This is a genomic window from Acidobacteriota bacterium, from assembly GCA_009861545.1.
Lineage (GTDB): Bacteria > Acidobacteriota > Vicinamibacteria > Vicinamibacterales > UBA8438 > WTFV01.
In genome coordinates, this window is record VXME01000151.1 from 1 (window position 1) to 54,552 (window position 54,552).

62 protein-coding genes and 1 pseudogene (1 of these 63 only partly in view) are annotated in these 54,552 nt (G+C 69.4%); 47 read left to right on the forward strand and 16 right to left on the reverse strand.

Going from position 1 to position 54,552, the window contains the following annotated elements; all coding sequences use genetic code 11:
- The first annotated feature begins 100 nt into the window (after positions 1-100).
- The 30 genes and pseudogenes from rpsJ (at position 101) to F4X11_23475 (ending at position 16,225) form a co-directional block, all read left to right on the forward strand.
- Complete coding sequence (rpsJ, locus tag F4X11_23330) at positions 101-433, forward strand: 30S ribosomal protein S10 (GenBank protein MYN67920.1); 333 nt, start codon at positions 101-103, stop codon at positions 431-433.
- A 36-nt stretch (positions 434-469) separates the two neighbouring features.
- Complete coding sequence (locus F4X11_23335) at positions 470-1,153, forward strand: 50S ribosomal protein L3 (GenBank protein ID MYN67921.1); 684 nt, start codon at positions 470-472, stop codon at positions 1,151-1,153.
- A complete protein-coding gene (gene rplD, locus F4X11_23340; protein ID MYN67922.1) occupies positions 1,150-1,773 on the forward strand; it encodes a 50S ribosomal protein L4 in 624 nt (207 codons plus the stop codon). The genes F4X11_23335 and rplD overlap by 4 nt, the downstream gene beginning before the upstream one ends.
- Positions 1,770-2,060: a 50S ribosomal protein L23 gene (locus F4X11_23345; GenBank protein MYN67923.1), complete on the forward strand. Its 291-nt coding sequence runs from the start codon at positions 1,770-1,772 to the stop codon at positions 2,058-2,060. The genes rplD and F4X11_23345 overlap by 4 nt, the downstream gene beginning before the upstream one ends.
- A gap of 19 nt (positions 2,061-2,079) precedes the next feature.
- Complete coding sequence (gene rplB, locus F4X11_23350; protein MYN67924.1) at positions 2,080-2,907, forward strand: 50S ribosomal protein L2; 828 nt, start codon at positions 2,080-2,082, stop codon at positions 2,905-2,907.
- 15 nt (positions 2,908-2,922) lie between these two features.
- On the forward strand, positions 2,923-3,216 hold the full coding sequence (gene rpsS, locus F4X11_23355) for a 30S ribosomal protein S19 (protein ID MYN67925.1): 294 nt from the start codon (positions 2,923-2,925) through the stop codon (positions 3,214-3,216).
- Positions 3,216-3,560, forward strand: a pseudogene (locus F4X11_23360) (50S ribosomal protein L22). The gene rpsS and the pseudogene F4X11_23360 overlap by 1 nt, the downstream one beginning before the upstream one ends.
- Before the next feature lie 414 nt (positions 3,561-3,974).
- Positions 3,975-4,655, forward strand: a complete 681-nt coding sequence (gene rpsC / locus F4X11_23365) for a 30S ribosomal protein S3 (GenBank protein ID MYN67926.1) — start codon at positions 3,975-3,977, stop codon at positions 4,653-4,655.
- Positions 4,656-4,698: 43 nt separating this feature from the next.
- Entirely contained in the window at positions 4,699-5,121 is a 423-nt protein-coding gene (rplP, locus tag F4X11_23370; protein ID MYN67927.1) for a 50S ribosomal protein L16, read from the forward strand.
- A 1-nt stretch (position 5,122) separates the two neighbouring features.
- Entirely contained in the window at positions 5,123-5,356 is a 234-nt protein-coding gene (gene rpmC, locus F4X11_23375; GenBank protein MYN67928.1) for a 50S ribosomal protein L29, read from the forward strand.
- Between the two features lie 17 nt (positions 5,357-5,373).
- Entirely contained in the window at positions 5,374-5,628 is a 255-nt protein-coding gene (rpsQ, locus tag F4X11_23380) for a 30S ribosomal protein S17 (GenBank protein ID MYN67929.1), read from the forward strand.
- A 73-nt stretch (positions 5,629-5,701) separates the two neighbouring features.
- Positions 5,702-6,070, forward strand: a complete 369-nt coding sequence (gene rplN, locus F4X11_23385; protein ID MYN67930.1) for a 50S ribosomal protein L14 — start codon at positions 5,702-5,704, stop codon at positions 6,068-6,070.
- A gap of 29 nt (positions 6,071-6,099) precedes the next feature.
- Positions 6,100-6,432 carry a 50S ribosomal protein L24 gene (locus F4X11_23390; GenBank protein ID MYN67931.1) on the forward strand — a complete coding sequence of 111 codons (333 nt, stop codon included), beginning with the start codon at positions 6,100-6,102 and terminating at the stop codon, positions 6,430-6,432.
- Positions 6,429-6,971 (forward strand): 50S ribosomal protein L5, encoded by a 543-nt coding sequence (rplE, locus tag F4X11_23395; GenBank protein ID MYN67932.1) that lies wholly within the window; start codon positions 6,429-6,431, stop codon positions 6,969-6,971. The genes F4X11_23390 and rplE overlap by 4 nt, the downstream gene beginning before the upstream one ends.
- A 14-nt stretch (positions 6,972-6,985) precedes the next feature.
- Positions 6,986-7,171: a type Z 30S ribosomal protein S14 gene (locus F4X11_23400; GenBank protein ID MYN67933.1), complete on the forward strand. Its 186-nt coding sequence runs from the start codon at positions 6,986-6,988 to the stop codon at positions 7,169-7,171.
- Between the two features lie 45 nt (positions 7,172-7,216).
- A complete protein-coding gene (gene rpsH / locus F4X11_23405) occupies positions 7,217-7,627 on the forward strand; it encodes a 30S ribosomal protein S8 (protein MYN67934.1) in 411 nt (136 codons plus the stop codon).
- Positions 7,628-7,669: 42 nt separating this feature from the next.
- On the forward strand, positions 7,670-8,206 hold the full coding sequence (locus tag F4X11_23410) for a 50S ribosomal protein L6 (GenBank protein MYN67935.1): 537 nt from the start codon (positions 7,670-7,672) through the stop codon (positions 8,204-8,206).
- Between the two features lie 2 nt (positions 8,207-8,208).
- Positions 8,209-8,583: a 50S ribosomal protein L18 gene (locus tag F4X11_23415; protein MYN67936.1), complete on the forward strand. Its 375-nt coding sequence runs from the start codon at positions 8,209-8,211 to the stop codon at positions 8,581-8,583.
- A 32-nt stretch (positions 8,584-8,615) separates the two neighbouring features.
- Positions 8,616-9,128, forward strand: a complete 513-nt coding sequence (locus F4X11_23420; GenBank protein ID MYN67937.1) for a 30S ribosomal protein S5 — start codon at positions 8,616-8,618, stop codon at positions 9,126-9,128.
- Positions 9,128-9,337, forward strand: a complete 210-nt coding sequence (rpmD, locus tag F4X11_23425) for a 50S ribosomal protein L30 (protein MYN67938.1) — start codon at positions 9,128-9,130, stop codon at positions 9,335-9,337. Before F4X11_23420 ends, rpmD begins: the two co-directional genes overlap by 1 nt.
- A 23-nt stretch (positions 9,338-9,360) precedes the next feature.
- Positions 9,361-9,852 carry a 50S ribosomal protein L15 gene (locus tag F4X11_23430; protein MYN67939.1) on the forward strand — a complete coding sequence of 164 codons (492 nt, stop codon included), beginning with the start codon at positions 9,361-9,363 and terminating at the stop codon, positions 9,850-9,852.
- On the forward strand, positions 9,849-11,237 hold the full coding sequence (gene secY / locus F4X11_23435; protein ID MYN67940.1) for a preprotein translocase subunit SecY: 1,389 nt from the start codon (positions 9,849-9,851) through the stop codon (positions 11,235-11,237). Before F4X11_23430 ends, secY begins: the two co-directional genes overlap by 4 nt.
- Positions 11,238-11,424: 187 nt before the next feature.
- Positions 11,425-12,081: an adenylate kinase gene (locus F4X11_23440; protein MYN67941.1), complete on the forward strand. Its 657-nt coding sequence runs from the start codon at positions 11,425-11,427 to the stop codon at positions 12,079-12,081.
- Positions 12,082-12,098: 17 nt separating this feature from the next.
- Complete coding sequence (map, locus tag F4X11_23445; protein ID MYN67942.1) at positions 12,099-12,911, forward strand: type I methionyl aminopeptidase; 813 nt, start codon at positions 12,099-12,101, stop codon at positions 12,909-12,911.
- Positions 12,912-12,966: 55 nt separating this feature from the next.
- Positions 12,967-13,080 carry a 50S ribosomal protein L36 gene (rpmJ, locus tag F4X11_23450; protein ID MYN67943.1) on the forward strand — a complete coding sequence of 38 codons (114 nt, stop codon included), beginning with the start codon at positions 12,967-12,969 and terminating at the stop codon, positions 13,078-13,080.
- 6 nt (positions 13,081-13,086) lie between these two features.
- Complete coding sequence (gene rpsM / locus F4X11_23455; GenBank protein ID MYN67944.1) at positions 13,087-13,461, forward strand: 30S ribosomal protein S13; 375 nt, start codon at positions 13,087-13,089, stop codon at positions 13,459-13,461.
- A gap of 17 nt (positions 13,462-13,478) precedes the next feature.
- Entirely contained in the window at positions 13,479-13,922 is a 444-nt protein-coding gene (gene rpsK, locus F4X11_23460) for a 30S ribosomal protein S11 (GenBank protein ID MYN67945.1), read from the forward strand.
- 121 nt (positions 13,923-14,043) lie between these two features.
- Positions 14,044-14,673, forward strand: coding sequence for a 30S ribosomal protein S4 (rpsD, locus tag F4X11_23465; GenBank protein MYN67946.1), 630 nt, complete (start codon positions 14,044-14,046; stop codon positions 14,671-14,673).
- Between the two features lie 36 nt (positions 14,674-14,709).
- The gene (locus F4X11_23470) at positions 14,710-15,702 is read left to right on the forward strand and encodes a DNA-directed RNA polymerase subunit alpha (GenBank protein ID MYN67947.1); all 993 of its coding nucleotides are present in this window, start codon (positions 14,710-14,712) and stop codon (positions 15,700-15,702) included.
- A gap of 7 nt (positions 15,703-15,709) precedes the next feature.
- Positions 15,710-16,225 (forward strand): 50S ribosomal protein L17, encoded by a 516-nt coding sequence (locus tag F4X11_23475; protein ID MYN67948.1) that lies wholly within the window; start codon positions 15,710-15,712, stop codon positions 16,223-16,225.
- Here the strand turns inward: F4X11_23475 and F4X11_23480 are convergent.
- From F4X11_23480 to F4X11_23500, 5 genes are all read right to left on the reverse strand, one after another.
- On the reverse strand, positions 16,222-18,315 hold the full coding sequence (locus F4X11_23480) for an elongation factor G (protein MYN67949.1): 2,094 nt from the start codon (positions 18,313-18,315) through the stop codon (positions 16,222-16,224). The two genes, F4X11_23475 and F4X11_23480, sit on opposite strands and share 4 nt — an antisense overlap.
- 71 nt (positions 18,316-18,386) lie before the next feature.
- Positions 18,387-19,673 (reverse strand): FtsX-like permease family protein, encoded by a 1,287-nt coding sequence (locus F4X11_23485; GenBank protein ID MYN67950.1) that lies wholly within the window; start codon positions 19,671-19,673, stop codon positions 18,387-18,389.
- Complete coding sequence (locus tag F4X11_23490; GenBank protein ID MYN67951.1) at positions 19,673-20,905, reverse strand: ABC transporter permease; 1,233 nt, start codon at positions 20,903-20,905, stop codon at positions 19,673-19,675. The genes F4X11_23485 and F4X11_23490 overlap by 1 nt, the downstream gene beginning before the upstream one ends.
- The gene (locus F4X11_23495) at positions 20,883-22,226 is read right to left on the reverse strand and encodes an efflux RND transporter periplasmic adaptor subunit (GenBank protein ID MYN67952.1); all 1,344 of its coding nucleotides are present in this window, start codon (positions 22,224-22,226) and stop codon (positions 20,883-20,885) included. Before F4X11_23495 ends, F4X11_23490 begins: the two co-directional genes overlap by 23 nt.
- A 2-nt stretch (positions 22,227-22,228) precedes the next feature.
- A complete protein-coding gene (locus tag F4X11_23500) occupies positions 22,229-22,963 on the reverse strand; it encodes a hypothetical protein (GenBank protein ID MYN67953.1) in 735 nt (244 codons plus the stop codon).
- 212 nt (positions 22,964-23,175) lie between these two features.
- Between F4X11_23500 and F4X11_23505 the strand changes: the two genes are divergently transcribed.
- From F4X11_23505 to F4X11_23565, 13 genes are all read left to right on the forward strand, one after another.
- A complete protein-coding gene (locus F4X11_23505) occupies positions 23,176-23,772 on the forward strand; it encodes an arginine decarboxylase, pyruvoyl-dependent (GenBank protein ID MYN67954.1) in 597 nt (198 codons plus the stop codon).
- Positions 23,773-23,884: 112 nt separating this feature from the next.
- A complete protein-coding gene (gene pilB, locus F4X11_23510) occupies positions 23,885-25,630 on the forward strand; it encodes a type IV-A pilus assembly ATPase PilB (GenBank protein MYN67955.1) in 1,746 nt (581 codons plus the stop codon).
- Positions 25,627-26,745, forward strand: coding sequence for a type IV pilus twitching motility protein PilT (locus F4X11_23515; protein MYN67956.1), 1,119 nt, complete (start codon positions 25,627-25,629; stop codon positions 26,743-26,745). Before pilB ends, F4X11_23515 begins: the two co-directional genes overlap by 4 nt.
- Positions 26,742-27,959, forward strand: coding sequence for a type II secretion system F family protein (locus F4X11_23520; GenBank protein MYN67957.1), 1,218 nt, complete (start codon positions 26,742-26,744; stop codon positions 27,957-27,959). Before F4X11_23515 ends, F4X11_23520 begins: the two co-directional genes overlap by 4 nt.
- The gene (locus F4X11_23525; GenBank protein MYN67958.1) at positions 27,956-28,534 is read left to right on the forward strand and encodes a prepilin-type N-terminal cleavage/methylation domain-containing protein; all 579 of its coding nucleotides are present in this window, start codon (positions 27,956-27,958) and stop codon (positions 28,532-28,534) included. The genes F4X11_23520 and F4X11_23525 overlap by 4 nt, the downstream gene beginning before the upstream one ends.
- A 150-nt stretch (positions 28,535-28,684) precedes the next feature.
- Positions 28,685-29,950: a thioredoxin domain-containing protein gene (locus F4X11_23530; GenBank protein ID MYN67959.1), complete on the forward strand. Its 1,266-nt coding sequence runs from the start codon at positions 28,685-28,687 to the stop codon at positions 29,948-29,950.
- Between the two features lie 34 nt (positions 29,951-29,984).
- A complete protein-coding gene (locus tag F4X11_23535; GenBank protein ID MYN67960.1) occupies positions 29,985-30,953 on the forward strand; it encodes an ABC transporter ATP-binding protein in 969 nt (322 codons plus the stop codon).
- On the forward strand, positions 30,944-31,753 hold the full coding sequence (locus F4X11_23540) for an ABC transporter permease (protein MYN67961.1): 810 nt from the start codon (positions 30,944-30,946) through the stop codon (positions 31,751-31,753). The genes F4X11_23535 and F4X11_23540 overlap by 10 nt, the downstream gene beginning before the upstream one ends.
- Positions 31,750-32,706 (forward strand): hypothetical protein, encoded by a 957-nt coding sequence (locus F4X11_23545; GenBank protein MYN67962.1) that lies wholly within the window; start codon positions 31,750-31,752, stop codon positions 32,704-32,706. The genes F4X11_23540 and F4X11_23545 overlap by 4 nt, the downstream gene beginning before the upstream one ends.
- Positions 32,703-33,503, forward strand: a complete 801-nt coding sequence (locus F4X11_23550; GenBank protein ID MYN67963.1) for a prepilin peptidase — start codon at positions 32,703-32,705, stop codon at positions 33,501-33,503. Before F4X11_23545 ends, F4X11_23550 begins: the two co-directional genes overlap by 4 nt.
- Positions 33,504-33,692: 189 nt before the next feature.
- Positions 33,693-34,238: a hypothetical protein gene (locus F4X11_23555; GenBank protein ID MYN67964.1), complete on the forward strand. Its 546-nt coding sequence runs from the start codon at positions 33,693-33,695 to the stop codon at positions 34,236-34,238.
- A 9-nt stretch (positions 34,239-34,247) separates the two neighbouring features.
- Positions 34,248-35,252, forward strand: coding sequence for a hypothetical protein (locus tag F4X11_23560; GenBank protein ID MYN67965.1), 1,005 nt, complete (start codon positions 34,248-34,250; stop codon positions 35,250-35,252).
- A gap of 50 nt (positions 35,253-35,302) precedes the next feature.
- Entirely contained in the window at positions 35,303-35,920 is a 618-nt protein-coding gene (locus F4X11_23565; protein MYN67966.1) for a hypothetical protein, read from the forward strand.
- A 66-nt stretch (positions 35,921-35,986) separates the two neighbouring features.
- Here F4X11_23565 and aroB read toward each other — a convergent pair whose 3' ends face one another.
- The gene (gene aroB / locus F4X11_23570) at positions 35,987-37,072 is read right to left on the reverse strand and encodes a 3-dehydroquinate synthase (GenBank protein MYN67967.1); all 1,086 of its coding nucleotides are present in this window, start codon (positions 37,070-37,072) and stop codon (positions 35,987-35,989) included.
- A gap of 92 nt (positions 37,073-37,164) precedes the next feature.
- Between aroB and F4X11_23575 the strand changes: the two genes are divergently transcribed.
- On the forward strand, positions 37,165-38,616 hold the full coding sequence (locus tag F4X11_23575; GenBank protein ID MYN67968.1) for a proline--tRNA ligase: 1,452 nt from the start codon (positions 37,165-37,167) through the stop codon (positions 38,614-38,616).
- Positions 38,617-38,622: 6 nt separating this feature from the next.
- Here F4X11_23575 and F4X11_23580 read toward each other — a convergent pair whose 3' ends face one another.
- The 3 genes from F4X11_23580 to tatB form a co-directional block, all read right to left on the reverse strand.
- On the reverse strand, positions 38,623-40,281 hold the full coding sequence (locus F4X11_23580) for an OmpA family protein (GenBank protein MYN67969.1): 1,659 nt from the start codon (positions 40,279-40,281) through the stop codon (positions 38,623-38,625).
- A gap of 227 nt (positions 40,282-40,508) precedes the next feature.
- A complete protein-coding gene (gene tatC, locus F4X11_23585) occupies positions 40,509-41,558 on the reverse strand; it encodes a twin-arginine translocase subunit TatC (GenBank protein ID MYN67970.1) in 1,050 nt (349 codons plus the stop codon).
- Positions 41,559-41,573: 15 nt separating this feature from the next.
- Complete coding sequence (tatB, locus tag F4X11_23590; GenBank protein MYN67971.1) at positions 41,574-41,936, reverse strand: twin-arginine translocase subunit TatB; 363 nt, start codon at positions 41,934-41,936, stop codon at positions 41,574-41,576.
- Positions 41,937-42,077: 141 nt separating this feature from the next.
- On the opposite strand from tatB, the gene F4X11_23595 reads away from it, so the two are divergent.
- The 3 genes from F4X11_23595 to F4X11_23605 all read left to right on the forward strand — a co-directional run bounded on the left by F4X11_23595 (position 42,078) and on the right by F4X11_23605 (position 48,942).
- A complete protein-coding gene (locus F4X11_23595) occupies positions 42,078-43,697 on the forward strand; it encodes a S41 family peptidase (GenBank protein MYN67972.1) in 1,620 nt (539 codons plus the stop codon).
- Positions 43,698-43,916: 219 nt separating this feature from the next.
- Positions 43,917-47,822, forward strand: coding sequence for a chromosome segregation protein SMC (smc, locus tag F4X11_23600; GenBank protein ID MYN67973.1), 3,906 nt, complete (start codon positions 43,917-43,919; stop codon positions 47,820-47,822).
- Positions 47,823-47,826: 4 nt separating this feature from the next.
- On the forward strand, positions 47,827-48,942 hold the full coding sequence (locus F4X11_23605; protein ID MYN67974.1) for a M48 family metalloprotease: 1,116 nt from the start codon (positions 47,827-47,829) through the stop codon (positions 48,940-48,942).
- 19 nt (positions 48,943-48,961) lie between these two features.
- On the opposite strand, the gene pnp is transcribed toward F4X11_23605, so the two are convergent.
- From pnp to infB, 7 genes are all read right to left on the reverse strand, one after another.
- Complete coding sequence (gene pnp, locus F4X11_23610) at positions 48,962-51,172, reverse strand: polyribonucleotide nucleotidyltransferase (GenBank protein MYN67975.1); 2,211 nt, start codon at positions 51,170-51,172, stop codon at positions 48,962-48,964.
- A gap of 96 nt (positions 51,173-51,268) precedes the next feature.
- Positions 51,269-51,538 carry a 30S ribosomal protein S15 gene (rpsO, locus tag F4X11_23615; GenBank protein MYN67976.1) on the reverse strand — a complete coding sequence of 90 codons (270 nt, stop codon included), beginning with the start codon at positions 51,536-51,538 and terminating at the stop codon, positions 51,269-51,271.
- Between the two features lie 54 nt (positions 51,539-51,592).
- Positions 51,593-52,642 (reverse strand): tRNA pseudouridine(55) synthase TruB, encoded by a 1,050-nt coding sequence (gene truB, locus F4X11_23620; GenBank protein ID MYN67977.1) that lies wholly within the window; start codon positions 52,640-52,642, stop codon positions 51,593-51,595.
- Positions 52,524-53,516 (reverse strand): bifunctional oligoribonuclease/PAP phosphatase NrnA, encoded by a 993-nt coding sequence (locus tag F4X11_23625; GenBank protein MYN67978.1) that lies wholly within the window; start codon positions 53,514-53,516, stop codon positions 52,524-52,526. The genes truB and F4X11_23625 overlap by 119 nt, the downstream gene beginning before the upstream one ends.
- Complete coding sequence (gene rbfA / locus F4X11_23630; protein ID MYN67979.1) at positions 53,506-53,916, reverse strand: 30S ribosome-binding factor RbfA; 411 nt, start codon at positions 53,914-53,916, stop codon at positions 53,506-53,508. The genes F4X11_23625 and rbfA overlap by 11 nt, the downstream gene beginning before the upstream one ends.
- 20 nt (positions 53,917-53,936) lie before the next feature.
- Positions 53,937-54,221 carry a DUF503 domain-containing protein gene (locus F4X11_23635; protein ID MYN67980.1) on the reverse strand — a complete coding sequence of 95 codons (285 nt, stop codon included), beginning with the start codon at positions 54,219-54,221 and terminating at the stop codon, positions 53,937-53,939.
- A gap of 33 nt (positions 54,222-54,254) precedes the next feature.
- The coding region annotated (gene infB, locus F4X11_23640) for a translation initiation factor IF-2 (GenBank protein ID MYN67981.1) crosses the window boundary (this coding region is incomplete at its 5' end): on the reverse strand, positions 54,255-54,552 show 298 of its 2,781 nt. 2,483 nt of the annotated region lie beyond the right edge of the window.

The window sequence follows — 54,552 nt, forward strand, 5'->3', positions numbered from 1 at the left end:
GAGGGCGGCCGGACGGTCGGCTCGGGCACCATCACCGAGATCGTCGACGACTAGGCGAGCGTTCGGCAGAAGTTCCGATCGAAGGCAGGGTGCGCGCGACATGGCAACGTTCAGCGACAAGATTCGGATCCGGCTGAAGGCGTACGACCATCGGCTGCTCGACCAGTCGACGAGCGAGATCGTCGACACGGCGCGGCGGACCGGCGCGCGGCTCGCGGGACCGATCCCTCTGCCGACGGACAAGAACAAGTGGACGGTGCTGCGTTCCCCGCATGTCGACAAGAAGTCGCGGGAGCAGTTCGAGATTCGTACTCACAAGCGCCTGATAGACATCTTCGAGCCGACGTCGCAGACGGTGGATGCGCTGATGAAGCTCGATCTGCCCGCCGGGGTGGACGTCGAGATCAAGGCGTTCGGCAAGGAGCATGCGTAGGGCCAGACCGCGTCCGAGCGGGTCGGGAATCGAGCGATGGTGACCGGGATCATTGGGCAGAAGATCGGCATGACGCAGGTGTTCGGGACCGACGGCGCGGCGCGGCCGGTCACCGTGCTCAAGGCCGGACCGTGCGTGGTCATCCAGCGCAAGCAGGCGGACCGGGACGGGTACGAGGCCGTGCAGCTCGGGCTGGTCGAGGATCGGCCGGCGCGCGTCACCAAGCCGGTGGCCGGCCTGTATGCCCGGGCGAACGTGCCCCCGACGCGGGTGCGGCGGGAGGTGCCGCTCGACGGCGGGAGCGATGCGCCGGCCGAGGGCGAGCGGGTGCTGGCCTCGCTCTTCGCCGAGGGCGAGCAGGTGGACGTCACCGGCATCAGCCGCGGTCACGGCTTTCAGGGCGTCATGAAGCGGCACGGCTTCGGCGGCGGCCGCGCGACGCACGGCTCGATGTTCCATCGGGCGCCGGGGTCGATCGGCCAGTCCTCGTATCCGTCGCGGGTCCTCAAGGGCATGCGGGCGCCGGGGCGCATGGGCGGGGACCAGGTAACGGTACGCAATCTGCGCGTCGTGACGGTCGATGCCGAGAGCAACCGGTTGGTGGTGACCGGCGCGGTGCCGGGCGCAGCGGGCGCCTACGTGGTGATTCGCCGCGCGGTCGCGCCACGCCGCGAGCCGGCGGCGCCGCCGGTCGACGAGAAGAAGAAGAAGAAGCGATGACGTGTGACGTGGTCAACGAGCACAACGAGACGGTCGACGCTTTCGAGCTGAGCGACGAGCTGTTCGCTGGACCGATCGCCACGGGCCTGATCTGGGAGTCGGTGGTTCACGAGCAGGCGGGTACGCGGCGCGGCACGCACGCCACGAAGACGCGCGGGCTCGTCAGCGGCACCGGCCGGAAGCCGTGGCGTCAGAAGGGCTCGGGCCGCGCGCGGGTCGGCGAGGCCCGAAACCCGTTGTGGCGCACCGGCGGCACCGTGTTCGGGCCGCAGCCGCGCAGCTACGAGTACCGCCTGCCGCGCAAGGTGGAGCGGGGTGCGCTGCGCGCGGCGCTGCGCGTGAAGTTCGAGGAGGGGGCCGTCGTCGTGCTGTCCGAGTTCGCGATCGACGAGCCGAAGACGCGACTGGCCGTGGAGTTGCTCGACAGGCTGGGCGTGACCGGCAAGGCGCTGCTGGTCGACGTGTCTCCGGGCAACGCTCTGGAGCGCGCGGTGAGCAATCTCCCCGACGTGCGCCTGGCGGCGTCGGGCCGTGTGACGGCGCGGGATCTGGCCAACGCGGGCCGGGTCGTCATGAGCCGGGCGGCGGCCGAGCATCTGGCGCGGGTGGTGGCGTCATGAAGTCGACCGAGGTGATTCGGAGGGCGCTGATTACCGAGAAGACCACGCTCATGCGGGAGCAGGGCCAGATTCTCGCCTTCGAGGTCGCCATGGGGGCGACGAAGGTGGACGTCAAGCGCGCGGTGCAGCAGTTGCTCGGGGCGAAGGTCGCGGAGGTGCGAACGTCCATCGCCCACGGCAAGGTCAAGCGTCAGGGACGGTTCGCGGGGCGGCGGCCGGACTGGAAGAAGGCCTACGTCCGGCTGCGCCCGGGCGAGTCCGTGCCGGAGTTCCTCGAGGGCGCATAGGGTATCGGGAAGCGAGCCAATGGCGATTCGCAAGCACAAGCCGACGTCGGCCGGCCGGCGATTCCAGAGCGTGCAGACGTTCGACGAAATCACCGTCACGCGGCCGTACCGACCGTTGACGCAGCCGCTCAAGAAGTCGGGCGGGCGGAACAACACGGGATCGATCACGATCTGGTGGCGGGGCGGTGGGCACAAGCGCGCCTACCGGGTCATAGATTTCAAGCGCGACAAGATCGGCGTTCCGGCGAAGGTGTCGACGATCGAGTACGACCCGAACCGGTCGGCGCGCATCGCGCTGGTCACCTACGCCGACGGCGAGAAGCGCTACATCCTGCATCCGCTCGGGGTGAAGGTGGGCGACTCGATCGTCGCCGGCCCGGACGTGGACATCCTGCCGGGCAACACCCTGCCGCTCAGCAACATCCCCCTCGGCACGCAGGTGCACAACGTCGAGCTGCGGCCCGGCAAGGGTGGTCAGCTCGCTCGCAGCGCAGGCGCATCGGTGCAGGTCGTGGCCAAGGACGGCAAGTACGTCACCGTTCGACTGCCGTCGGGAGAGACACGCCTCGTCATGCCGAAGTGCGTCGCGACGATCGGCCAGGTCGGCAACGTCGAGCACGAGAACGTCCGGGTCGGCAAGGCCGGCCGGAATCGCTGGCGCGGTCGCCGCCCCCATGTCTGCGGCAACGCCATGAACCCGGTCGATCATCCGCTCGGCGGGGGCGAAGGGCATGCGGCCGGGGGACGTCATCCGGTCTCGCCGTGGGGCGTTCCGGCCAAGGGTTACAAGACCCGCAAGCAGAAGCCCTCCGATCGCTTCATCCTCTCGCGCAAGAAGAAGCGCTAGTCAGGAATCGAGGTCATGAGCCGCTCGCTGAAGAAAGGCCCGTTCGTCGATCTGCCGCTCCTCGAGAGCATCGAGGCGATGAACCGGAACGGCGTCAAGAAGGTCGTCAAGACCTGGTCGCGCCGCTCGACGGTGGTTCCCGAGATGGTGGGACATACGGTGGCGGTTCACAACGGGAAGAAGTTCGTTCCGGTCTACGTCACCGAGAACATGGTGGGCCACAAGTTCGGCGAGTTCGCGCCGACGCGCCTGTTCCGGGGGCACCCGACCAAGAGCGAGAAGTCGGCGTCGAGGGGAGGCGGGCGGTGATCGAGGGTCGCGCTACGGCACGCTACGTCCGGACCTCGGCCCAGAAGGCGAAGCTCGTCGTGGATCTGATTCGCGGCAAGGACGTCGACAGCGCCCTGGCGACTCTGCGCTTTACGCGCAAGGGCGTCGCGAAGGACGTCGAGAAGGTGTTGCGGTCGGCCATCGCCAACGCGCAGCAGAAGGAGGGCGCCGGCGATGAGATCGAGCGTCTGTACGTGCGGGAGTGCTACGCGGATCAGGGTCCGACGCTGAAGCGGATCCGTGCCGCGCCGATGGGGCGCGCGTTTCGCATCCTGAAGCGGACGTCGCATCTGACGGTCATCGTGGAGGAGCGGTCCGAGGGACAGCCCGGGTTCCGGGCGCGCCGGCGGCGCGGCGGGCCGGAAGGAACCGGCTCGGGAGGCGGCGGCCGGGTGAAGCGGCGGCCGGTGTCGCGGCCCGCACCGCCCGCGGCGCCGGAACCGGACGTTGTGGAACCGGATGTGACGCCCGAGGCGCCGGAGCCCGGCGTTCCCGCCGAGACGGACGTGATACCGGAGCCGGAGGCACCGGAAGAGGAGCCGGAAGCGTCGGAGCCGGAGGCCGAGTCCGGCACGGCGCCGGAGCCGGAAGAGGCGCCCGAACCCGAGGCGCCGCCGGAGCCGGGGGCGCCGGAACCGAAGAAGAAACCGGAGGAGCCGGAAGAGGAACCGCCCAATTTGCCGCCGGGCGGCATCCTGGGCATCCGGTGACGGCCTGCGACCGGGAAGGGTCTGAGCATGGGGCAGAAAGTTCATCCGTACGGCTTCCGTCTGGGCTTCAACAAGACGTGGCGCTCCCGCTGGTACGCGGATCGCGACTACGCGAAGCTGCTGCACGAGGATCTCGCCCTGAAGCGCGATCTGAAGACCCGCTTCTCGCATGCCGGCGTGTCCCGGATCGAGATCGAACGGGCCGCCAACAACCTGAAGCTCGACATCTACACGTCCCGGCCGGGAATCATCATCGGCCGCAAGGGTACGGAGGTCGACAAGCTCAAGACGGAGATTCAGAAGCGCACGAGCCGCGAGGTCTTCATCAACATCCAGGAGATCCAGAAGCCGGAGCTCGACGCGCAGCTCATCAGCGAGAACGTCGCCTTGCAGCTCGAGAAACGGGTGGCGTTCCGCCGGGCGATGCGCAAGGCGGTCGAGGCCGCGCTCCGGTTCGGGGCTCGGGGCATCAAGGTGCGCGTGGGCGGGCGCCTGAACGGGGCCGAGATCGCGCGCTCGGAATGGTACCTCCACGGCCAGCTTCCGCTGCAGACGTTGCGGGCGAACATCGACTACGGGTTCGGTCAGGCGCGTACGACCTACGGCGTGATCGGCATCAAGGTGTGGCTCTACAAGGGCGAGCGTCTCACGCCGCTGGTGGGTCGCGAGGAGGAGTACCGAGCGCCGCGGCGCGGCGCGCGGGCCTGAGGCTCTGCGCCGTGACGAGGACAAGCCGGAGGAGTGACGCACCATGTTGATGCCGAAGAAGGTCAAGTACCGCAAGCAGCACCGCGGGCGCATGGCCGGCAAGGCGTGGCGGGGGTCGGCCGTGTCGTTCGGCGACTATGGGTTGCGGGCGATGGAGCCGTGCTGGATCACCGATCGGCAGATCGAGGCGGCCCGCGTCGCGATGACGCGGTTCGTCAAGCGCGGCGGCAAGATCTGGGTGCGGGTGTTTCCGGACAAGCCGATTACCAAGAAGCCGCAGGAGACCCGCATGGGCAAGGGCAAGGGCGCGCCCGAGCAGTGGGTGGCGGTGGTGCGGCCGGGCCGCATCCTGTTCGAGATGGAAGGTGTGAGCGCCGCCGACGCGAAGCGGGCGATGGAGCTCGCGGCTGCGAAGCTGCCGATAGAGGCCCGTTTCGCGACGCGGTTCGGTGAGGCGGGGGCATAGGATGGCGAAGGTGTCAGAGCTTCGCGAGCTGGAGACCGAAGAGCTCGAGCAACGCGTGGGCGAGCTCGACGACCAGGTGTTCCGGTTGCGCCTCCAGAAGTCGATGGGGCAGGCCGACGCGGCGTACAAGATGCGGGGGTTGCGCCGCGACCGGGCGCGGGTGAAGACGTTGTTGCGGGAGCGCGAGCTCGATGCGGCGCCCGCTGCCGCGGCGGAGCCGGCCGCGACCGACTGACGACTTGAGTGAATCCGATGGGAAACCAACGCGAGGTCGTGGGCATCGTGGTCCGGGACAAGATGGACAAGGGCGTGATCGTCGCGGTCGAGCGCCGGGTGCGCCACGACGTCTATCGCAAGATACGGCGCCGGACGCGGACGTTCATGGCGCACGACGAAGAGAACAGCGCCCGGGTCGGAGACCGCGTCGCGATGGCCGAGTCGCGTCCGCTCAGCAAGCGCAAGCGGTTCGTCGTCACGCGCGTCATCAATCGGGCCGAGACGGTTTGATGGAAACCCGCGCAGAAGGAGCAACGATGTCCAGGCGGGATGGATCACCGGTCGAATCCAGCGGGGCGGGCCGATGATCCAGATGCAATCCGTGCTCGACGTCGCGGACAATTCCGGCGCCCGCAAAATCGCCGTGATCAATCCGCTCGGGGGCGCCACCGGCCGCTACGCGCGACTCGGCGATCTGGTCACCGCCGCCGTGAAGGAGGCGGCCCCGGACGCGTCGGTCAAGAAGGGCCAGGTGGTCAGGGCGGTCATCGTACGCACGCGCAAGGAGCAGCGCCGTCGCGACGGAAGCTATATCCGGTTCGACCGCAACGCCGCCGTGCTCGTCAACGATCAGAACGAGCCGGTGGGCACCCGCGTCTTCGGTCCCGTCGCGCGGGAGCTGCGCGAGCGGAAGTTCATGAAGATCATCTCGCTCGCACCGGAAGTGCTGTGAGAGTCTGATACAGGAAAGAGCCCAGGAGCATGTCCCGACTACGCACCCCGGTGCGCAAGAACGACAACGTGGTCGTCATGGCCGGCAGGGATCGCGGCAAGCGCGGCCGCGTTCTCAAGGTGTTTCCCGGCCGCAACCGCGTGGTGGTCGAGGGCGTGAACTTCATCAAGCGCCACACGCGGCCGAATCCGCGCGCCAACGTCAAGGGGGGCATCGTCGAGCGCGAAGCCCCGGTGCATGCATCGAACGTGCAGATCGTGTGTCCGGAGTGCGGCTCTCCGGCGCGCATCGGCCGCCTGTTGCTCGGTGACGGCCGCAAGGTGCGCGTCTGCCGCAAATGCGACGGAGCTGTGGACAAATGAGTCGTCTGCGCGAGCGCTACTACGACGACGTCGTGCCGGCCCTCCGCAAGGAGTTCGGCTATGCCAACGTCATGGCGGTGCCGAAGATCGAGCGCGTCGTCGTGAACATGGGGTTGGGGGCGGCGACCCAGAATTCCAAGCTGATCGACGTCGGCGCGAAGGAGCTGGCGCGCATCACGGGTCAGCAGCCGGTCACGCGCCGCGCGCGCAAGTCCGTGGCGCAGTTCAAGGTGCGGCAGGGCATGCCGATCGGCGTGATGGTCACGCTGCGGCGTACACGGATGTACGAGTTCCTGGACCGGCTGGTCTCGATCGCGTTGCCGCGCGTGCGCGACTTCCGTGGGGTGTCCCCCAAGGGGTTCGACGGCCGCGGGAACTACACCCTGGGCCTGAAGGACCAGTTGATCTTCCTCGAAATCGACTACATGCAGGTCGATCACGCGCGCGGCATGAACATCTCCGTGGTGACGACGGCAGGCACGGACGAGGAGGGTCGCAAACTGCTGCAACTGATGGGGATGCCGTTCCGCAAGAACTGAGACGGACACAGCCTATGGCCACCACCGCGAAGATCGTCAAGGAGAGGAAGCCGCCGAAGTTCCGCGTGCGGCTCCGGAATCGCTGCCGGCTGTGCGGCCGGCCGCGCGGGTACATGCGAAAGTTCGCCCTCTGCCGTCTCTGCTTCCGGAAGCTGGCGCTCGAAGGCGAGATCGCGGGCGTGATCAAGAGCAGTTGGTAGGAGGAGGGCCGCGGCGCGGCTCAGGAGGCGGGAACGAAGGAAAGCATGGCTGATCAGATTGCCGACATGCTGACGAGGATTCGCAACGCGACGATGGGGCACCGCCCGCGGGTGGACGTCCCGGATTCGCGGCTGAAGGCCGACATTGCGCGGATTCTGGAGAGCGAAGGCTACATCGCCGGCTTCAGGCAGCTCGAGTTGAAGAACCCGCGGGGCGACCATCCGTTGCGCGTCCTGAGGCTCTATCTCAAGTACGGACCGCACGGCGAGCGCGTGATCTCCGGACTCAGGCGGGTCAGTCGGCCGGGACGTCGGGTCTACTACGGCCACGCCAAGGCGCCGCCGGTTCTGGCCGGTCTCGGCACCAGCATCCTGACGACGTCGCGGGGCGTGATGACGGGCCGCGACGCCGCGAAGGCCGGGGTCGGCGGCGAGGTGCTGTGCAATGTCTGGTAGGAACATCGGCCGCTGCCCGGCTGCGGCGAGACGGGGAACGAGATGTCGCGGGTAGGCAAGAAGCCGATTCCGATTCCGGCGGGCGTGAAGGTCGACATCAGACCCGATGCCGTGGAGGTCAAGGGGCCGAAGGGGACGCTGCTCCAGCCCCTGCCCCCGGGCGTGCGGATCGAAGCCGACGGCGAGCAGTTGCTGGCGCATCCGGCCCGGGAGGACGCCGCGCTGGCGAAGTTCCACGGACTCGGCCGCAGCCTCGTCGCCAACGCCGTGCACGGGGTGTCGCAGGGCTTCAAGAAGGAGCTCGACATCGTCGGCATCGGGTACCGCGCCGAGCACACCGGCAAGCAGGTGGTGTTCGCGCTCGGCTACTCGCACCCGATCGAGTTCGACATTCCGGAAGGCATCGAGATCGCGGTCGAGAAGCAGACCCACCTCACGGTCAGCGGGATCGATCGGCAGCGGGTGGGGCAGGTCGCGGCGGACATCCGCGCTCTCCGCAAGCCCGATCCGTACAAGCAGAAGGGCGTGCGGTACACCGGCGAGGTGTTGAAGAAGAAGGTCGGAAAGACCGGCGCATAGCAATGAAAGTCAAGACCAAGAAGGATCGCCGCACGCGGGTGCGGCTGCGCCAGCGGCAGCGCCTCAGCGGGACGCCGGAGCGTCCGCGGCTCGCGGTGAACCGCAGCTTGGCGCATATCTCGGCGCAGGTGATAGACGACCACGCCGGGCGCACGATTGCGTCGGCGTCGAGCACGGAGCCGGCCATCAGGGGCCGGTTCGAGGATGGCGCGCGGGGCGGGAACGTCGCCGGCGCGCGGATCGTCGGAGCCGTCGTCGCGGAACGGGCGCTGGAGAAGGGCGTCAAGCACGTCGTGTTCGACCGCGGCGGATTCCTGTACCACGGGCGGGTGCGTTCGGTCGCCGAGGCGGCCCGCGAAGGCGGGCTCGACTTCTAGTCGGCCCGGGCAGCGAGGTCGCAGAGACACTGATGCGCGAATCACGAGCCAAGATCGACCCGGCCATGCTCGACCTGAAGGACGCGGTGGTGTCCATCAATCGGGTGACCAAGGTTGTCAAGGGCGGCAAGAACCTCAGCTTCAGCGCCCTCGTCGTCGTCGGTGACGGGGCGGGGCACTGCGGCTTCGCGGTCGGCAAGGCCAAGGAAGTGCCGTCGGCCATCAAGAAGGGAATCGAGGCGGCCAAGAAGGCGCTGATCCGGGTGCCGTTGCAGGCGACCTCGATACCGCACCCGATTCTCGGTCGGTACGGGGCGGGACGCGTCCTGCTGAAGCCCGCGCCGCAGGGGACGGGCATCATCGCCGGCGGCGCCGTCCGGGCGGTCGTCGAGCTGGCCGGGATTCACGACATCCTGACGAAGTCCCTGGGGTCGGACAACCCGCAGAACGTCGTGCGGGCCACGTTCGCCGGACTCTACGGGCTCAAGGACCCGGTCCAGGTAGCCAGGCTGCGCGGCCGGGAGTTGGAGGAGCTCACCGCCTGATGAGACCACCAGCGAAGCGCAACGACGAGGCGCCGCGCGTGCGCGTCACCCTCGTCAAGAGTTGGATAGGCTACGAGAAGAACCAGGAGCGAATCGTCCGGGGTCTCGGTCTGCGCCGCATCGGCCACTCGGTCGACGTGGTCGACAATCCGTCGATTCGGGGCATGATTCGGGCGGTGCGGCATCTGGTGACTACGACGGAGTGCTGACGATGGCGACGGGCAAGCGACCGATGGACCTCAGTACGCTGCAGCCGCCCAAGGGCGCTCGCCGCAACCGGAAGCGCGTCGGCCGCGGCGAGGGCGGCGGGACCGGCGTGACCGCCGGCCGCGGACACAAGGGGCAGCAGTCGCGTTCCGGGTACTCCCGCAAGCGGGGTTTCGAGGGCGGGCAGATGCCGATTCACCGGCGCCTGCCGAAGCGCGGCTTCCACAACCCCTTCCGGGTCGCCTACGAGGTGGTGAATCTCGACACCCTGGAGGCGCGGTTCGAGGCGGGCGACGAGGTGACCCCGGACGTGTTGCGCGAGCACGGGTTGATCAGCCGGACCGCGCTGGTCAAGGTACTGGCCCGCGGCGAGCTGACCAAGGCGTTGTCGGTGACCGCGCATCGCTTCAGTGCGAAGGCGGGTGAGCGGATCGCGGCCGCGGGCGGACGGACGGACGTGGCGCCGCGCGTGCGGTCGAAGGGGCGGCCGAAGGCCGAGGAAGAAGCCGCGGAATGATCGAAAGCGTCAAGAACGTCTTCGCGATTCCGGAACTGCGCAAGCGTGTGCTGTTCACGCTCGGCATCCTGGGCGTGTACCGCATAGGCAGCCACATTCCGACGCCCGGCGTGAACACCGAGGCGCTGCAGATTCTCGTCGAGCAGGCCGGCAACACCATGTTCGGCCTGTACAACATGTTCTCGGGCGGCAACCTCGCGCAGGCGACGATCTTCGCGCTGGGCATCATGCCCTACATCAGCGCGTCGATCATCCTGCAGTTGCTCACCGTCGTCTGGCCGTACCTGGAACGGCTGTCGAAGGAGGGCGAGCTGGGCCGCCGGAAGATCACGCAGTACACGCGGTACAGCACGATTGGGCTCTGCGTGGTGCAGTCGATGGCGATCGCGATCTTCTTGGAGCGGCAGACGAACATCGCGGGCGGGTTGCCGCTGGTCTACGAGCCGGGCTGGTCGTTCCGGCTGATGACGGTGCTGACCCTGACGACGGGTACCGCCTTCATCATGTGGCTCGGGGAGCAGATCACCGAGCGGGGCATCGGCAACGGCATGTCGCTGATCATCTTCGCGGGGATCGTCGTCGGCCTGCCGACGGCCGTTCTCACGACGCTGGATCAGATGCGCAGCGGCGCTATCGGCCTGTTCACGCTGATCGCGCTGGTCGTCGTGATGGTGCTGGTGATAGGGGCCGTCGTCTTCATCGAACGGGGGCACCGGCGGGTGACCGTGCAGTACGCCAAACGCGTCGTGGGGCGGCGCATGTACGGCGGCACGAGCACGCATATCCCGCTCAAGGTCAACACGGGCGGCGTCATCCCCGTGATCTTCGCGTCGTCCATCCTGGCGTTCCCGGCGACCGCGGCGACGGCGTTCCCGGTGGGCGGCTGGTTCCAGACGGTCACGGACCAGTTGCAGAACGGCATGCCGGCCTACTACCTGCTGTTCGTGGGCGGGATCATCTTCTTCGCGTACTTCTACACCGCGATCATCTTCAATCCGGACGACGTCGCGGAGAACATGCGCAAGTACGGGGGCTTCATCCCGGGCATCCGGCCCGGGAAGCGGACGGCGGAGCACATCGACACGATCCTGACCCGGATCACCTTCGCCGGGTCGATCTACCTGGCGCTGGTGGCGGTGATGCCCGACCTGATGATCACCGGTTTTCGGGCCGACGCCGTGCCGTTCATCGGGGATCAGCTCGACGTGCTGCTGCCCGGCTTCATCACGAACGGCCTCGGCGTGACGTTCTATTTCGGCGGCACCTCGCTGCTGATCATCGTCGGTGTCTCCATGGACACGGTGAATCAGGTGGAGTCGCAGTTGATCATGCGGCACTACGACGGATTCATGAAGAAGACGCGGATTCGCGGGCGGCGTGGTTGAGACGTGTCGGACCGATGACGGAGATTTGCGCGGATCACGAAGGCGGCGGAGACGGTCGGCTTTCGCGGCGCATCGAGGCAACATGCTGGACGTTTCCGAGAATGAGGAAGGGACGGCGCTCGACCGGGGACCGCGCCGCTCGAACATCACCGAGCTGGCTCCCAGGCGCGCCCGGAGGCCGATGGCCTTGAATCTGATGCTGATGGGGCCGCCGGGCGCGGGGAAGGGGACGCAGGCGCGTCGTCTGGCCCGCGGGTTTCGGGTGCCCCACATCGCGACCGGCGACATCCTGCGCGAGGCGGTCGAGATGGACAGTCCGCTCGGCCGCGCGGCGGCCCAGATCATGGACGCCGGGCAACTGGTCGGCGACGAGATCGTGATCGGGATCGTCCGGCACCGGCTCCAGAGGCCCGACGCGGCCACCGGATTCGTGCTCGACGGGTTTCCCCGCACGGTTCCGCAGGCCGAGGCGCTCGACGCGATGCTGGACCGCAGGAATCCGCTCGTGGTCCTCGACATCGCCGTCGAGGACGCGGACATCATCCGCCGGTTGTCCAGACGACGCGTGTGCGCGACGTGCGGCACGATCGTCGGGGCGACGGAGGGGACGCCGCCGAGCTCGTGCCCCGACTGCGACGGGGTGCTCGTGCAGCGCCGCGACGATCAGGAGTCGGTGGTGCGGGAGCGGCTGGCCGTGTACCGGGAGCGGACGGCGCCGTTGATCGACTACTACCGGAACCGTCCGACGTTCCGGTCGATAGACGGCAGCCTGACGGAGGACGAGGTGGCCGCCGCCGTGGCCGACGCGGCCCACGGCGTCTCGGCCGTGCGCCGGAGTGCGTGAGCCGCACGGGTGTTTCGATGATCTCGTGCAAGAGTCCCGCCGAGCTGCAGCGCATGCGCGCCGCCAACGGGCTCGTCGCGCAGGTGCTGGGGGAGTTGCGGGAGATCGTGGACGTGGGAGTGACCACGCGCGAGCTGGATGCGATTGCGGAGGGCCGCGTGCGCGCGGCGGGTGCGATTCCGGCGTTCAAGGGGTATCACGGCTATCCCGCCACGCTCTGCACGTCGGTGAACGAGGAAGTGGTGCACGGGATTCCGTCCGGTCGACGATTGCGCGACGGCGACATCGTGTCCATCGATCTGGGGGTCGTGCTGGACGAGTACTACGGCGATGCGGCGGTGACCCTGCCGGTAGGCACGATCAGCGAGCATGCGGAGATGCTGCTGCACGTGACGGAGCAGGCGCTGGCCCGGTCGATAGCGCAGGTCCGGCTGGGCGGCCACGTCTCGGATCTGGGGCACGCGGTGCAGCGCCACGTCGAAGCGCACGGGTACTCCGTGGTGCGCGAGTTCGTCGGGCACGGAATCGGCACGAGCCTGCACGAGGAGCCGCAGGTGCCGAACTACGGGGAGCCCGGCCAGGGGGACCGTCTGCTGGAGGGCATGGTCCTGGCCATCGAGCCGATGGTCAGCATGGGCAAGCCGGCCGTGCGCGTGCTTCGCGACGGATGGACCGCGGTCACTCGCGACGGCAGCCTGGCCGCGCATTTCGAGCATTCGGTGGCGGTGACCGCGGAGGGACCGCTGGTGTTGAGTCGCCCGCTGCCGGGAACGGGCGCGTCCGGAGACGGCGTTGCCGCGACCACGTGGGCGCTGGTCGACGGCGCCTAGGAGTCTGCAGGGTCGAGGGCCGCCGGCAGCGCCGGCTGAACGAAGAGAGAACGGTATGAAAGTGCGGGCTTCCGTCAAACGGATGTGCAGCAAGTGCAAGATCGTGCGCCGGCGGGGTGTGGTGCGCGTGATCTGCACGAACCCGAAGCACAAGCAGAGGCAGGGGTAACGACTCATGGCACGCATCGCTGGCGTCGATCTGCCCCGCTCGAAGCGGGTTGAAGTCGGGCTGACCTATATCTTCGGAATCGGTCCCGCCCGTTCGGTGGACATTCTGGAGGCGGCCGGCGTCAAGCCGGAAACGCGCGTGAAGGACCTGGCGGAGGACGAGGTTCGCCGGATCAGTCGCGCCATCGAAGAGTACGGCCGCGTCGAGGGGGACCTGCGCAAGGAGATCTCGCTGAACATCAAGCGCCTGATCGAGATCGGGTGCTATCGCGGGCTGCGTCATCGCCGGAACCTGCCGGTGCGCGGCCAGCGTACGAATACGAACGCGCGGACCCGGAAGGGCCCGCGCCGTGGCGCCGTCGCCAAGAAGAAGACCAGTTGAGCATTTGAGACGCGATCATGGCCAAGAGCGACAGCGTTGAAACCGGGAAGAAGCCGGCCGGAAGGCCGGCGCGCCGCAAGAAGACGTTCAAGAAGCGTGGCGAGAAGCGGGTGGTCCATCACGGGGTGGTGCACATCCAGGCGTCGTTCAACAACACCATCATCACCGTCACCGACAGCGCCGGCGCGGTGCTGTCGTGGTCGAGCGCCGGGGGTATCGGTTTCAAGGGGTCGCGGAAAGGGACGCCCTTCGCGGCGACCCAGGCGGCCATGGCGGCCGGTCACGCGGCCAAGGGATTCGGCGTGCGTTCGGTCGAGGTCAGGGTGAAGGGGCCGGGCGCCGGTCGGGAGTCGGCGATTCGGGCGCTGCAAACCTCCGTCGGCCTCGACATCAAGTCGATCCGCGACGTGACGCCGATCCCGCACAACGGGTGCCGGCCGCCGAAGAAGCGCCGCGTTTGATGGCCGGGAACTTGCGCCTTAGAACGGCGTGGAATCCTGGAGCGGGTTGGTTGGGCGGAAAGCGGAGCCGCAAGGCGACGGTTTCCGGGCTGTCGCGGTTGAGTGAGGGAGATCTGTAAGCATGGCACGGTACGCTGGTCCGGTCTGCCGTTTGTGCCGGCGCGAAGGCATGAAGCTGTTTCTCAAGGGTGAGCGCTGTCACGCGGAGAAGTGCGCGGTCGAGCGGCGCAACGTGCCGCCGGGGCACCACGGCAAGGGCCGCAAGGCCAAGCTGCAGGGCTACGGACTGCAGCTCCGCGAGAAGCAGCGCGTCAAGCGCATGTATGGCGTGCTCGAGCGGCAGTTCCGGCGCTACTTCCACGAGGCCGACCGCCGCCGGGGAATCACCGGCGAGACGCTGTTGCAGTTGCTCGAGAGCAGGCTCGACAACGTCGTCTACCGCCTTGGCTTCGCCGCCTCGCGACCGCAGGCGCGCCAGTTGGTGCGGCACGGACACTTTCTGGTGAACGGGCGGCGCGCCGACATTCCGTCGTACTCGTTGCGAACCGGGGATCGCGTGAGCGTGAAGGCGAAGAGCGCGAACAACCCGGCCATCGCGTACGCGCGAGAGGAAGTCAAGGGCCGCGGCATTCCGGAGTGGCTCGAGCTGGGCGCCGACGGGCAGGAGGGGCGTTTCGCGGCCGTGCCCAGCCGCGAGCAGATGAATCTGCCGGTGCAGGAGCAGTTGATCGTGGAGCTCTACTCGAAGTAGGGCCGGCCGGCTACGGCGCGGAAAGGATTGAACTCGATGCTGTGGAAAGGCTTCCAGCGACCGAAGGTGCTGGAGTACGACCGCGAGACGCTCACGGAACAGTACGGGCGCTTCCACGCGCAGCCGTTCGAGCGTGGCTTCGGTACGACGATCGGCAACGCGTTGCGGCGCGTGCTGCTGTCGTCTATCGAGGGGGCGGCGGTGACCGCGGTCAAGATCGACGGCGTGCTGCACGAGTTTTCGCCGATTCAGGGCGTGGTGGAGGATGCGACCGACATCATCCTCAATCTCAAGCAGGTGCCGATCAAGGTGCACGTCGACGGGGTGAAGGCCGTGTCGATCCGGGCGGAGGAACCCGGTGAGATAAAGGCGGGCGACATCCAGGCCGATGCCGATATCGAGATTCTGGATCCGGACGTGCACATCGCCACCGTGTCCGAGGGCGGCGCGCTGAACATGGAGATGCGCGTGAAGCGCGGCCGGGGCTACGTGTCCGCCGACAAGAACTTCGACGAGGACCTGGGGATCGGCTGGATCCCGGTCGACTCGGTGCATTCGCCGATCAAGAAGGTGAACTACCTCGTCGAGGCGGCGCGGCTCGGCCAGACGACCGACTACGACAAGCTGACGATCGACGTGTGGACCGACGGGACGATCAGCGCCCGCGACGCCGTTTCGCTCGGTGCGAAGCTGGTGCGCGACCACCTGAACATCTTCATCGACATCGACGACGAGTCCGAGGTCCTGGAGGAAGCGGAGCCGGAACCCCCGGCCGCCGTGGCGAACGAGCATCTCGACAAGAGCGTCGAGGAGCTCGAGCTGTCCGTGCGTTCCTACAACTGCCTGAAGAACGCCAACATCCGGACGATTCGCGAGCTCGTGCAGAAGAGCGAGCCGGAGATGCTCCAGACGAAGAACTTCGGGCGGAAGTCGCTGAACGAAATCAAGGAAATCCTGCTCGACATGGGGCTCAGCCTCGGCATGCGTCTGGACCAGCCGGCGGACAGCGTGCCCGCGCAGGCGGAGTGAGCGAGTCATGCGTCATCGCGTTGCACACCGGAAGCTGGGTCGGGTCACGGAGCACCGTCTGTCCCTGCTCCGCAATCAGGCGCAGGCCCTGTTGCGGCACGAGCGGATCAGTACGACGGTCGCCAAGGCCAAGGAGCTGCGTCCGTTCGTCGAGCGGCTCATCACGGTCGCGAAACGGGGGCTCGCCGACGGCACGGACACGATTCGCGCCGTGAACGCCCGCCGCATGGTGCGCCGCGATCTGGCGGACCGGGAGGTGGCGGCGAAGCTGTTCGACACGATCGCGCCCCGGTTTTCCAGCCGCTCCGGCGGCTACACGCGCCTGGTGAGAATCGGGTTCCGCCGCGGCGACGCCGCCGAGATTGCCCAGGTGGAGCTGATTGGCAGCGAGTACAACCCCGACCTGGACAAGCCCAAGGCCGACCGCAAGGCGGAAGAGAAGCCCGAACGCCAGCCGGACGAGCAGGCCGCCACGGGCGGACGTCTGAGCCGGATGTTCCGTCGCGGGAAGAACCGGCGCTAGGCGTCCTCGGCGTCTCCCGCTTCGGACTTCGAGTCCGCCACGATCTTCGCGTGAAGGTGCGCCGGCACCTCCTCGTAGTGCGAGAACTCCATGTGGTACGACCCCCTGCCGCCGGTGGCGGAGGTCAACTGCTGCTCGTAGGTGAGCATCTCCGCCATCGGCACCTGCGCCTTGATGACGGTGGACCCCCCGCGCGGCTCCATGCCCCCGATCCGGCCGCGCCGGCCGTTCAGGTCGCCCATGAGGTCGCCCGCGAAGTCGCTCGGCGCGTAGATCTCGACGTTCATGACCGGTTCGAGCAGGGTCGGTCTGGCCCGCTCCATCGCGTCCCGGAAGGCGAGGCGGCCGGCCATCTTGAAGGACATCTCGTTCGAGTCGACCGAATGGAACTGCCCGTCGTAGAGGGTCACCTTGAAGTCGACCATCGGGTAGCCGGCGAGATAGCCCTTGTCGCGGGCCTCCTGGATGCCCTTCTCGACGGCCGGGATGAACTGGCGCGGAATCGAGCCGCCGAAAATCTCGTCGACGAAGGCGAAGTCCTCTCCGCGCGGAAGCGGCTCGACACGGATCCGGCAGTCGCCGAACTGCCCGTGTCCGCCCGACTGCTTCTTGTGCCGGCCGTGCGCTTCGGTCGCCGCCATGATGGTTTCCCGGTAGGGGATGCGGGGCAGCTTCAGGTTGACCTCGACGCCGAAGCGCCGCTTCAGCTTGGCGACGGTAACCTCTATGTGCACCTGCCCCTGGCCCGAGAGCAGCAACTGGCGCGTCTGCGGGTCGCGGGTGTACTGGATGGTGGGATCCTCCTCCCGCAGGCGCTGCAGCGCACCGCTGATCTTCTCCTCGTCCCCGCGGCTCTTCGGCTCGATGGCATAGGAGAGGACCGGTTCGGCGAAGGCGATGGGCGCGAAGCGCACCGGGTTGCCCTTCTCGCCCAGCGTGTCGTTCGTATGGGTCTCCTTCAGCTTGGCGACGGCCCCGAGGTCGCCCGCCTTCAGCTCCGGCACCGGGTGCTGCGTCTTGCCCTGCAGGACGGCCAGCGCGCCGAGTCGCTCGCCGCCGTCCTGCGTGGCGTTGTGGATGGTGGAATCGGCCTTGAGCGCGCCGGCCGCGACGCGGAACATCGTTATGCGCCCGGCGAACGGATCGGCGATGGTCTTCCAGACGAACGCGGCGGGCGGGGCGGTGTCGCCGGCGTCGTAGCTCAGCGGCTCGCCGCTCTCGGGGTCGGTGGCCGGGAGCGGGTGATCCGCCGCCGGCGGCAGGCAGGAGAGGATCGTGTCCAGCAACGGCCCGACGCCGATGTTGGCCTGCGCCGACGTGCAGACGAGCGGGAACACCTGCCGGTTCCGTGTCGCCGTCCGGAGGCCGCCCTCCAACTCGTCCTGGGTCAGCGTGCCCTCTTCGAAGAACCGCTCCATGAGCGCCTCGTCGGCTTCGGCGACCATCTCGAGCAGTGCCTCGCGGGCGGTGTCCGCCGGCCCGGAGAGCGCGTCCGGAACATCGCCGACGGATGCGTCGCCGCTGCCGTCGTCGGGGAAGGTCACGCCCTGCATGGCCAGCAGGTCCACCGCGCCGCGGAACTCGCGTTCCGAGCCGATCGGGAGCTGGATCGGCACCACTTCCCGACCCAGCGCTCCCTGCACCGACTCGAGGGCGCGGTCGAAGCTCGCGCGCTCGCGGTCGAGCAGGTTGAGCACGACCACGCAGGGCAGGCCGATCTCCTCGGCGATGCTCCACACCTTCTCGGTCTGCACCTCGACGCCCGCCACCGCGTCGACCACGACGAGCGCGGCGTCGGCGACGCGCAGGGCGGCCCGGGTGTCGCTCACGAAGTTGCCGATGCCGGGCGTGTCGATCAGGTTGATCTTCGTGGAGCGCCACTCGGCGAACGCGACGCTGGCCGAGAGCGTGTGCTTGCGGGCGATCTCCTCCTCGTCGAAGTCGGTGACCGTCGTGCCCTCGTCGACCCTCCCCAGGCGGTTGACCATCTTGGCGTCGAACAGCATCGCCGACACGAGCTGCGTCTTCCCGGAACCGCTGTGCCCGACGACCGCGACGTTGCGGATGTTCGACGCGTCATAGACCTTCATCGACAGTAGTCCTCCCGGTCAAACCTGTAATCGTACCGTGACGGGCCGGCAGGCTCAAGTGCGGGAGGCGCCTATTCGTAGCGCAGCGCCTCGATCGGGTCGAGGCCGGAGGCGCGGACGGCGGGCACGATCCCGAAGACGATGCCGACCGTCGCGGAGAAGCCGATGCCGATGGCGAACGACCACCACGGCAGCGATACCGGGAACTCGGTGGCGTAGTGAACGCCCATCCCGATCCCGCTGCCGAAGAGGATGCCGAGGACGCCGCCGATGGCGGTCAGGAAGACCGCCTCGAGAAGGAACTGCCACAGGATCTCGCGCCGCCGGGCGCCGATGGCCTTGCGGGTGCCGATCTCGCGCGTCCGCTCCTTGACGGAGATGGTCATGATCGCCATCACCCCGATGCCGCCGACCATGAGCGCGATGGACGAGATGGCGACCAGCGCGAGGAACGTCGCGCTGCTGACCTGGTCCCACAGCCGGAGCGCCGCATCCTGCGTGATGAGATCGAAGTCGTTCGCCTCGTCCAGGCGCAGGCCGTGACGGATGCGCATCACCTCGGTCACGTCGCGTATCGCGTCCTCGCGCGCGACCCCTTCGTGCGGCACGGCGGCGATCATGAGGAACTGCAACCGCCCGCGGCGCGATCGCGTAACGCGCGTGCCGAACTGCTTCGAGTGGGCGCTGTAGGGGATCAGCGCGATGTCGTCCTGGCCGGCGTCGAGCGACCCGATGCCGGGCCGCGGACCGATGACGCCGATCACCGTATAGGGCTGGTTGCCGATGCGCACCGTCTTGCCGAGCGGGTCGACGTTGGGGAACAGGGCCTGGTAGGGCGTCTGCCCGAGCACCACGACCCGGCGCCGGTGACTCACTTCGCCCTCGGTGAAGAATCGTCCCTGCTCGATGGTGACGTGGAATACGTCCGGGTAATCGTGCGTCGTGCCGGTGATCGAGAGCAGCTTGGTTCGTTCTCCCCGATAGAAGAGCCGGCTGCGCGTCGAGCCCGGACCCCCGCCCTCGCCGATAGTGATGTTGACCTGCGCTATCGATTCGGCCTGCCGTTCGATGGCACGCGCATCGGCCGGTGTCAGGGTGGGCCGCTTGAGAAGCTCGTCGAAGTCGGCTCCCGACATGAAGCTCATGCCCGAGAACTGCGCCACGAAGATCGTGTCGGGGCCGATCTCGCGGATGGTGTCGCGCAACGACTCGTCGAATCCGCGGATGAGCGACGTCATCCCGACGATCGCGGTGATGCCGATGACGATGCCGAGGATGGTCAGTCCGGACCGCATCTTCTGCGTCCGGATGGTCGTGACCGCCATCACCACGATCTCACGCAGGAGCGAACCGCGCATCAGTCGGCCCGCCCCAGTGCGTCTATCGGGTCCAGCGCGGCGGCCCGCGCCGCGGGGTACAGCCCGAAGAAGAGCCCGACCGCGGCCGTCATCGTAATGGCGAGAAGCACCGACCAGGGGTGCACGACGGCCGGCACCGGGGCGAAGCGGTCCAGCGCAAGCGCGGCGGCTGCACCGAGCGCCGTGCCCGTCGCGCCCCCGAGCACGGACAGCGCCACCGACTCGGACAGCATCTGCCAGAGGATGTCCTGCCGCCGGGCGCCGAGGGCCTTGCGCAGGCCGATCTCCTTCGTCCGTTCCGAGACCGCCATCAGCATGATGTTCATGATGACGATGCCGGCGACGACCAGCGCGAGACCCACGACGCCGACCAGCACGGCGAAGATGCCGGCGGTGGCCTGGTTGAAGATGCGCAGCGCGGTCTCGGAAGTGAAGATGCCGAAATTGTCGTCTTCGCTCGCCTTCAGGCGCCGCTCGACCCGCAGGGCGACCGTCGTTTCGCCGATCGCCCTGTCGATCTCGCCCGGGTCGGCCGGCTGCACACGCAACCCGAGCGCGGTGCGGCTGCCGAAGAGCCGCTGGAACGCGCCGAGCGGAACGACCGCGAACTCGTCCTGCGACTGCCCGAACGACGAACCCTGGGGCCGGCTGACACCGATCACGCGAAACGGCACGCCGCGGATCTTCACCTGTCTGTCGATCGGATCGAGCGCGCCGAACAGCCGGTCGGCGGTATCCGATCCCAGGACCGCGACGTTGCGCTTGCGGCGGACCTCGGCGGGAGTCATCAGCCGTCCAATCTCCGCGTTGAACGTGGAGAAACGGATGAACTCCTCGGTCACGCCCTGGATCCGGACCGACTCGAGCACGTGCTGGCGATAGCGGACCTCGCCGCTGCGCCGTCCTTCCGCCATGACCGCGGTGACGCCGGAGGCGAACCGCCGGATGGCCTCGGCGTCGGCGAGGGTGATCCGCGGGTTGTTGCGCGTCCGTTCCAGGTCCTCCTCGCTCCTCATGATGCCGCGGCGGTCGACCAGGAACGCGTCGGCGCCCACCTCCGACAGGATCACGCTCTCGACCTCCTCGGTGATCCCCTGGATGAGAGAGACGAGGGTGATGATCGAGCTGACGGCGACGACGTTCCCGAGGATCGTCAGGAAGGAACGGAGCTTGTTGGCCCAGATCGCGCTCAGCGCGATCTGGACCATCTCATGAATCAGAATCAGCTTCATTGGGATCCACCGGGTCGCCGTCGTCGAGGTTGCGGACCACCTCGAACGGACCGGTGATCACGAAATCCCCTTCCTCCAGGCCGCTCAGGGCCTCGAAGTAGCGCTCGCCGGCGATTCCGGTGGCCACCGGCACGAAAACCGCGCGTCCCTGCCGCGCCACGAACACGCCTTCGCGCTCTTCGCGCGTGGTGGCGCTGCCGCCCGCCGCCGGTTCGGAGGAGGCGGAGGCGGGGCGCGAGAGGACACCGGATCCGGCGTCGCTCGATTCCCGCACGATCCGGCCGTCCGCATCGATCTCGACCTCGCGCACGGTGGTCGCCTGGATGGGCACGGCCAGCGATGCCGTCCGCGTCGCCGTCGTGATCTCCGCGGTGCAGGTGAAGCCGGGCCGCACGCCCGGAATGAAGCCGTCGACGACGACGACGACCAGGAAGTTCGTTGCCTCCTGCGTGGCGCCGGCGCCCGCGTTCTGGTTCTGAATCGGGCTGTTGCCGATCTCGGTCACGCGGCCGGTGTAGGTGCGGTCCGGCAGCGCGTCGATCGTGATCTCCACCGGCTGGCCGAGCCGCACGGCCGGGATGTCGGTCTCGTCGACCTCGATCTCCGCCTCGAGAACCGAGAAGTCGGCGATGGTCAGCAGCACCGTTCCGGGGTTGTTCATCGTGCCGATGACCACCGTCTCCCCCTCTTCGATGTTGCGCCGGGTCACGATGCCGTCGATGGGGGACGTGATGGTCACCTGCGTGAGGTCGTAGCGCGCGCTGTCGAGCGTCGCCCGTTCCTGGAGGATGCGCTGCGCCGCCCCCTCCACGTCCACTTCCCGCGCCTTGAGCTCGGTCTCGCGCAGCTCCACGTCGGCGACCGCCTGCTCGTAGACTTCACGGGAGACGAGACGGAGGGACCAGAGGTCCGCCTGCCGCTCCAGGTTCTCGCGGCCGATCTCGAGGTTGACGCGGGCCGTCTCCACGGCAACGAGCGCCTGCTGATGGGCCGCGATGGTGGCCTCGAGGGAGGCCTCGCCGCGGTTGACGATCGCCTGGAGGTTCTCCGGGTCGATCTGGAGCAGGAACTGCCCGGCCGTGACCCGTTCGCCCTCGTCCACCGCCAGGCGCGTGACCCGTCCCATCGTGCTGGCGCTCATGTCGACCGAGAGTTGCGGTTGAATGGTGCCGGGCGCGGAGACGATGGCGACGAGATCGCGCCGCTCGATCTCCTCCACGTCGACTTCCGCCGCGTCGGATCGCTCGAACAGCAGATTGACGGCCACGAGCGCGGCGCCGGTCAAGATTACGAGTCCGCCGACGAGGAGCTTTCTGGACATGTTCAGAAACCGAGGTTCGTGCGCAGCACGGCGATGATCAGGATGATGCCGGCGTAGACGCCGAACAGGGTGGTGGCGATCGGAGCGGTGCGGCGCTTCCAGGCGACGGCCAGGCCGATCGACAGGAGCATGATCCACCACACGTTGACGAGATCGAGGGTGCTGAGCAGCTTGTAGGCGAACGCATCCTCGTCGAGCATGGGTGCGAAGGCCGCCAGCGTGGTGGGTGACGTAATCGCCTCGCGCGCGTAGTTGAGCGGGACGGCGAAGAGCTGCTGCACCAGGAACACCAGGCCGGCGTGAGCGACGACGGAGAAGACCTGCCCGAAGCTGGCTCCCCCGCCCAGCAGGCCGTGGCCGACGCCGTGCAGGATGCCGGCCAGGACCACGCAGAAGATCGGCACGCCGACCAGCAGGAAGCCGAACGAGGAGTACGCCGCGAACCGGACGCCGTCCTCCATCTCGGCTCGCACCTCGTCGGTCACCGTGGCCCCGAAGGATTCCATCGAGGAGATCTGCTGGTCGAGCAGGGCCCGTTGCGCGAAGTCGGTGGACAGGAGCAGGCTGCTCAGCACCGCCGCGCCGCCGACGCTCAGCGCCAGGACCCCGATCCAGCGCGGGTCGGCCATCACGCGCTCGAACGTCTCGCGCGGCGACGTGAGGATACCGACGACGCGGGCGCTCAGGCCGAGGCGCTCGACCGGCGGCTCGACGTCCAACCCGTTCGGGCCCTGCATGATCTCTCCATTCTAGCGCCTGCTTCGGGTCATCCGCCGCGGATGCCGCGGCGCCGACCGCGTCGGGGTCTGTGCCCCGCGGGGCGCTTGCCGCCGGCCCGGACGACGTTGAGCCCGCCCGGGGTTGCGCGCCTGCACTCGTTTGATACGTCGCCGCGGGCCGGAAGTTCATCGTTTCGGGAGCCTTGACAGCGCGTGGTCCGTACCATAGGATGCGTCGCTCGCGACGGGACGGTGGAGCAAGATCCGGATTCCCTGTGCTTGGTTTCGTTCCCAGTGAGCTCTTTTTCACGAAGGGCGTCGGCACGCACCGCGAGAAGCTGACGTCGTTCGAGCTGGCGTTGCGGTCGGCCGGCATAGCGGCCTGCAACGTCGTGCGCGTCTCCAGCATCTTCCCGCCCGGCTGCCGCATTCTCCCGCGCGGGGAGGGCATCGAGCGGTTGAAGCCCGGGCAGGTGACCTTCGTGGTCATGTCCGAGGCGGCCACGAAGGAGCCCCACCGCCTCATCGCCGCGACGGTCGGCGTCGCCATCCCCCGCGACCCCAGCCTGTACGGCTATCTCTCCGAGCACCACAGCTTCGGCGAGGACGAGGAGACCGCCGGCGACTACGCCGAGGATCTCGCCGCTGAAATGCTGGCCACCACCCTCGGGCTGAAGTTCGATCCCGAGAAGAGCTGGGACGAGAACAAGGAAGTCTGGCGCCTGTCGAACCAGATCGTCCGGACCCAGCACGTCACGCAGACCGCCGTGGGCGATCGCGACGGCTTGTGGACGACGGTGGTGGCCGCCGCCGTCATGGTCGGCTGATTTCCCGCTGCCGTTCGTCCGGCGCTCCGCCCGGCTTGACACCGGCCGGCGGCGCGCTACAATGGAGTTACCCCCTGCTCACCTTCGAATCCCGGGAAGTAACGGTTTCCCGGTGTCTGTTCGACTAGGCGAACTACTGCTCGAGAAGCGGCGCATCACGTCCGCGCAACTGCAGGAAGCGCGGGCGTACAAGGACGCCAACGGGGGCGATCTGGCCAGCGCCCTGACCCGCCTGGGGCTCGTCCCGGCCGACGAGATCGCCGCGCTGCGCGGTGCGCAGTACGGCGTGCGATCGGTCGATCTCTCCGGGTTCGAAATCGAGCCCGCCGTTCTCGATCTCATACCCGCCGACACGGCGCGCGAGCACGGAATCGTGCCGTTGCGGCGCTCCGGGGCAAACCTGACGGTCGCGATCACGGATCCGCGCAACGTCGCCGTGCTCGACGAGGTCCGGTTCAGGACCGGCTGCGCCGTCGAGCCGCTGCTGGCGTCGGAGGCCGCGGTCGCCGAGGCCATCGCCCGCTACTACGATGCGCCCCCGGACACGTCCGGGGCGGACCGCGGCGAAAGCACGCTCGACGTCGCGGTGCGGGAGCTCGACCGGTTGTCCGGCGGCGCGGACGACCCGCGGGCCGGCGGCGGCGCGCAGGAGATCGATCTGGTCCCGGGTGACGATGCACGCGGGCAGGCGCCGGTGGTGAAGCTGGTCAACGCGATCCTGGCGTCCGCCGTCCAGCGGGGCGCCAGCGACGTGCACGTCGAGCCGTACGAGAAGGAGTTCCGGATCCGGTTCCGCGTCGATGGCGTCCTGCACCCGGTGATGACGCCGCCGATGCGGATGCGCGACGCCGTCACCTCGCGTCTCAAGGTGATGGCGAAGCTCGACATCGCCGAGCGGCGGGTGCCGCAGGACGGGCGGGTCCGGGTCCGGTGCCGGGATGGCGGCTCGACGAAGGCGATCGATTTGCGCGTCTCCTGCCTGCCGACGCTCTTCGGCGAGAAGATCGTCCTGCGGCTGCTCGACAAGTCGCATCTCGTGCTCGACATGACGAAGCTCGGTTTCGAAGAGGCGCCGCTCCGGCGTTTCACGGCTAACATCCGCAGGCCGTGGGGCATGGTGCTGGTGACCGGCCCGACCGGCAGCGGCAAGACCAGCACGCTGTATTCCTCGCTCGCGCAGCTCAACAATCCGGACACCAACATCGTGACCGCCGAGGATCCGGTGGAGTTCAATCTTGACGGCGTCAACCAGGTTCAGATTCGCGAAGCGATCGGCCTCAGCTTCGCGGCCGCCCTCCGCGCCTTCCTCCGGCAGGACCCGAATGTCATCCTCGTCGGCGAGATCCGGGACGTCGAGACGGCGGAGATCGCCGTGAAGGCGGCGCTGACGGGCCACCTGGTGTTGTCGACCCTGCACACCAACGACGCGCCGAGCGCCGTCAGCCGGCTCCTGAACATGGGGGTCGAGCCCTTTCTGATCGCCGGCTCGGTGAATCTGATCTGTGCCCAGCGACTCGTCCGGCGCCTGTGCCGGGGCTGCGCGGCCCCGGCCGCGGCGAGTCCGGCGTCGCTCCGGGAACTTGGGTTCAGCGAGGCGAGGGCCCGCACGGTGGCGCCGAGGGAGGGGCGCGGGTGCGAGGCGTGCAACGGCACCGGCTACCGGGGACGGGTCGGTCTGTACGAGGTGCTGGAAGTGACCGAACCGTTGCGCGAGAGGATTCTTGCGGGGGGAGCCGCTCGCGCGCTGCGGCGGGCGGCAATCGACGAGGGGATGCTCACTCTGCGCGAGAGCGGGCTGTGCAAGATCGCCGAGGGAGTCACCTCGGTCGACGAAGTGGTCCGGGAGACCGTCCGATGACCGCCCCGTCGACCCTGTCGGAGCTGCTCGCCCGCACGGTCGAGCGCGGCGGGTCGGATCTGCACGTGACCGTGGGCACCCCGCCGCAGATCCGGGTGCACGGCGCCCTGGAGCCGCAGTCGGATCTCCAGCCCCTGACGCCTGCGGACGCCAGACGGCTGATCTACGAGGCACTGACCTCGGCGCAACGCCAACGCTTCGAGGAGACGCTCGAGCTCGACGTGTCGTTCGGGATCGAGGGCGTGGCCCGGGTGCGTGCCAACGTCTTCAGCCAGCGGGGCGCGCCGGCGGCGGTCTACCGACTCATTGCGGAGACGATCCCGGAGCTCGACCGGCTCGGGCTGCCTCCCGTCGTGGCGGACCTGGTCGCTCGGCCGCACGGCCTGGTGCTGGTGACCGGCCCGACCGGCAGCGGCAAGAGCACGACGCTCGCGGCGCTCATCGACCGCATCAACGCCGAGCGGCGGGGCCACATCCTGACGATAGAGGACCCCATCGAGTACATCCATTCGCACCGGCGCTCGATCGTCAACCAGCGCGAGGTGCACGGCGACACGGCCGGTTTCGCGCAGGCGTTGCGGGCGGCGCTGCGCGAGGATCCCGACGTCGTGCTCATCGGCGAGATGCGCGACCTGGAAACGACCGAGGCGGCGCTGCGGCTTGCCGAGACCGGTCACCTGACCCTCGCGACCCTGCATACGAGCTCCGCGGTGCACGCCATCGGCCGTGTGATCGACCTTTTTCCCGCGCATCAGCAGCCGCAGGTGCGCACGCAGCTTTCGCTGGTGCTCGAGGGAGTCGTCTGCCAGGCTCTGGTGCCGGTCGCGGGCGGCCCGGGGCGCGTTTGCGCCGTCGAGGTGCTGGTCGCCACGCCGGCGATCCGCAACCTGATCCGCGAGGACAAGGCGCATCTGATCTACGCCGCGATGCAGGCCGGTCAGAGGCAGCGCGGCATGCAGACGATGACGCAGGCGCTCGCGGCGCTCCATCGGCAGGGGCGCATCACGCGGGAGCAGGCGCTCGACCACGCGGCGAATCGCGAGGAGCTCGAGGTCCTGATGGCGCGCCGACGGGATGAGCGGGGCCGGCCGTCGCCGGGAGGGGCGTCCGGATGAGCGCCACCTTCGCCTTCGCCGGCCGTACCCTGGAGGGAGCGCGCGTCAGCGGGGAACGGCGCGCCGCATCCGCTGCGGACGCGGTCGCCGCGCTCCGACGCGAGCGGGTCCTGGTGACGACGATCGGCCCGGCCCGCCGGAGCACTCCCGCGGCGGGGTGGATCCGGCGCCGGAAAGCGGTGTCGGCGCGCAGCCTCGCAGTGTTCACCCGGCAGTTCGCGGTGATGATAGGGGCCGGACTGCCCCTGGTGCAGTGTCTGGAAATGCTCGGCGAACAGGAGGAGGACCGCGAGTTCGCCGCGACGATCCGCGCGGTGCGGGCCGAGGTGGAGGACGGCTCGACGCTGGCCGACGCGCTGCGTGCGCATCCTCGATCGTTCGACCGCCTCTACGTCGGCATGGTCGCGACGGCGGAGGCCGGCGGCGTACTCGATACGATTCTCGACCGTCTGGCGGTGCAGATCGAGAAGCACGTCGCGCTCCGCGGGCAGGTGCGCTCCGCGATGATGTACCCGGTGGCGGTGCTGGCGATCGCCGCGGTGGTCGTGGGAGTGATTCTCTGGAAGGTGATTCCCACCTTCGCGGCGCTGTTCGAGGGGCTGGGCGCCGTGCTGCCGCTGCCGACGCGCCTCGTGATCGCGGCGAGCGATTCGCTGGCGACGTTCGTGCCGCTGCTCGGTTTCGGTGCGGCGGGTGCGGCGCTGGCGTTTCGTCGCTACTATTCGACGGCGGGCGGCCGGCTGGCCGTCGACCGGGTCGTGATGCGGCTGCCGGCGATAGGTGGGATCGTGCGCCGCAACGCGGTCGCCCGATTCTGCCGCACCCTGTCGGCGTTGGTCGGCGCCGGCGTGCCGATTCTCGAAAGTCTGGAGATCACCGCCGGGACGGCCGGCAACGCCGCGGTGGAGGAAGCCGTCCTGGCGACCCGGGCGGCTGTGGAACGCGGCGAGTCGCTCGCGGCGCCCTTGCGCGACACCGAGGTGTTTCCCGCGCTGGTGGCGCAGATGATCAACGTCGGAGAGACCACCGGCGCCCTGGACACGATGCTGGGGAAGGTGGCCGACTTCTACGAGGAGGAGGTCGACCGGGCCGTGGCCGGAATGACGGCGTTGCTGGAACCGGTCACGGTGGCGGTGCTGGGAATCGTCGTCGGGGGCATCGTGGTGGCCATGTACCTGCCCGTGTTCGACCTGATTGGGCGACTGGCGGGATGAGACGTGCAAGACAAGAAGAAGCGGAAGGAGACTGGACGATGAGACGGGTGCTGAAGAAGCAGGAAGGGTTCACGCTGATCGAGCTGCTGATCGTCGTGGCGATTATCGGGATCATCGCCGCCATCGCCGCGCCGGGGCTGTTGCGGGCGCGGATGGCCGGCAACGAGGCGTCGGCGATCGGATCGCTGCGGGCGATCAACAGCGCCCAGGCGACCTACGCGGCGAGCTGCGGCAGCGGCTTCTATGCGCCGACCCTGGTCAGCCTGGCGACCCCGCCGACCGTCGGCGGGGGCGGGGACGGGTTCATCGGCACGGATCTGGGCGCCGATCCGTCGATCAAGAGCAGCTACACGATCACGATGACCGGCGGGACCGCAGCGACCGGTGCGCCGGCGTCGTGCAACGGTGTGGCCGCCGGCGGTGTGGTCGCCACCTATTTCGTGGGGGCCGATCCGAATCCGGGGGGCGGAACGCGCTTTTTCGGGACGAACCAGGGAGCGACCATCTATCAGGCGACGGCCACCCTGCCCGTGACGCAGACCGGCGCCCCGGCCGGCGCCGCGCCCATACAGTAGATCCGTCTTGACGGCGGCGCGAGATGTCATTACAAGGGACGGGACCAGTGCGGCGGGATCGGGAGTTTCGCTCGCGCGGAGCTTCCGCGGCGCGGATTCCTGTCGCATCGCCGGAACGGGACGCGTAACGCGGAAGAGGGTGGAGTGACGATGACCAGACGGACGCGAATGTGGATGACGATACTTGCATGCGCCGGTCTTCTGGCTGCCGCCGCCTCCACCTACGTGCATGTGCGGATGCTCGGCGACCCGACCTACGCCAGCTTCTGTGACATCAACGCCAGCGTGAGCTGCACGCAGGTGTACCAGAGCCGCTACGGCAGCGTGCTCGGCGTGCCGGTGGCTCTGGGCGGCGTCATCTGGTTCGCCGCGGTTCTGCTGCTGACGTATGCCGGGGCGCGGGCGCCCCGCGCAGCGGCGCCGAACGTCGCCGGCTACCTGCTGCTGTGGTCCACCGTCGGCCTCGCGGTCGCGATGTACATGGCCTACGCCTCGTTCTTCGTGCTGGGCACGATCTGCCTGCTGTGCGTCGTCGTCTACGTGGCGGTCGTCGGCATCTTCATCCTGTCCGGCGGGGAGGAGGCGACGCCGGCCCGGCGCCTTCCGGCCGCGGCGCTGAGCGACCTGCGCGCACTCGCGCGGGAGCCGGTCGGGATGGCGCTGCTGGTGGTGTTCCTGGTCGGCTCGGTCGGCTCGGCAGGTTGGTTCACCTTGCCGCAGCCCGCTCCGGCGCCGGCGGTGGCGGCGGAATCGGCGGCGCCGCCCCCGGCGCCGGTGACCGGCGACCTGCGGAGCGAGTTCGAGCGCTACTGGGAGGCGGAGCCGCGCGTGGATCTGGCCCTGCCCGCGTCCGCCGACACCGCGGGCGTCGCGGTGATCGTGGTCAAGTTCAACGATTACCAGTGTCCGGCGTGCGCCAACGCCCATCGCGCCTACGCGCCGATCTTCGCCAAGTACGCGTCTTCGCACCCCGGCCGGGTGCGGCAGGTGACCCTGGACTACCCACTCGATCCCGCGTGCAACGAACAGGCGCCGCGGGGCCAGCACCACGGCGCGTGCGCGGGGGCCGTCGCCGTGCGGCTCGCAGCGGGGTTGGGCGACGACGTGCGGGTGGAGATGGAGGAGTGGCTGTACGCCAACCAACCGGGCCTGGACCGCGAAGCGGTCGTGGAGGCCCTTGCCGACGTGGCGGGCATCGATCGTGCGCGCTACGACGCGGCCTACGACGAGACCGTCCTCGCGGTGCAGGGCGACATCGCGCTTGGCAACGACCTGCCGGTGGAGGCTACCCCCACTTACGTCATCAACGGCGTCGTCATCAAGGGGACGCTCGCCCCGCGGTACTTCGACGCGGCCATCGCCTACGAGCTGGAGCACGCCGGGGGCGAGCGGGGGGACGAGGAGCCTGCGCCGTAGAACGGGACGCGGCGAGTTCTGCGGCGGGCAGCGAATCATGTCGGCGGTTCGGCTCCGCGAGCTCTCGAAGACCTTCCACACGGGGTTCTGGCGAACCCGGGTTCATCGCGCCCTCGACGCGGTGTCGCTGGATGTCCCGCGCGGCGCGGTGCTCGGCTACCTGGGACCGAACGGCGCCGGCAAGACGACGACGCTGAGACTGCTGATGCAACTCGTGCATCCGACGTCCGGCGGCGCCGAAATCCTGGGCCGGCCGGTCGGCGACGTGGGCGTTCGGCGGCGCGTCGGGTTCCTGCCCGAGGCCGTGCGCTTTCACGACACCTGCACGGCCGAGGAGTTTCTGGAGTACGTCGGGGGTTTGTTCGGCTACCCGGCCGCCGAGCGCCGCCGGCGCGCGGCACGCGGGCTCGATCGGGTCGGCATCGGAGCCGAGCGCCGGCGGCGGCTGCGAACGTATTCGAGGGGCATGTTGCAGCGCGTCGGGATCGCACAGGCACTGCTCAACGATCCGGAGGTCGTCTTTCTGGACGAGCCGATGACGGGCCTCGACCCGCTCGGGCGCCGCGAGGTGCGGGATCTGGTCCTCGCGCTGCGGAAAGAGGGGCGGACGGTGTTCTTCAGTTCGCATATCCTGAACGACGCCGAGGCGGTCTGCAGTCATGTCGCCATCCTGCACCGGGGACGATTGGCCGCTGCCGGCCGCGTCGGGGAACTCGATCTGCGCGTTCGGAGCTGGGAGCTGGTCGCGGCCGGGCCCGGTGAGTCCGTGCAGGAAGTATGCGGCGCCCCCGGGCGGCGGGTCACCCGCATCGCGGACGGCCGCTATGCGCTCGAACTGCCCGTCGAGCCCGCTCCGGAATCGCTGGTGGCCGAGCTGGCGCAGCGGGGCGTCCGGATCATCTCGCTCCATCCGCGGCGCGAGACGCTGGAAGACTTCTTTCTCAGGCGGGTGGCGGAAGCAGCGGCAGCGGCGATCGCCGACGACGAGGCCGAATGCGCGTGATCTGCGCGATCGCCCGCCAGGTCCTGCGGGACGCGGTACGCAACAGAGTGGTCCATGCAGCGATGCTGCTCGCTCTCGGACTGGCCGTCGCGGCGCCGATTGCCGGCCGGCTCACCCCGGGGCAGGACGTGAAGGTGGTCAAGGACCTCGGCCTGGCCGCGTGCAACCTCTGCGGTCTCTTCGTCGTCGTATTCCTCGGTATCCGCCTCGTCGCGCGCGAAGTCGAGCAGCGCACCGTGGATACCCTGCTCTCGAAGCCGATTCGGCGCTACGAGTTCGTCCTCGGGCAGTACTGCGGACTCGCGGCGACGCTGGCCCTGGCCCTGACCGTGATGACGGTTGCCCTGTACGTCGTGCTCGGCGCCGCCGCGTGGTGGCGAGGAGTCCCGCCATTCGCCCCGGTCGCGCCCGTACCCGTTGCCGACCCGGCTCTGCTGAAGGCGGTTCTCCTCATCTTCGTGCAGCTTGCGGTCGTCGGGGCCGCGGCCTTCTGTCTCTCGACGTTCTCGAGTCCCGTGCTCGCCGCGGTGTCGACCTGCGGGCTCTATGTCGCCGGGCACTTCGGTGCGGAGCTGCGAAACCTCGACGAGGTCGTCGATTCGCGGCTCGTGACGTCGTTCGCCGCCGGGCTGTCCTATGTCCTGCCGGATCTCGCGGCATTCGACGTCAAGGCCGCGGTCGTCCACGGGCAGCCGGTGACGGCCGGGTACATGGCGCTGACCGCGGCTTCCGGCGCCGCCTACATCCTGGCGTTCCTGGTTCCGGCGCTGGCGATCTTCACGAGGCGCGACCTGCTGTGAGCAGACTGCGCGGAGGCGTTCTCGAGCGTGGCGGCGCGGGTTCGCCCTGGTGGGGTCGTACCGACGCGGCCGTCGTCGCAACCGTACTGCTCGTCATGTTCGGAGCCGCGCTGCAGGTGGCGCGCGACCGCGAGACCGTGGCCGGTCCGGCCCCGCCCGGCGTCCGGTCCGTGCCGCCGGCCGAGCTCGTGCAGCGGGCCGCGTTGTCGTTCGAGGCGGTTCTGGCCGATCTCTACTGGATTCGCGCCGTGCAGCACTACGGGCGGACCAGGCTGTCCGGAGGCGCGGCGCGCGACTACGCTCTGCTGCACCCGCTGCTGGACGTCGCGACCACCCTCGACCCGCGGTTCGACGCGGTGTACCGGTTGGGCGCGGTGTTTCTGGCCGAGCCCCCGCCGGGCGGCGCCGGACGCCCCGATCTGGCCGTCGCGCTGCTGCGGAAGGGACTCGCAAGCGTTCCGGATCGCTGGCAGTACCTGCAGGACATCGGCTTCATTCACTACTGGTGGCTGCGGGACCGCGGTGAGGCCGCGCGGTGGTTTCAACGCGCTGCGGACATGCCGGGAGCGCCCTGGTGGCTCCGGTTCCTGGCCGCGACGGCGATGACCGAGGGAGGCGACCGCGCCGGCGCGCGAGCGTTGTGGCGGCTCGTGCGCGACGCGGCGGGGGATTCCTGGATGCGCGGGGAGGCGGCCCGACGCCTCATGCAGATCGAGGCGCTGGACGCATTGGATGGCTACCAGCGGACCGTCGACCGCTTCCGCGAACGGACGGGGAGGGCGCCCCGGTCGTGGCGGGACCTCGTGGCGGCCGGCGATCTGTCCGCCGTTCCGGTGGATCCCGCCGGAACGGCCTACGAGTTGACGCCGTTCGGCGCCGTCGCGCTGTCCCCCCGGTCGGTGTTGAATCCACTGCCCGCCGGCGGCGCGCTCCCGGTGCGGCCGGCAGGATGACCAATCCGCTCGCCGGGTTGCTCATCGCACTGTGCGGGCTGGCCGTCGGGAGCTTCCTCAACGTGTGCATTCACCGGCTGCCGCGCGGAGCGTCGGTGGTCGCCCCGTCGTCTCGCTGCCCCGCGTGCGGTGTGCCCATTCGCTGGTTCGACAACGTACCCGTGCTCGGGTATCTCGTGCTGCGCGGCCGGTGCCGCGCCTGCCACGCGCCGATCGATCCGCTGTACCCGCTCGTCGAGATCGCGACCGCGGTTCTCTTCCTGGCGCAGCACGAGGCCCTCGGGCTCCAGCCGCTGCTGGCGCCGCGCCTGCTGTTCACGGCGGCCATGATCGTCCTGTTCGTCGTGGACCTGCGGCACCAGGTGCTGCCGAATGTCATCACGCTGCCCGGCATCGTCGGCGGCCTGCTCTGTTCGATCTTCCTGGAGCCGGGCTGGATCGATGCGTTGCTGGGGGCGCTCGGCGGCGGCGGCGCCCTGCTGGCTATCGCACTGGGCTACTTCCTCGTCCGCGGCCGCGAGGGGCTGGGCCTGGGGGACGTCAAGATGCTTGCCATGATCGGCGCGTTTCTGGGGTGGCCGCTGGCGTTCGTGACTCTGGCGTGGGCGTCGCTGCTCGGCGCGACCGTCGGCATCGGCATGCTGCGGTTCAGCGGGTTCGGCTGGCAGCATCCCTTGCCGCTGGGGTCTTTCCTGGCGCTCGCGGCGGTGGCCGCGTCACTGGTCGGCGCGCGGTTCCTCGACTGGTACCTCGGCGCGTCAGGGCGCCTGCTGAACCAGCTCGTCGGCGCCCCGTGAGCCTCCCGCCAAGGGCGTTGGTTGCGGTCCGGGTGCCGGAAACGCCGGGTTCGGCGCGCCGCCGTGCGGCGCGGGCAGATTCTGCGGCGTGCCGTTCCGGTCGGGCGTGCCGTATCCGCCAACTCGGACGCGGTCGCTCCGAATCCGCGGGCGGACGCCGCTGGCAAGCGGTTTGCTTACCTCCGGGCCGTGACCCGATCCGCGGGCTACGCGCTCATTGAGACGCTGGTGGCGGCCGCCATCGTCGTGGCGGTCGCCGCAGGCGTGGCGCACGTCGCCGTGCTGACCGGAGCGGCGGTCCAGGCCAGCGGGGTCCAGGGCCGGGCGCTGTTCCTGGCGGTGCAGAAGATCGAACAGTTGCAGTCGCTCGTCTGGACCTTCGATGCCGACCTGCAGCCGGTCTCGGACGAGCGGACCAGCCTGGCCGTCGATCCTCCGGCGCCGGGCGGCCGGGGCCTGCAGGCGTCCGGCCCGGTCATCGGACCCGCGGCCGACGGTTACGTGGACTATCTGGACCGGGACGGCCGGTGGCTCGCTACGGGTTCGCAGCCGCCGGCGGGCACCGCGTTCGTCCGCCGCTGGTCGGTGACCCCGCTCGCCGCGCCGGGTTCCGATGCGCTGCTGCTGCAGGTCGTGGTAGTGGCCACCGGGTTGCGGGGGCCGTCGGCGACCCTCGATCCGCGGCCCAACGATCCGGGCGTGACGTGGCTGGCCACGGCGCGCGTCCGCCGCTGAGATCGGACCATGTTGATCGAGCTGCTCGTTTCCGTCGGCATCGTTCTGGGGTTGCTGGGGATAGTGTTCGCGCTGGTCGATCCGTCCGGTGGGGTGTTGGCCGTGCAGTCGCTGACGGCCGACGTGCATCAACGCCAGCGGACCACGCTGGGGGAGATTCACCGGCATCTTCTGCTGGCCGGGAGCGGTCCGCTGCCCGGGGCGAACGGCGCGGTCGCGCACCTGCGCCCCGCGGTTGCGCCGGCGCTGCGCGGTGCGGCGGTCGATTCGGCTCCGGGCGTGGATCGCGTTTCCGTGCTGTACGCCGTGCCCGGCGCATCGGGCGCCAGGCTCGCCGCCCCGCTCGCGGGCAGCCCCGCGGGTGTCCGGCTGCTGCCGGTCGCCGGATGCACGTTGCCGTGCGGGCTGACCGAACGGAGCGGCGGCCTGGCGGTCGTCTACGATGCGACCGGCCGTTCGGATCTGTATCGCGTAACCGAACTGGAGGGCGCCGACGCGGTTCTGGAGCGTCTCGCGGGCGGGGGCGGCTTCTATGGCGCCGGTTCGCTGATCGTGCCGGTCCTCGTGCGCGGGTACTACCACGATGCCGATGCGGAGCAGCTTCGCCTGCACAACGGGGCGGGCAGCGATCTGCCGGTCGTCGACGGGGTCGTCGACTTCGCCGTTCGCTATTTCGGCGTCGCGCAACCTACCCTGCCGCCGCCGGCCGGCCTCGCCGCGGTGACGGCGCCCTGTCTGGCGGCCGCCGCTGCGGCCGGAGCCCCCGCGTCCGGTGTCGGGGTGCTGAGTCCCGCCCTCCTCTCCGACGGCGCGTCGTGCGCCGCCGGCGGCACGCCTTTCGACGTCGATCTGTTCCGTATCCGGCGGGTGCGCGTCGAGGTGACGTTGCGCGTGGCGGACGCGGCCCGGCGACTCCCGGCAACCGGATCGCCCTTGACGCCGGTGCGCAATGCTGCTGTCCGCGATGTCGTCGCCGGCGTGGACGTCGCGCCCAGGAGCCTCGCCGGCTGGTAGACGGGGAGGCCATGGTCCGGGACGCGTGCCGCGCCGGCGGAGAACGGGGCATGGCCCTGATCGCGACGTTGATGGCCGCGTTGCTGCTCGTGGCCCTGGCCGGGGTGCTGGCGCCGCTGTCCATGATCGAGACCGCGGTGGGCGTCAACCACCGCCGCGCCGTGCAGGCGCTGTACGCGGCCGAAGCGGCGCTCGAGCTGGCGGTGGCGGAGCTCGGCTCCCTGCCGGATTGGAGCACGGCCCTGAACGGCTCCACGCGGTCGGCGTTCCGGGACGCCACTCTTGCTCCGGTCATGCCGGATGGTGCGCGCATCGACCTGGCCGCGATCTCGGCCGGATTGCGGACGGGTGGCGCCGGGGCGACTTCGGCCGGACGCGGGCTCGACTGGAGGCTGTTCGCGCACGGCCGCCTCGGCGCGTGGACACCCGTGCCCGCAGGCTACGGTCCCTGGCTCGTGGCGGTCTGGATTGCCGACGACGCGGCGGATCCGAACCCCGATGCCGGACTGGACGGCAACGACGCGATCGTCGCGCACGCGGCGGCGTTCGGGCCGCGCGGCGCGCGGCGGGCCGTTCAGGCGACGCTCGTCCGCCAGGCCGTGACACCGCCGCCGCCGGCGCCGATGCTGACGCGCGTGAGACTGGCGTCGTGGAGCGTCGTTCGGTGAAGGAAGCGCGCGACCTTACGGTCGCGTTGGGAGTTTGCTGGCGCGAAACTCCCTGCGCGCAAACTGTCAGGCGCGCGTGCCGATGGCGCGCAACGAGAGGGCGAACTCCTCGTCGGTGACGTCGTCGACGATCCGGGTGGCGCCGATGGCGGTCGGCAGCACTACGTGCAGGCGCCCGGCCCGGACCTTCTTGTCGCGCCGCATCGCCTCGACGAGCGCCTGCGCCGAGAGATCGTTGATGGAAGGCAGCGGTCCGAGACGGGCGACGAGGTCGGCGAGCGCCGACCGCTCCGCTTCCGCGAACACGCCGCGCCGGACACCGAGGTCGGCAACCGCGAGCATGCCGTAGGCGACGGCCTCGCCGTGCCGGAAGCGGCGGTACCGGGTGACCGCCTCGATGGCGTGGCCCGCCGTGTGCCCGAAGTTCAGGATGCGGCGCACGCCGCCCTCGCGTTCGTCCTCCGACACGACCCGCGCCTTGATGCGGCAGGAGTCCGCGATCACCGGGGCCAGCGCCGCCTGATCGCGCCGGACGATGGCGCGCAGGTCGCGCCCCACGCGCTCGAACAGGCCGCGGTCGGCGATCATCCCGTACTTGACCACCTCGTAGAGTCCGGCCCGGAACTCGCGCCGCGGGAGCGTGCCGAGCACCTCCGGATCGGCGAAGACCGCAAGCGGTTGGTGGAACGAGCCGATCAGGTTCTTGCCGAGCGCATGGTTGATGCCGACCTTGCCCCCGATCGAGCTGTCCACTTGCGCGAGCAGCGTGGTCGGGATGTGCACGAGCCCGACGCCGCGCAAATAGGTCGCCGCGGCAAAGCCGACTACATCCCCGATCACGCCGCCGCCTATCGCCACTATGGTGACGCTCCGGTCGGCCGCCATGCGAATCAGCGCGTCGTAGATCCTGGTGACGGTGAGCGCCGTCTTGGAACGCTCGCCGTCGGGCACCAGGAGGTGCTCCGCACCGCCGAGCGCCCGTTCGACGGCCGCGCCGTGCGCCTTCCACACCGTGGGGCTCGAGACGACGACACGCTGCGCGGTCACGCCCGCCTCGGCCAGCAGGACGTCGAGGCGGGCGAGCAGGCCGGCCTCCACGCGCACGGGGTACGCGCGCGAAGCAGTGGCGACCTGGATCACGGTGGGGGACATGCGCGCCGGTACAATAGCACCACCCGCGGCCGGGGCGGGGCGGCGGCGCGCCGCTCGCGCCACTTGGGATCGTGCGAACGAGGACGGAGCAGATGGCGCCCAAACAGCAGGCTTTCGTGACCGAGATCACCCCGCAGTCGGAGGACTTCTCGCGCTGGTACACCGACGTGATCCGCCGCGCCGAGCTGGCCGACTACTCGCCGGTGAAGGGGAGCATGGTGATCCGGCCGTACGGGTACGCCATCTGGGAGCTCATGCAGGCGGAGCTGGACCGGCGGTTCAAGGAAACCGGCCACGTCAACGCCTACTTTCCGTTGTTCATCCCGGAGAGCCTGCTCCGCAAGGAGGCGGCGCACGTGGAAGGCTTCGCGCCGGAAGTCGCCTGGGTCACCCGCGGCGGCGACGAGACCCTCGATGAGCCGCTCGTGGTCCGCCCGACGTCGGAGGCGATCATCGGCACGATGTACTCGAAGTGGGTGCAGTCGTGGCGCGACCTGCCGATCCTCATCAACCAGTGGGCCAACGTGGTGCGCTGGGAGAAGGTCACGCGGTTGTTCCTCCGCACCACCGAGTTTCTCTGGCAGGAGGGACATACCGCCCACGAGACCGAGGAAGAGGCGGAGACGGAGGCGCGGCGCATGCTGGGCGTCTACAAGGAGTTCCTGGAGACGGAGCTCGCCATCCCGGTGCTCGACGGGCGCAAGACCGAGAGCGAGAAGTTCGCCGGGGCCGCCCACACGTACTCGGTCGAGGCGCTGATGGGCGACGGGCGGGCCCTGCAGGCCGGGACTTCCCACCATCTCGGCCAGAACTTCGCGAAGGTGTTCGACATCACGTTCCAGGCCCGCGACAAGTCCGTGCAGTACGTCTGGCAGACGTCCTGGGGCATGACCACGCGTCTGATCGGCGGCGTCATCATGGTCCATGGCGACGACAGCGGCCTGATCCTGCCGCCCCGCATCGCCCCGCACCAGGTCGTCATCGTGCCCATCCCGCGGGGCGACTGGCGCGCCACGGTGCTTCCGCGGGCCCAGGACATCGCGGCGGCCCTGAGACGGGCCGGCGTCCGCGTCATGCTGGACGACCGGGAAGAATACAAGCCGGGCTGGAAGTTCGCCGAGTGGGAGATGCGCGGTGTGCCGTTGCGGCTGGAGATCGGTCCCCGGGATATCGAGCAGCAGCAGGTTCTTCTGGCGCGCCGCGACACCCGCGAGAAGCTCACGGCGCCGATGGATGGACTCGAGGGGCGTGTGAAGGACCTGCTCGACGCCGTGCAGACCGCGCTCTACGACCGCGCGTTGGCGTTTCGCGACAGCCACACCGTTCGGACGGCGTCGAGCGACGATTTCCGGCGCGCCTTCGAGGGACGGCCCGGATTCGTAGTCGCCCCGTGGTGCGGATCCGCCGAGTGCGAGGCGCGGATCAAGGCGGAAACGCAGGCCACCATCCGCAACCTGGCGTTCGACCTGCCCCCGGCGACCGGCGCCTGCGTGTTCTGCGACCAGCCGGGGCTGACCGACGCCTACTTCGCCAAGGCGTACTGAATCGGGCTACTGCATGCGCACGACGAGCGCGGCGCGGCGGTTCAGGCGGCGCGTCTCCTCGCGGCCGTTGTCGTGCGCCGGCCGCTCCTCGCCGTAGCTGATCGTCTGCAGGCGCGCGGCCGATACGCCGCGATCGGTCAGGTACTGCTGCACCGAAGAGGCCCGGCGGTCGCCGAGAGCGAGGTTGTACTCGTTGGTGCCGATGTTGCACGTGTGCCCTTCGATCTGAATCCCGAGATCCGGATCTTCCGCGAGCGCCGCGACGACCTCGTCGAGCACGCGCGCGGCGCCTGGACGCAGGCTGTAGCGGTCGAAGTCGAAGTGGATGTCCTCGAACACGAACTCGCGTCTCGGCGGCGGCGGGGGGGCATCGACGAGCACCGTGGCCGAGTCGGACGCCGAGCCGCCTCTGCCGTCGGTAACCGTCGCCGTGATCGGGACCGGGCCCTCCTGCGCCGGGGCCCGCCAGCGTGTCGTGGCCCGGTCGGTGGCGTCGGTGAAGTTGCCGGCGGGCGCGCTCCAGCGAAAAGCCAGGGGATCGCCGTCCGGGTCCGAGGCGTCCGCCCGCAGGCGGACCTCGTCCCCGAACTCCACCTCGCACGGGTCGCAGGAGACGGTGACGACCGGTGGACGGTTCGCTGACGGCGGCGGTGGCGGCGGCGGCGGTGGCGGCGGCGTGTAGACGCGGACGCCCGGGTGGTAGCTCACCCGCAGGAGGAATCCCAGCCGGTCGGCGACGGGCTTCATCTGACCGACTGCGGGGCGCCCGACGTGGCGCGCGGCCCAGCTCAGACCCGCCCCCGCGGACACGCCTCGGACCTGGAACTGCGCGCCGACGACGACGTCGATGGGGTTCCGTTCGGACGACGAGAGTCCGCTCAGGCTGCCGTCCGCTCCCACGAGGGGCTCGGTGAGCTTCGTTGCGCCGTCCAGGCCTTCCCGGCCGAGCACCTCGCCGAAAACCCGCAACGGTCCGTGAACCGGGACGCCCAGGCCGACTCCCCACCACAGACCGTGCGGCACGTCGATGCCGGACGGGTCGCCGCGCAGCACGACATCGGCGTTCGCACCGAACTCGGCGATGCCCAGGTTCTTGCTCAGGACGAGGCCGACGGCCCCGGCGGGCGCGCCGGCCGTCGTGCCGGCGTCCTCGTCGCCGGTCGCCAGTCGACCCCATCCGCGCACGGCGAACGCGACCGGGGATCGGGTCCGTTCCGTTGCCAGATTCACCTTCGCGCCGACGACGACGTCGCCCATGGCGTTGCCGCTGAAGTACCTCCTGGCGAACGGGAAGTCCGGCAGCACGCCGCCGACGGGCGGGTTGTCCGGTCGGAACAGCGGCCGTACGTCCCGGTCGATGCGCGTCAGGAAGGGGACCGATCCGAAGACCTCGACGCGGTCCCGGACACCGAACGCGAACGTCCCGGCCATCGACTGAATCGCCGTCAGGCCCTGTTGCCGGTTGAACGTGGAGAGGTGGCCGCTGGCGGCGACCCCGCCGTCGCGGACGACCTCGGCGGTCGGGACGAACCACAAGCCGGTATCGCCCAGCAACGTCACGCCGGCCGGCCGCGTGTCGTCGTCCTGCGCGGCTGCCGGACCCGCCCAGATCCCCACGATGGCGGCCAGCGCCAGGAGGCGGCGCCGTCGTTTCTTGTCTGACACCAGTGTCACCCTCGGATTGGAGTAGCTGTACCCAGTGTATCGGCCGTTGCGCGCCGGAAGTGCAGTGGATGCGCGACCCCGGGTTGCGGGCGGCCATGTTCCGGTCGCTACGCAGGTCGCGGCTAGGAGCTTGCGCCGCAGAACGCAGCGGAGCGAAGTGCTGCGGCGCAAGGTCATGGAGTGGGGGGATGGGCCGAAACGCCGAGCGAGCGAGGCGTTTCGGGGCGCTAGTCGGCCGTCCGTTTCTGGAACACCCACGCGATGCCGATGCTCAGGATGTAGAGCGCCAGCATCGGGCCGGCCATCACGGTCATCGTCACCGGATCGGGGGTCGGCGTCAGAATCGCCGCGACGACGAAGCAGAGCAGGAAGGCGTACTTGAAGTTGCGGATGAGGAAGCTCGACGAGGCGACGCCCATCCTGGCCAGAAAGAAGACGATGGTCGGCAGTTGAAAGATGACGCCGCAGGCAAGCACCAGGCGGACGTAGAGCGTGAACGCGGGCTGAATCCGCGGCGTGAACTCGAGGTACTCGGTCGCCGAGCCGAAGCTCCCGAAGAAGCCCCAGGCGACCCGGAAGAGGATGTAGTGACCGAAGAACGCGCCGCCGATGAAGAAGATCGAGGCGAGCGCGACGAACGGAATCGCGAACTTCTTCTCGTGCGCGTACAGACCCGGCGCGATGAAGAGCCACAACTGCGACATGATCACCGGCGTTCCGATGACGAGGCCCGCCAGCGCGGCCATCTTCAGTCGCAGAAAGAACGCCTCGGTGGCGTCGGTATAGATCAGGGTGCCGCCTTCCTCGAGGACATCGGTCAGCGGCTCCATGATGAAGTCGAAGATCGGGTCGATGAACCCGAAGCAGACCATGAAGCCGACAGCGAGCGCCGCGAACGAGAGCATGAGCCGCGTCCGCAGCTCGTCGAGGTGATCGAGGAAGGACATCTTGCCGCCGCCGCCGTCTTCGTCCTCCTCGGCGTCCTCTTCGTCGACGGGAGGACCGCCGGGGCCCGACGGACCGGCTGGAGCCGGCAGGGCCGCCGCCGGTTCCGGGGCCGGCGAGGATGCTGTCGGCGTCGCTGCTCCGCTCGCGGCTTCGGGCGGGGCCGATGCGGCCGGGGGAGCCGCCGCGGGATCTTCCGTCTGCGCCGGCGCTGCGACCGCCTCGGGCGGGGAATCCGCCGTGGATGCGCCTGAGGAATCGGTCTCGGGTGACGCCACCGCCGCGGCGGACGGATCGGCCTCGGGCACTGCCGGAACCGGAGGTTGTGCCATCTCGTTCGTCAAGCGTCAGGCGCCTGCGCCGGGCTCGGTAGGATGGGGCTCCGGTGTCGGCGTCGCGCCGGTCGCCGGCTCGGGCGAGGCTGCCGCCACGGAGGATCCGGATGGATCGGGTTCGGGCGCGTCCTGCGCCGCATCGGGGGGCGGCGCGGAGGCCGGAGCGGACTTGGCGGGCGCGGCCTTCGGCGTGCGGCGTTCCTCGATCCGGATTTCCTCGTCGAGCGTGTTGCGGAGCTCGTTCGACGCGCGCTTGAACTCGCCGAGGCTCTTGCCGAGGGACCGCCCGAGCTCCGGCAGCTTGCGTGGACCGAACACGATCAAGGCGATGACCAGGATGATGACCATTTCCCAGACGCCGATTGGACCGAACATGGCAATGCTCCTGGCAGTGATCTTCCGTAACCCGTTCTGAGCATTATAGAAACGGCGGCACCGGACGGTCAAGCGCCACGGCCTCGCGCGGATCGCTCGAAGTTGTTGCTGCACAGTAGCTTATCTGATAGCATCGGGCACATGCGAGCAGTGACATCTCTAGCGACCGGAGTCGGCGCCGTCGTCATGTCGGCCATCGTGGGCGGGTTGTTCGGCGGCCAGGTGCTTGCGCGCCAGGATTCGATGACCCGGCAATACGACGCGTTCGCGTCGGCGGTCGCCGCGATCGAGGACAACTACGTCGACGACGTGGATGTCGAGCAGCTCGTGTCGCGGGCAATCGGGGGCATGCTGCAGACCCTCGACCCGCATTCGAACTTCATGGACGCCCGGCAGTACGCCCGCCTGCGGGAACGCCAGGAGGGCCGCTACTACGGACTCGGGATCCAGATCAGCGTCATCGACGGCGGCATCACGGTCAACAGCATTTTCGAGGGGTCGCCCGCCTACCGGCGCGGGATCCGGCGCGGCGACGTCATCGCGCGAATCGAGGGCGAGAACGCCATCGGGATGAGCAGCGACGAGGCGGTGCGCCTGCTGCGCGGCCCGCGCGGCAGCGCGGTGGGCATCTCCGTGCGCCGCGACGGCTACGAGGAGTTGATCGACCTGCGCGTCGAGCGGGACGAGATCAGCATCGCCACCGTCGAGGCCGCGTTCCTGGTCGACGGGTCGACGGGCTACGTGCGCCTGCGCGACTTCTCGGAGACGAGCAACGACGAGTTGTCGCGGGCGTTGGCATCGCTGCGCGATGCGGGTGCCGCGCGGCTCCTGCTCGATTTGCGGGGCAACCCCGGCGGGCCGCTCGATCAGGCCATCAAGGTCTCGAATCAGTTCCTGTCGCGCGGCGACATGATCGTCTACACGCGGGGCCGCGTCGCCAACTCCGACCAGGACTACCATGCCCGCGACGCCGGAGACTACACGAACCAGCCGCTCATCGTGATGGTGAACCGCAACAGCGCCAGTGCGTCGGAGATCGTCGCGGGCGCGATTCAGGATCACGATCGCGGGTTGGTCGTCGGCGAGACCACGTTCGGCAAGGCGCTCGTCCAGTCCATCTATCGCGTGAGCCACGGCGCGGGGCTCGCGTTGACCACGGCCCGCTACTTCACGCCGAGCGGAAGGATGATCCAGCGGCCGTGGGATACCGCGTTCGACGAGTATCTGACCTATTCCCTCCGCGAGCCGGAGAGCCCGGTGCGCGCCCCCGCCGACCGCAAGTTCACCAACGCCGGCCGCGAGGTCTACAGCGGGGGCGGCGTCGAGCCGGACCACTTCTTCACGGGGCCGATAGAAGGTTTCGATCCGTCGCGCTTCGGGCGACTGCTGGCGGCCAGGCGGGAGTTCATCTCCTTCGCGCAACGATTCATCGCGGCGGGCGATACCCGGGTGACCGTCGAGGGGCGTGATCGGGAGATCGTCGACCGGGGGTTCGTCGTCGACGACGCGATGCTGGACCGGTTCAAGGCGCATGTCCAGGCGCGGGGGCTGACCGTCGACGAGGACGATTTCGCGGACGACGTGGACTTCATCCGCGCGATGATTCACTACGAGATCGACAAGGATCTGTTCGGCGAGATCGAAGCACGGCGAAACCTCTTCGGGCGTGACCCGCAGGCACAGCATGCATTGACGCTGTTCGACGAGGCGGTTGCGCTGCTGCGGCTGTCCTCGGCGCCGCGCGCCGTCGCCTCCAGATAGCCGCAGCCTGGGGCCGCGTCGGGACTTGCAGTCCCGTGCGACCGGTTGCTAGACTGTTGCGCAACGATTCAGGCGGCCGGTCGGCAGGCAGCCGACAAGTACGTTCCTGACCCGGCGTTGAGCGTTCCCAGCCGCTCGACAGGTGATGGTGGAGAGACCAATGAACCTGTTCGCGCGGCTGTTTTCGCGTACCCCTCCCCGCGAGATTCGGCGGTCCTGATGCGACTCCATCAGCTCGAAATCGCCGGATTCAAGAGCTTCGCGGAACGGGCCGCCCTGGCGTTCGACGATGGCGTGACCGCGATCGTCGGGCCCAACGGTTGCGGCAAGAGCAACGTCATAGACGCCATTACGTGGGTGTTGGGTGAGCAGAGCGCACGCAGCCTGCGGGGCGAGCGGATGGAGGACATCATCTTCAGCGGCAGTGACGCCCGGCGTCCGACCGCGGCTGCGGAGGTTCGCATTCAACTCTCCGAGGTGACGGCCGCCCTGGCGAACGGCGCCAACGGGCTGCCCGTCGCCGGCGCCCCGCTTCGGGCCTTGAACGGCAACGGCGCCGGGCGCGGCGGCAGGGGGCATGGCAACGGCAGGGCGCATCCGATGGGCGCGGGGCCGCCTCCGCCCGTGGCGGCCAGGCCGTCGCCGGCCGAGCGGGACCCGGCGCGCCTGCACGATGAGGACGACGATCCGGCCGAGCCTGCCATCAGCCGCGACGTCGAGGTGGCCCGGCGGCTGTACAGGTCGGGGGAGAGCGAGTATCTCATCGACGGGCGGGTCTGCCGGCTCCGCGACATTCAGGATCTCCTGATGGACTCGGGACTCGGCGTGAAGGCCTATGCGGTCATAGAGCAGGGGCGGATCGGACAGATCCTGGGCGCACGGCCCGCCGAGCGCCGGCAACTGCTCGAGGAGGCGGCGGGTGTCACCAAGTACAGGGCCCGGCGCCGTACGGCGGAGCTGAAGCTCGAGGCCGCGCAGCAGAACCTGACGCGCGTCGACGACATCGTCTTCGAGGTGGAGAAACAGCGCGGCGCACTCAAGCGACAGGCTGCCAAGGCACGCCGGTATCGCCGGCTGCGCGAAGAGCTGCGGCGGTGGCAGAGCGTGCACTTCGCGCGCCGGAGCCGCTTGCTCGAGAACGCCATCGAGACCGCCACCGAGCGGCTGGGCGAGGCGCGAGAAGCAGAACGGGGAGCGGCAGCCGCACTGGCGGCGCTGGAGAGCGGCCGGGAGCGCCTGCGCCTGGAGCTGGCCGAGACCGACGGCGCGGCGACGGCGCTTCGCGAGACGGCGCATGCTCGCGAAATCGAGGTCGAGCGGCATCAACAGCGGATCGAGTTCGGCAAGCGCCGCGCCGGGGAGCTTGCGAAGGCCGTCGAGCAGGGGGCCGCTACGCTGGGATCCCTCGAGGCGCGCTGCGGCCCTCTCGGAGAAGAGCTGGAGGCGCAGCGGACGGCGCACGGGCGATGCGTCGTCGATCGCGACACGACGCTCGAGCGGCTGCAGGACGCCGAACGGGCACTGGCGGAGGGTCAGCGGGCGATCGAGGGGCGGGAGGGAGACGTCGAAGCCGCTCGCAGCGAGATGTTCGCGGCAGTGAACGCGGCGACTGCGTTGCAGAACGTCATCGACAACGCCGCCTCGGTCCACCGTCGAATCGCCGAATCCCTGTCGAAGACCGATGCGGAAGCGGCCGATCTCGAGGCGGAGTCCGACCGTATCGGCGGGGCGCGGGCGACGGCGGAGGCGGCTCGCGGCCAGGGGCGTGAGAGGTTGGCGGCCGTGCATGCCGCGCGGGCCGAGCGGAAGGCGGAGCTCGCATCCGCCCGCGTTGCGATCGAGTCCCGTGCGAGCGATCTGCGGGCTCGCGAGCAGCAGGTGGCGGTGGCGCGCGCGCGCGTCGAGTCGCTCGAGGAGATCGAGGCCGGGCGCACCGCGTACGGCGAAGCCGCGCGAGAGATCCTCGCCGCCGGCAGCGAGGTCGCCCATCATGGATCGGTGGCCGACCATCTCGAGGTCGAGCGGGCGGACGAGACGGCGGTCGAGTCCTGTCTGGCGGACGTTCTGCAGGACGTGGTCGTGCCGTCGCGCAGGGACGCGCTCGCCGGTGCGGCGCTTGCCGCCGCGCGCGACATGGGGCGTTGCGGCTTCCTCGTCACCGACGACGCGCAGGCGGCCAGCGCCGCCGACCCTCCGCATCCCGCGCTCCGGGGACTGACGGACGTCGTGCGCGTGAACGGCGCCGGCGAGGCTGCGGTGCGGCGGTTGCTGCAGCAGCGGTGGGTCGCGCCGTCCATCGAAGTGGCGGCGGCCGCGGCAGGCGCGACGGAGGACCCGATCGCGACGCCGGAGGGCGTCGTCCTGCGGGGAGCGGGCCGCCTCGCCGGTGGCGGCCGCCGGGGCGCTTCGGGACTGCTCGGTCCGAAGCGGGAGATCAAGGAGTTGCGCGAACGGATCGGCCGCGAGGCTGAGGCGGTCGAGCGGCTCGGCGGCGAGATCGAGGCGCACGAGGCCGGCGCGGTGCGGATCGAACACGCCCTCGGCGCGCTGCAGGACGACGCGCACACGCTGGAGAAGCAGCTCGTCGGCCTCGACATGCAATTGACGCGGCTCGACGACGAGCGGACGCGGGTTGCGGACAGGCAACGCGTGGTCGAGATCGAACGCGGGCAGTTGACGGAGGAACGAGGCGCTCTCGAGGCGCGGGAGGCGGAGGCGCGCGAGGCGATAGAACGGCTGGAGGCGGACCAGAGATCGGCCGACGAGTGTTTCATGGAGGCCGAGCGCCGCCTGCACCACGCCCGGGAGGCGGTCGAGTCCCTGGGGCAGGACGCCGCCAACTGCAGAGCGCGGCATGCGACCATGTCCGAGCGCGCCGCGGCGCTTGCATCGGACGTGCGGCGGCTCGATGACCAGGCCAACGAGCTGCGCGAGAGGATCGCGCGGTGCAAAGCCGACAACGAGCGCGCCGGCGCCGACAGAGGCGGCATTCTGGAGGAGGTGGCCCGCTGCGAACGGAAGCTCGACACCGACGTCGAGCAGTTCGATGCGCTCCGGCGGGAGATCGTGCAGGTCGACGAGCAGGTTGCGGCGTTGCGGCAGCGGATCGCGGCCCACGACGAGCAGGTCCGGGTTGGCCGGCAGACGCTCGAGGGCGCCCGCGCCGAGGTTGGCCGGCAGGAGGTGTCTCTGGCCACGGCCGACGCCGATCTGGCGCACCTGACCGAGTCGTGCGCGGCGTCGTTGCAGGCCAGTCTGCAGGACGTCCGGCGGGAGGTGGACGCACTCGAAGCGGATGGCCCGCTCGAGCCCGACCGTGCGCTCCTCGGCGCGCGGGCGCCTGCGGCCGATGCATCCGATGATGACCCGCCCGTCGCGACGGTGGCCGGGGCGCAAGCGCGTTTCGCCGATGACGATGCCGTCGGTGCGGACGACGCGAGCGGAGCGGACGGCGGCGGAGGGCCGGCCGAGGCACGACCGGTCGACGCGGATAGGATGGTCGACCTCCTGCGCGCGAAGGTCGAACGGCTCGGCGCAGTCAACATGATGGCCATCGACCAGTTCGACGAGCTGGAGGAGCGGCACGCGTTCCTTACCGCCCAGCGGAAGGATCTGCTCGATTCGATTGCGACGACGGGAGATGCCATCAAGCGGATCGATGCAACGACCCGCACGCGTTTTCGGGAGGCGTTCACGGCCGTCAACGCACATTTTCAGTTGACGTTCGAGACGCTGTTCGGGGGTGGGCGCGCCGAGCTGGTGTTGCTCGACGAATCGGACGTGCTGGAGAGCGGCATCGACATTGCCGCGCAGCCGCCGGGGAAGCGGCTCCAGAGCATTCAACTGCTCTCCGGCGGCGAGAAGGCGCTGACGGCGATGGCGTTGATGTTCGCCATCTTCAAGTATCGGCCGAGCCCCTTCTGTCTTCTGGACGAGATCGACGCGCCGCTGGACGACGCCAACATCGGGCGTTTCGTGGACATGCTGCGAGGACTTCAGGATCGGACGCAGTTCGTCCTGGTCACGCACAACCGCAAGACGATGGAGATCGCGGACCGCCTCTACGGCATCACGATGGAGGAGCCGGGCGTGTCGAAGCTGATCTCCGTCAACATGGCGCAGTAGTCGGGTGAACGAAGGCAAGGCGGCTCGCTTCCACCGGCTGAGGCGCCGGAGCCGGCGCCTCGCGTTCGTCGCGAGGGCCGGTGTCCTACTCGCCGCGGTCGGTTGGGGATACCCGGCGGACTTCGTCTCCGCCGCCCTGTCGGTGGCCGTGCTGCCCGACGCGGTTCGGGTTGTGCTGGGGGCCGGTCTGTTCACGGCCGCGCTCTTTCTGGCCAGCGAGTTGCTGGCGCTGCCCTTCGTGTTCCACGCGGACTTTCTGCTGGAACGGCGGTTCGGCCTCTCGCGGCAATCGTTCGGCGGTTGGCTGCTCGGGCAGGGGCAGGTGACCGCGATGCGGATGGCCGGGTGGGCCGCCGGTGCGGTTGCCGTCTATGCGGCCATCGGGATCTCGCCGGACATGTGGTGGCGGCTGGCGGGAGCGGGCTGGCTGGTGGCGGGAGCGGCGCAGGCGAGCCTCGCCTCGGCCATGCTGGCGCGGCGCACGCGGCCGCTGGAGCGACCAGCGCTACGGGCTCGACTCGAGGCGCTGACGCGGCGGGTCGGAGCGCCGAGCATCGCCATTCACGAATGGCGCGTCGGGCCGACGAGCGATGCGGCGAACGCGGCGGTCGTCGGTATCGGTCCCTCCCGGCGCATCCTGGTCTCGGACACGTTGCTCGATGACTATAGCGATGAGGAGATCGAGGTGATCATCGCGCACGAGATCGGCCACCACGTGCACTGGGACATGTGGCAGGCAATCTTCAGCGCCGCCGCGGTGGCGCTGGCGGCGTTCTGGACCGCCGATACGGTGCTGAGCGCGGCACCGCTGTCACTGCTCGGCGTCGAGGGCCTGTGGGACGTCGGCAGCGTGCCGCTGCTGGCGCTCGTGTACGGGGCGGTCTCGATCGCCGCGGCCCCGATGGTCAACCTGCTGTCGCGCTGGCAAGAGCGCAGAGCCGACCGCTACGCGTTGCGCGTGACGGGCAATCTCGAGGCGTTCGTATCCGGACTCCGCCGGGTGAGCGCGCAGTATCTCGCAGAGGAACGCCCCCCGCGGCTCGTCGAGTGGTTCTTCCATTCCCACCCCTCGCTGGCCGCCCGGATGGCGGGAGCCCGCGCCGCCGCTTCGAAGAGCTAGGAGTCTGTGCCGCCAGGGTCTACCGTCGCGCGGGCTCGCGGTTCCCGCCGCGCTGGCGCGGGGGGCGAGACGATCCGCCGCCCGGTGCGCCGCCGCGGCGGTCCGGGCGGCGCGGCTGGCCGTCGCCCTTGTCGCCGTTGTCGGACGACCCGCCCGGCAGCAGGGCCTTGCGACTCAACCGGACCTTGCCGGAGGGGTCGACGTTGATGACCTTCACCAGCACCTGGTCGCCTTCGGTCAGCTCGTTGCGCACCTCGTTCACGCGGTAGTGTGCGATCTCGGAGACGTGCAGGAGTCCGTCGATGCCGGGCAGAATCTCCACGAACGCCCCGAAGTCGGTGATGCGCTGCACCTTGCCGAGGTAGGTCTTGTTCAGCTCGGGGCTCGCAGTCAGCTCCTCGATGATGGCGATGGCCTTCTGCGCCGACTCTTCGTCCGTCGACGCCACATTGACCCGGCCATCGTCCTCGACGTCGATCTTGACGCCGGTGCGGTCGATGATGCTGCGGATGGTCTTTCCGCCGGGTCCGATCACGTCGCGAATCTTGTCGACCGGAATCTGAATCGTCACGATGCGCGGGGCGTGCGTGGAGATGGATTCGCGCGGCGTCGAGATCGTGACACCCATCTTCTCCAGAATGTGGAGTCTGCCGGCCCGCGCCTGGTCGAGTGCTTCGCGCATGATCTCCGTCGTAATCCCGGAGACCTTGATGTCCATCTGCAGCGCGGTGATCCCCTCGCTGGTACCGGCGACCTTGAAGTCCATGTCGCCGTAGTGATCCTCGGCGCCCGCGATGTCGGAGAGTATGGCGTGCCGGCCGCTCGCCTCGTCGAGGATCAGTCCCATCGCGATTCCGGCCACGGGACGCTTCATGGGCACGCCTGCGTCCATCAGCGCGAGGGCGCCGCCGCAGACGCTGGCCATGGACGACGAGCCGTTGGATTCGAGGATGTCCGAGACGACGCGCAGCGTGTAAGGGAACTCCTCCTCGCTCGGAATCATCGGCGCCAGGCTGCGCTCCGCGAGGTGGCCGTGTCCGATCTCCCGCCGCCCCGGCCCGCGCAGGAACTTCACCTCGCCGACCGAGAAGGGCGGAAAGTTGTAGTGCAGCATGAAGCGCTTGTAGGTCTCCCCGTCGACCAGCTCGATCTTCTGCTGGTCGTCGGCCGTGCCGAGCGTAGCGGAGACGAGCGCCTGGGTCTCGCCGCGCGTGAACACCGCAGACCCGTGGGCGCGGGGCAGCACGCCGATGTCCGAGGAGATGTCGCGGACCTGATCGAACGCCCGACCGTCGAGACGGCGGCCCGCATCGAGAACCTCGTCGCGCAGGACCTTCTCTTTCAAGTCCTTGAACACCACCTTGGCGTCCGCGCGGCGATCCGGATCGTCGTCGGGAATGGACGCGAGCAGGTCGTCGAGCGCCCGATCGACCTGGGCGTAGCTCTCGAGCTTGTCCTTGACGCGCATCGCGTCGGCGAGCGGGGCGAGCGCCTGCGCCTCGATTTCCTGGCGGACGGCCGCATCCACGTCCTTGGCGGCGACGTCCGTCTTCGGCTTTCCGACGGCCGCGGCCATCGTCTCGATCGCGTCGATGATGTCTCGAATGGCCGCGTGGCCCGCCTCGAGCGCGCCGAGCATGACGTCCTCGCGCACCTCCCGGGCTCCCGCTTCGACCATTACGATCGCGGCGCGGCTGCCGGCGACGATGAGATCGAGGTCGCTCTGCTTGCGTTCCGGATACGTCGGGTTGATCACGAACGCCCCGTCGAGCAGGCCGACACGGACCGCGGCGATGGGGTGTGCGACGGGAATGGACGATATGGCGAGGGCGGCCGACGCGCCGGTCAGGGCGAGCACGTCGGAATCGTTCTCGGGATCGGCGGACAGGAGCAGCGCGATTATCTGTGTCTCCCGCGTCCATCCGTCGGGAAACAACGGCCGGAAGGGCCGGTCGATGAGCCGGCTCGTCAGAACCTCCTTCTCGGTCGGTTTGCCTTCCCGCTTGAAGAAACCGCCGGGGATCCGGCCCGAGGCGTAGGCGTACTCCCGGTAGTCGACCGTGAGCGGCAGGAAGTCGATGCCCTCGCGCGCGGTCGCAGCGGCGCAGGCCGTGACGATGACGAAGGTGTCGCCGTAGCGCACGGTGACGGCGCCGTCCGCCTGTTTGGCCAGCTTGCCGGTCTCGATCGTGAGGGTGGATCGGCCGACTTCAACCTGGGCCGTGTGCATGGGGATGGGCTCCAGTTCTCGGGACGACTCATGGTCCCGGCGCGTTGCGCGGAGAGGCGGGCAGCGGTCTCGTCGGGACCGGTCGTTGTCTCGCGCCTACTTGCGGATGCCGAGCCGCTTGATCAGGTCCGCGTATCGCTCGGTATCCTTGCCTTTGAGGTAGTCGAGGAGGCGACGACGCCGACCGACGAGTTGCAGCAGGCCACGACGTGAGTGGTGATCCTTGGCGTGGGTCTTGAAGTGCTCCGTCAGGTAGGTGATGCGTTCGCTGAGAATCGCGATCTGTACCTGCGGGGAGCCGGTATCGCTGTCGTGCAGCCGATACGAGCCAATCAGTTCAGACTTCCGCTCCTTGGCCAGCGCCACGTGCAACTACCTCTCTACTCTTGCTTTACTCGCCACTACGTTCAACACGCGATCCTACACTAGAACGATTGTCGGGTGCAAAAGCCGGGCCGCGCCCACTTTCGCGATAGCGATCAACATACCCTCACCGTCGTAGAGCTTCGCCGTCGCCGCTGCGGAGGAGACCGCGCGTGAGGCCCAGTCCGCGCTCGACGAGACGACGTCGGCAGCGGTCAGATCGTTGCCGTGCCGCGCCCGCCGTGCGCCGTGCTCGGTCAGCACCAGTCGCGGGAGCTCCGGCAGCAGCTCCGCGAGCGGCACCATCCGGTCCGCGACGGCGGGACCGCGGGACTCGATCTCTTCGATCGAGACCGCGCCGCGCAGATCGAACGCCCCGTTGCGGTGCCGCCGCAGCGTTTCCAGGCAGCCTCCGCAACCGAGCGCCGCGCCGAGGTCGTGGGCGAACGCGCGCATGTAGAAGCCCGGGTCGCACGTGACGCGGCACCGTACCCGCGTGCCGTCGACCCGCAGCACCGCAGCGGCGTGCACGGTCACCTCGACCGGATCGGGCGCGACCGGCTGGTTCCTCCGGGCAAGCTTGTAGGCCCGAACGCCGCGGATCTTCTTGGCCGAGAACGGCGGGGGGCGCTGCGGCCGGGTGCCCACGAAAGCCGCCATCGCCCGTTCGATGGCCGCCGGGTCCGGGGCGTTCACGAGGCCGGTTCCCATCCTGTCCCGCGCGTCCGCGGTGATCGTGCCGGTGGCGTCGTAGGTGTCGGTAGAGACGCCGAGCAGGATGCATCCCTCATAGGTCTTGCGTCCCGCCGAGAGGAGAGAGGCAAGGCGCGTCGCCCTTCCTACGACGAGTGGCAGCACGCCGGTGGCCAGCGGGTCCAGCGTGCCTATGTGACCGACCCGTTTGACCCCGAGCGACCGGCGGGCGTGCGCCACGACGTCGTGCGACGTCAGGCCGGAGGGCTTGTCGACGACCAGAACCCCATCCATCTCAGGACCCGGGTGCGGCCGCCACGTGCGTTCCGGATTCCGTGACGGCCGCCGCGGTGCGCGCCAGCAGCCGTGACTCGACGTCCGGCCCGGGCACGTCCAGGGTGCAGCCGGCGGCATTGCGATGACCGCCGCCGCCGAATGCCGCGGCGACCGCACGGACGTCGACGAGTCCCTTCGATCGCAGGCTGACCCGAGCAACTCCGTCGAGCGCCCGGAACATGATCACGGCTTCGACGTCCCGGGCCGCCAGCGGCAGGTTGATGACGCCCTCCATGTCGTCGGGCGGGCAGCCGGTCTCGCGGAGCAACGCCTCGTCGATGCGCAGGACGGCGATGCGGCCGTCCGCCTCGAGGCGCATCTCGTTCAGCAACCGGCCCGTCAGGCGCAGCTTGCCGAGCGAGCTGTTCTGGTAGATCGCGGCCGCCAGGGCCGCGGCGTCGACGCCGCAGGCGGCCGCGTTCCGGCAGGTCTCGAACGTGCGGGCGGTGATGTTCGCATGCCGGAACGAGCCGGTGTCCGTCAGGATGCCGGCGTACAGCGCGGCCCCGATGTCCGGCGTCAACGCGACGCCCAACGCGGCGATCAGGTCATGCACCATTTCCGCGCAAGCCGCGGCGGTCGGGTCGAACCAGTTGAGCGCGCCGTACATCGCGTTACCGGCGTGGTGATCGATGTTGACGACGGGCTGGCGGTCGAGTCCGACGACCTCCGTGCGCTCCAGGGTTCCGCACTCGAGCACGACCGCGGCGTCGAAGCGTCCGTTCACGGCCGCGGCCACCTCGATCCCGTCCGCACCCGGGAGCGTTCTCAGGTAGGCGGGCGGCGCGTCATGGTTGACGATCCGGGCCGTCTTGCCGAGTGCCCGCAGCGCATGGGCCAGCGCCAACTGCGAGCCGATGGAATCGCCGTCCGGCCGGACGTGCGAGGCGAGCACGAAACGCTCGCCGTCGAGTAGCGCGGCGGTGATGCGTGCAAGCGGGTCAGACGTCATCTCTGTCTTCCGAATCGATGGCCGGGTCGTCGTCCGCGCTCCCGCCGGTCTCCCGGCGCTCCCGCTCGATGTCGTCGAAGATGCGTGCGATGCGGTCCTGCCGCTCGGTGGAATCGTCGTACAGGAATCTGATCTCCGGCACCTGCCGAAGCTGCAGCCGTTGTCCGATTTCGCGGCGCAGGTATGCACGCGCCCGGCGCAGGCCGCGGGCCGCGGTCCGCCGGTCGCTGCCGCCGAGCAGCGTGTAGTAGACGCGGGCGAGCTGGAGGTCCGCTGTCATTCGGACGTCGGTGACGGTTACGCCGAGCACACCGGGATCGCGAACGTTGCGTGCCAGCAGCGTCGAGATCTCCGTTCGGACGCGTTCGGCTACGCGCCGGGTGCGTGTTCCCTGGGTCATGTGGTGTCCGGCGGTGTGCGTCAACTCAGCCACTGCAGGTCGGTCGCCAGAACGAGGCCGGGATCGCGCCGTTCGATCTCTGCGAGGACGCCCTCGAGGACGCGATCCACGTGGTCCCGGTGGGACGCCACCGCCGCGACGCCGAGGCGGGCTCGCTGGTGGACATCCAGGTGGTCGATCTCCGCCACCGAGACGTTGAGCTTCCGGACCCGGTCCTTGACGCTCGCGAGGATGCGGCGCTTGTCCTTCAGCGAGCGCGCACCGGGAAAGTGGAGATCGACTGTCAGCAACCCGACGGCAGGCATCGGTCCGGCGGCGACCGGCGGAGTCGCCCCTCGTCAGACGGTGGCGACGACCTTCTCCACGGTGAACGACTCGACCACGTCGCCGATCTTCAGGTCGGCGAACCGCTCGAAAGCCAGACCGCACTCCATTCCGCCCCGCACCTCGTTGACGTCGTCCTTGAAGCGCCGCAGGGATCCGATGCGTCCCTCGTGGACCACCACGCCGTCCCTCACGATCCGGGCCTGGGCGTCGCCGGCGCGCGTGATGATCCCCTCGGTGACCATGCAGCCTGCCGCGGTGCCGAACTTCGGAATCTTGAACGTCTGCCGAATCTCGGCGGCGCCCAGCTTG

Excerpts from the sequence above, each read along its gene's own strand:
- rbfA (MYN67979.1), bottom strand. The coding sequence starts at position 53,916 with ATGACCCAGGGAACACGCACCCGGCGCGTAGCCGAACGCGTCCGAACG.
- F4X11_23470 (MYN67947.1), top strand. The coding sequence starts at position 14,710 with ATGCTGTGGAAAGGCTTCCAGCGACCGAAGGTGCTGGAGTACGACCGC.
- F4X11_23540 (MYN67961.1), top strand. The coding sequence starts at position 30,944 with ATGCGCGTGATCTGCGCGATCGCCCGCCAGGTCCTGCGGGACGCGGTA.
- rpmC (MYN67928.1), top strand. The coding sequence starts at position 5,123 with ATGGCGAAGGTGTCAGAGCTTCGCGAGCTGGAGACCGAAGAGCTCGAG.
- smc (MYN67973.1), top strand. The coding sequence starts at position 43,917 with ATGCGACTCCATCAGCTCGAAATCGCCGGATTCAAGAGCTTCGCGGAA.
- rpsM (MYN67944.1), top strand. The coding sequence starts at position 13,087 with ATGGCACGCATCGCTGGCGTCGATCTGCCCCGCTCGAAGCGGGTTGAA.
- truB (MYN67977.1), bottom strand. The coding sequence starts at position 52,642 with ATGCCGCCGGCTGCACCCTGGACGTGCCCGGGCCGGACGTCGAGTCAC.
- F4X11_23505 (MYN67954.1), top strand. The coding sequence starts at position 23,176 with ATGCGTCGCTCGCGACGGGACGGTGGAGCAAGATCCGGATTCCCTGTG.
- F4X11_23560 (MYN67965.1), top strand. The coding sequence starts at position 34,248 with ATGTTGATCGAGCTGCTCGTTTCCGTCGGCATCGTTCTGGGGTTGCTG.
- F4X11_23525 (MYN67958.1), top strand. The coding sequence starts at position 27,956 with ATGAGACGTGCAAGACAAGAAGAAGCGGAAGGAGACTGGACGATGAGA.
- F4X11_23485 (MYN67950.1), bottom strand. The coding sequence starts at position 19,673 with ATGCGCGGTTCGCTCCTGCGTGAGATCGTGGTGATGGCGGTCACGACC.
- F4X11_23475 (MYN67948.1), top strand. The coding sequence starts at position 15,710 with ATGCGTCATCGCGTTGCACACCGGAAGCTGGGTCGGGTCACGGAGCAC.
- rplP (MYN67927.1), top strand. The coding sequence starts at position 4,699 with ATGTTGATGCCGAAGAAGGTCAAGTACCGCAAGCAGCACCGCGGGCGC.
- F4X11_23490 (MYN67951.1), bottom strand. The coding sequence starts at position 20,905 with ATGAAGCTGATTCTGATTCATGAGATGGTCCAGATCGCGCTGAGCGCG.
- rpsK (MYN67945.1), top strand. The coding sequence starts at position 13,479 with ATGGCCAAGAGCGACAGCGTTGAAACCGGGAAGAAGCCGGCCGGAAGG.
- rpsS (MYN67925.1), top strand. The coding sequence starts at position 2,923 with ATGAGCCGCTCGCTGAAGAAAGGCCCGTTCGTCGATCTGCCGCTCCTC.
- F4X11_23575 (MYN67968.1), top strand. The coding sequence starts at position 37,165 with ATGGCGCCCAAACAGCAGGCTTTCGTGACCGAGATCACCCCGCAGTCG.
- map (MYN67942.1), top strand. The coding sequence starts at position 12,099 with ATGATCTCGTGCAAGAGTCCCGCCGAGCTGCAGCGCATGCGCGCCGCC.
- rpmD (MYN67938.1), top strand. The coding sequence starts at position 9,128 with ATGAGACCACCAGCGAAGCGCAACGACGAGGCGCCGCGCGTGCGCGTC.
- F4X11_23410 (MYN67935.1), top strand. The coding sequence starts at position 7,670 with ATGTCGCGGGTAGGCAAGAAGCCGATTCCGATTCCGGCGGGCGTGAAG.
- F4X11_23480 (MYN67949.1), bottom strand. The coding sequence starts at position 18,315 with ATGAAGGTCTATGACGCGTCGAACATCCGCAACGTCGCGGTCGTCGGG.
- F4X11_23550 (MYN67963.1), top strand. The coding sequence starts at position 32,703 with ATGACCAATCCGCTCGCCGGGTTGCTCATCGCACTGTGCGGGCTGGCC.
- F4X11_23335 (MYN67921.1), top strand. The coding sequence starts at position 470 with ATGGTGACCGGGATCATTGGGCAGAAGATCGGCATGACGCAGGTGTTC.
- F4X11_23515 (MYN67956.1), top strand. The coding sequence starts at position 25,627 with ATGACCGCCCCGTCGACCCTGTCGGAGCTGCTCGCCCGCACGGTCGAG.
- rpmJ (MYN67943.1), top strand. The coding sequence starts at position 12,967 with ATGAAAGTGCGGGCTTCCGTCAAACGGATGTGCAGCAAGTGCAAGATC.
- F4X11_23495 (MYN67952.1), bottom strand. The coding sequence starts at position 22,226 with ATGTCCAGAAAGCTCCTCGTCGGCGGACTCGTAATCTTGACCGGCGCC.
- F4X11_23635 (MYN67980.1), bottom strand. The coding sequence starts at position 54,221 with ATGCCTGCCGTCGGGTTGCTGACAGTCGATCTCCACTTTCCCGGTGCG.
- aroB (MYN67967.1), bottom strand. The coding sequence starts at position 37,072 with ATGTCCCCCACCGTGATCCAGGTCGCCACTGCTTCGCGCGCGTACCCC.
- tatC (MYN67970.1), bottom strand. The coding sequence starts at position 41,558 with ATGGCACAACCTCCGGTTCCGGCAGTGCCCGAGGCCGATCCGTCCGCC.
- rpsQ (MYN67929.1), top strand. The coding sequence starts at position 5,374 with ATGGGAAACCAACGCGAGGTCGTGGGCATCGTGGTCCGGGACAAGATG.
- rpsC (MYN67926.1), top strand. The coding sequence starts at position 3,975 with ATGGGGCAGAAAGTTCATCCGTACGGCTTCCGTCTGGGCTTCAACAAG.
- pnp (MYN67975.1), bottom strand. The coding sequence starts at position 51,172 with ATGCACACGGCCCAGGTTGAAGTCGGCCGATCCACCCTCACGATCGAG.
- rplE (MYN67932.1), top strand. The coding sequence starts at position 6,429 with ATGAGTCGTCTGCGCGAGCGCTACTACGACGACGTCGTGCCGGCCCTC.
- F4X11_23520 (MYN67957.1), top strand. The coding sequence starts at position 26,742 with ATGAGCGCCACCTTCGCCTTCGCCGGCCGTACCCTGGAGGGAGCGCGC.
- rpsJ (MYN67920.1), top strand. The coding sequence starts at position 101 with ATGGCAACGTTCAGCGACAAGATTCGGATCCGGCTGAAGGCGTACGAC.
- rplN (MYN67930.1), top strand. The coding sequence starts at position 5,702 with ATGATCCAGATGCAATCCGTGCTCGACGTCGCGGACAATTCCGGCGCC.
- F4X11_23430 (MYN67939.1), top strand. The coding sequence starts at position 9,361 with ATGGACCTCAGTACGCTGCAGCCGCCCAAGGGCGCTCGCCGCAACCGG.
- F4X11_23390 (MYN67931.1), top strand. The coding sequence starts at position 6,100 with ATGTCCCGACTACGCACCCCGGTGCGCAAGAACGACAACGTGGTCGTC.
- rplB (MYN67924.1), top strand. The coding sequence starts at position 2,080 with ATGGCGATTCGCAAGCACAAGCCGACGTCGGCCGGCCGGCGATTCCAG.
- F4X11_23500 (MYN67953.1), bottom strand. The coding sequence starts at position 22,963 with ATGCAGGGCCCGAACGGGTTGGACGTCGAGCCGCCGGTCGAGCGCCTC.
- rpsD (MYN67946.1), top strand. The coding sequence starts at position 14,044 with ATGGCACGGTACGCTGGTCCGGTCTGCCGTTTGTGCCGGCGCGAAGGC.
- tatB (MYN67971.1), bottom strand. The coding sequence starts at position 41,936 with ATGTTCGGTCCAATCGGCGTCTGGGAAATGGTCATCATCCTGGTCATC.
- F4X11_23345 (MYN67923.1), top strand. The coding sequence starts at position 1,770 with ATGAAGTCGACCGAGGTGATTCGGAGGGCGCTGATTACCGAGAAGACC.
- rplD (MYN67922.1), top strand. The coding sequence starts at position 1,150 with ATGACGTGTGACGTGGTCAACGAGCACAACGAGACGGTCGACGCTTTC.
- F4X11_23530 (MYN67959.1), top strand. The coding sequence starts at position 28,685 with ATGACCAGACGGACGCGAATGTGGATGACGATACTTGCATGCGCCGGT.
- F4X11_23415 (MYN67936.1), top strand. The coding sequence starts at position 8,209 with ATGAAAGTCAAGACCAAGAAGGATCGCCGCACGCGGGTGCGGCTGCGC.
- F4X11_23565 (MYN67966.1), top strand. The coding sequence starts at position 35,303 with ATGGCCCTGATCGCGACGTTGATGGCCGCGTTGCTGCTCGTGGCCCTG.
- secY (MYN67940.1), top strand. The coding sequence starts at position 9,849 with ATGATCGAAAGCGTCAAGAACGTCTTCGCGATTCCGGAACTGCGCAAG.
- rpsH (MYN67934.1), top strand. The coding sequence starts at position 7,217 with ATGGCTGATCAGATTGCCGACATGCTGACGAGGATTCGCAACGCGACG.
- F4X11_23420 (MYN67937.1), top strand. The coding sequence starts at position 8,616 with ATGCGCGAATCACGAGCCAAGATCGACCCGGCCATGCTCGACCTGAAG.
- F4X11_23595 (MYN67972.1), top strand. The coding sequence starts at position 42,078 with ATGCGAGCAGTGACATCTCTAGCGACCGGAGTCGGCGCCGTCGTCATG.
- F4X11_23625 (MYN67978.1), bottom strand. The coding sequence starts at position 53,516 with ATGACGTCTGACCCGCTTGCACGCATCACCGCCGCGCTACTCGACGGC.
- F4X11_23400 (MYN67933.1), top strand. The coding sequence starts at position 6,986 with ATGGCCACCACCGCGAAGATCGTCAAGGAGAGGAAGCCGCCGAAGTTC.